A 57671-nucleotide genomic window follows, 5' to 3' on the forward strand; every position below is an offset into this window, starting at 1 on the left:
TTGCGGACCTTCCCGCCCTCCCGGAAGCTGCGGCGCAGATAAGCCGAACGGTAATCGCGTTCCAGGCCGTGCTTGTCAGTGTGGGACTTCCTCACTCTGACTACGTGAACCGCCTTCTCCTGCTGACTCATACCAACAAACTACACCCGTGTGGGGTCAGCACCGGTAACGACACGCCGAATATTCTGTCTACAGTTATTGGCCGAAAATGGACCTTTCGCCAAGAAACTCGCGGGAATCAGAGCGAAAGGTCCACGTAACTTCGGTCTAGCTGCTGTTGGAACGCAGTCTTACCCGGGTGCTGCTTGGGCTGGTGCTGAGGAATACAACGACCCGCTCCCGCAGGCGCTGATTCTGACTTCCATTGTCATTTCCTTCGCGGTGACGTCCTTCCTGCTCGGGCTGATTTACCGCTCCTGGCTGCTGGGCCGGCAGGACGAAATCCAGGACGATGTGGAGGATCCAAGGGTGGCCACGCAGGACAATTTTGACGCCGAAGAAGACTCGGAGATAGCCATGGAAACCGCGGAGTTCGGCGGCGAGGAAAAGCCTGCCGCCCAAACGCCGGGTGACCACAGGACAGACCCGCGCCCCACCGACGGAGGGAGCCGGAAGTGAACGTCACCGCTTTCGCACCCCTCGCCGTCGTCCTGCCCTTCCTGGGAGCCGCAGCGGCCTTCCTGTTGATCCGCCATCCCCGTGCCCAGCACCATGAGCATCTCGGTGCTGGCCTTTACGCTGCTGGTGGAGGTGCTGCTGCTGGCCTCCGTCTGGCAGGGGGGGCGATGGCGGTAACGCTGGGCAGCCGTCAGCCTTTCCGTGCTGATCTACGCGACCGGGCAGGGCGAGGCCGACGGCGACGACGAGGGTCCCGTTTCGGTGTTCCATCCGACGTACCTGATTCTGGTGGCGGGCGTCTCCAATGCCTTCCTGTCCGGGGATCTGTTCAATCTCTACGTGGGGTTTGAGATTCAGCTGACCGCCAGCTATGTACTGATGACCTTCGGGGGTACGGGGGAGCGGATCCGGGCCAACGTGACCTACGTGGTGGTCAGCGTGGTGTCCTCGCTGCTGTTCCTGAGCGCCATCGCGATGATCTACGCCGCCACCGGCACCATCAAGATGGCGGACCTGGCCGTCAAGCTGGCGCACCTGGACCCGGGGACGCAGGCCCTGCTGCACGTCATGCTGCTGGTGGCCTTCGGCATCAAGGCCGCCGTCTTCCCGCTGTCCTTTTGGCTGCCCGACTCGTATCCCACGGCGCCCGCGCCCGTGACGGCGGGTTCGCCGGGCTGCTGACCAAGGTGGGCGTGTATGCCATCATCCGTACCGAGACCCTGCTCTTCCCCGGAGGTGTGCTCGACGGCTGGCTGATGATTGCTGCCCTGCTGACAATGATGATCGGCATCCTGGGCGCGCTGGCGCAGACCGACATCAAAGGCTGCTCTCCTTCACCCTGGTCAGCCATATTGGGTACATGATTTCGGCGTGGCCATCTCTTCCGTCATCGGCCTTGGCGCCGCGGTGTTTTACGTAATCCACCACATCACCGTCCAGACCAGTCTGTTTATGGTCGCCGGGCTGATCGAGCGGCGTGGTGGAAATTCCACTATGGATCGGCTGGGAGGGTTGGCCAGGCTGGCACCGGTGCTTGGTGTCCTGTACCTTATACCCGCCATGAATCTGGCCGGAATCCCGCCGTTCTCCGGGTTCATGGGCAAGCTCGGACTGCTGGAAGCCGGTGTTGCGCTGGGGTCTCCGCTGGCGTAGCTGCTGGTGGCCGGCGGGGTGTTGGCGAGCCTGCTGACGCTGCTGGCCATGGCACGCGTCTGGAACCGCGCATTCTGGCGCACCCCACAGGACGCCCAACTGCCGGATCCCGTGCTGCTGGCCACCAAACCCGACGGGACGACAGCGCTGCGCACCAGCAAGTACGTCAGCAACACCGCGTCGGGGCGGTTCCAGGGCAAAGGCACCGTTCCGCTGATGACGTTGGTGCTCGTGATCGTGACGGTAATTCTGTCCCTGGCGGCCGCGGGCGCCATCTACCGGATGGCAGTGGGGCCGTCCCTGCTGGACCGGGTGCTGGCAGCGGATGTCCTGCTGGCCATCGTGGGGGCGGCGCTGGCCACGGATATGGCGGTGAACCGCCACCTGCACAGTCTGGCGCTGCTGGTGGCACTGAGCCTCATCGGTTTCATCGGCTCGGTGACAGTAGCACGCTTCGTCTTGGACCGGAAAGGTTAGTCATGAACGGACCGGCAGCAGCCGTCGATGACATCATCGACGTCCTGAGCATCATCTTCATTCTGGTGGGCGCGCTGATGTCCTTGGCCGCCACCATCGGGCTATTGCTGTTTCCGGACCTGATGAGCCGGATGCATGCGGCCACCAAGCCCCAGGTGCTCGGTCTGCTCCTGCTGCTGGCGGCAGTGGGGCTGCAGCAACGCGACTGGGCGGTACTGCCGGTGCTGCTGGTGGCCTGGATATTCCAGCTGCTGACCGTGCCCGTCTCGGCGCACATGGTCGGATGCGCCGGCTACCGGACCAAGCACCTGCGCCAGGACATGCTGAGCGTCGACGAACTGGACGACGTGGTGGCAGCGGCCGCAGGCGAGGCGGTCCGTGGGAGGCCGGACCGGACACACACTGACCAGGACACCTACGAAACCGGAAACTGAGGCGCCCGTCCCGGCGGGCTAAACCTCGTTCGGGCTCTTGTTGATCCGGGCGATTGCCTTCTGCGTCCCGCGGCCGGCGATGACCTGGATGATGGCGGCGACGGCGGAGGAGACCAGCGCGAAGGTCAGCGCCGAGCGCAGGCTGTACTCCAGGTTGGTGCCGTCCTTCGGTGGCTTCTTCCCGGTGCTTTTCTGCCACACCAAGTCCACAGTTTTGTTGGCGAGGAACCCCGCACCGATGCTAACTCCGGTGCCCAGCAGTTTCAGCAGGATGTTCATGTGGCCTCCTCGGGGCTTACCGGGTCGGTACCCGGTGGGGATAAAACGTCGCTCGCAACGAAACAGAAAAAATGTGCACATACCGCCCGGCGTCGGAACCGAAGCCCCAGCCGACCGGCTATCCGACAGCCTAGCGCGAACAGCGGCTGTTGCACGAGACCGATGAGATGCCGCGCACGGGCACGGAGTCCGGTGTAGGCTGGAAGTTGCAATTAACACGACAGGGGAGCGCCGGATCCGTCCAACGGAACCGGGCGCTGAGAGTGCGGACAGCCGCAGACCCTCGAACCTGATCCGGCTAGTACCGGCGAAGGGAGTCGAGTTCTCTTCGGCATGCGGTGCCCTGCAAACACCCTGCCGCCCCTCCTGAAAAGGAGGAAACGCAATGAGTAAGACACACGCGGGCGGAAACGGCCCCGAATCCACACCGACATCGCCGGACCCCGGATCGACACAGCCATTGGGCAGCGCCACAGGTGCCCGGACCGCATCAAACTGGCGGGTCGTTGACATCGTCGTCGCCTCGGTCCTGGCCGTCGCCGTCGGCGTCATTTTCTGGCTCTGGTCCGCCGGCTACGCGGGCATTTCCATTATCACTGCGGCCTTTCCGCCGCTGGGCGGGCTCTATGGCGGCGGCTGGCTGATTGCGGGTGTGATCGGCGGGCTGGTGATCCGCAAACCCGGCGCGGCGCTGTACTGCGAAATTATCGCCGCCTTGGTCGAGGCGTTACTTGGCTCACATTTCGGCCTTACCGTGCTGCTGTCGGGCCTGGTGCAGGGTATCGGCGCGGAGCTGGCCTTCGCCGTCTTCCGGTACCGCAAATTCACCCTGCCGATTGCCCTGCTGGCCGGGGCGATGGCCGGTGTGGCCATGGGAATTCTGGATAATCTGGGGTACAACGCGGAATGGGATGTGGCGTGGAAGACCGTTTACCTGGTCTTCGGCGCGGTCTCCGGTGCACTCATCGCCGGGCTGCTCTCCTGGCTTGCGGTCCGCGGACTCGCGAAGACGGGTGCGCTGGCCAATCTGGCGTCCCGGCGGGCCGCGGCGGAGTCTGCGTTCTAGGACATGGCTAGCTACGACAACGGCGGAACCCGGGAGGGCGTTCGGGCCGCCGCGGTTTCCGCGAAAGGTTGGGGCTGGCAGCATTCCGGGCGCGCGGCGCAGGCCGTCCACGATCTGGAACTGGAGATCTCCCCGGGGGAGCGCGTGCTGCTGCTGGGGCCCTCGGGGGCCGGAAAATCCACCCTGCTGCATGCCCTCGCCGGGTTGCTGGGGGCGGATCAGGATGCAGCGGAGTCGGGTCTGCTGACGGTCGACGGCGAAAATCCCACCGCCCGCCGCGGGCGTGCCGGCCTGATGCAGCAGGATCCGGAAGCGCAGGTGGTGCTCTCGCGGATCGGTGACGATGTGGCGTTCGGTGCGGAAAATCTTGCCGTTCCCCGGGACGAGATCTGGCGCCGCGTCGTCGGGGCACTCGATGCCGTCGGACTGGATTTTCCACTGGACCGTGCCACCTCGGCACTCTCCGGCGGGCAGAAACAGCGCCTTGGTCTGGCCGGTATTCTGGCCATGCAGCCGGGTCTACTGCTGCTGGACGAACCCACCGCGAACCTTGATCCCGCCGGGGTGCTTGAGGTCCGCGACGCCGTGCTGCGGATGCTGGACAGGACCGGGGCCACGATGGTGGTGGTCGAGCACAGGGTGGCGGTCTGGGTGGATGCGGTGGACCGGATCGTGGTGCTCGCGCCAGGGGACCGGGGCCACGGCGGCGGAGTGCTGATTGACGGGCCGCCCCGCCAGGTGCTGATGCAGGCCCGGCAAATGCTGACCGGCGCGGGAGTCTGGGTGCCCGGCTATGTGCCCGCCACCCGCCCGCGCACCCGTACCGGGGCCGAACTGCTCCGCGGGCCCGCTGCTGGCGCTGCGGTCCAGACATCCTTCGGGTATGTCAATCCGGCGTCGAGCGGCCCCGGCAGCCTGGCCGGCAGCAGCTCCGGTAGCGGGGATCTACTGCTGCACGCTGGGCAGCTCGCGGTGTCGCGGCAGGCAACGGATAGCCGAAAGCGCGGCCGTGCCGCCCGGCACCCGGCCATAGCGGCGTCGTCGGGCGTCGACCTGACGGTGACCGCAGGTTCGGCGCTGAGCATCACGGGGCCAAACGGTGCCGGGAAGTCGACGCTCGCCCTCACCTTGGGCGGATTGCTGCCGCCGTTGGACGGAGAGCTGCGCGCCGGCAAAGGACTGCGCCGTGGGGCCGGACCGGAACCCCATCGGTGGAGGGGAGGAGAGCTGATCCAGCGCATCGGCACCGTGTTCCAGGAGCCCGAGCATCAGTTCATCACCGGGCGGGTGCTGGACGAGCTGAATTTCGGACCGAAAATCCTGGGCCGGGGGTCCGATCGGGTGGGGGAGCTGCTGGAACGGCTACGGCTGACGCATCTGACCGAGGCCAACCCGTACACGCTCTCCGGCGGTGAGAAACGCAGGCTCTCCGTTGCCACCGTACTGGCCGCAAGCCCATCGCTGCTGGTGCTGGACGAGCCGACGTTCGGCCAGGACGCCAATACCTGGGCCGAACTCGCGAGCCTGCTCACGGAACTGCTCGACGCCGGCACCGCGGTGATCTCGGTGACCCACGATGAGGATTTCACGGAAGTGCTAGGGGGAGCGCGGCTCCGGCTTTCAGCCGACGGCCGGCCCCTTGAAGCTGCGCGGTCCGAAGCTGCGCCGCAAAGAGTTGCGCCGTCTGACGTTGCCCGCAGCGGTGCCGGGGGTGCCCGGTGAGCCTTGATGTGATGGCCGGTCCCCGGTCCACTGCCGTGTTGGCGAAGGCGAACCCTCTCTCTAAACTGGCTGCCGCGCTGGTCCTGACAATCGCCTTACTGCTGAGCGTGGACTGGGCGTCGGCCACCGTGGCGTTGGTCTGCGAACTGGCGGTGCTGCCGCTTGCCGGTCTGAGCGTCCGGACGTTGCTGCTGCGCGGCTGGCCGATTCTGGCCGCGGCGCTGGTGGGCGGCTACGGTTCGGCGCTGCTGGCACCGAAGACCGGGGCGGTGCTGCTGGACTGGGGCCCGTTGCTCTTTACCGAAGGCTCGCTGGAGTCCGGCGTCGCGATTATGCTCCGCGGAATCGCCATTGCGCTGCCGGGACTGATCGTGCTGGCCAGTACCGACCCGACGGATCTGGCGGACGCGCTGGCGCAGAAAATGAAGCTCCCGCACCGTTTTGTACTCGGGGCCCTGGCCGCGATGCGCCTCGTCGGCCTGCTGGTGGAGGAATGGCAGACCCTGGGGATGGCGCGGCGTGCCCGCGGTGTGGGCAGTGGCGGGGGATTTGCCGCGCGGTTCAGGTCGTCCCTCGGACAGGGAATGGCACTGCTGGTCCAGGCTGTCCGGAGGGCCTCCCGACTGGCCGTGACCATGGAAGCCAAGGGCTTCGGCGCGGGACCGCGGAGCTGGGCCAGGGAATCCACGTTCGGACCGATGGACCCGTGGGTCTTCGCCGCCGGACTGCTGATCGCCGCCGCAGTGGTGGGCGCCGCCGTCGTACTGGGGACCTGGAATCCGGTGCTCGGGTAAAACGACCAACCACCTGGAATCCGCGGGTTCCGGAGAGCGCAGGAACCCTATTGCGTTCCCTAGGACCCGCGGGTTCTCCGGTGTTCCCAAGTGGCCTGGGTTTCCCGGGCTGACCTTCGAAGCATGAGTCTTGTGCGCGTAAAGCGTGAGTTCCGTCACGCTTTACGGCGCGAGATGCCCGCGGTGGCCCTGGTGGAGGTTTTTGGAACCGGCTCCGTGACGAAGACGGTCCATAGCTACCCGACCCCAGCATCGCACTTTGTGGTGCGTCCGCGCGTCGCCATCGTCACCATACACAAATTGGCGTTGTGAAAGAGCTGCCGCGTCAAAGCCCCGCTGATTACTTTCCCTGCGGCCCTGCCGCCCTTGTGGCCGGGGAAGGGGGAAGGGGGGCCTGACCTAGCGGGGCCGGCACGCTGCGGTTCGTCGTCATAGCCAACGATGCTCAGATCTTCCGGGACGCGCAGCCGCAGCCGGCCGCAGGCAAGTAGAACGCCCACCGCCACGCGGTCATTGGCGCACACGATCCCGGTGGGCCGATCCGTCCGAGGTGTCCGGCCGTCGTCGTTGGTTAAAAGGTATGGCGGCGGCGAAACCTTTGTTGACTTCCCACCCGGTGGTCACAATATTCGTCGCCGGCAAGTTCGCAGCCGCCATGGCCGTTGGAAACCATCACTACGGCGCCCCGGGGCGACGAGTTCGTCCGTGCGCGTTAGCGGGATCGAAACTGTTGGCCAGAATTGCCGGGACGCCTGCCATAACCGGTGCCGGAAAGTGCTCGCGCAAACTCATGGCGGCGAACATGCCCCTTGGAGGAGCTTGCCGGCGAACGGCCCTCCACCGGGCGACGGCGTTGGGAGTGTAGTTGAGTTCCTTGGCCGCAGCCAGTATGCGTTCCTGCTTATCCTTGGCGATATTGCCGTCTGTGCCGGCCGTTAAGGACTAAACAGATGGCGCTGCGCGACACGCCCGCCACGCGGGCAACATCGAAGGAAGTGGCTTTCCGCGGCACCTCCTGAATCGTGTGAGGCCAGCGTAACTCAACCCATGTGACAGGGGTTGCAGCCTCCTCGACCCGGCGTGCTGGCCTGCATGGTTTACCCGGTTTGGCACCGGACTGCGGCGTGGTGAAGGCGGCGCGACATCCGGGTAGAGGTACGGTTGACGTACGCGGCGGTTCGTTGCGGTGCAAGGCCGATTATCCCCGCAAATATCGCACCACCTGGTTAGGGTGCCGGCATTGACGGCAAGATTGCGTTGCGGGTCGTAGATTTGACACTGTTTATGCACTTCATGATATTAGTAGAGGTATGACTCAGGTAGCTGCGGAATCCGTTGGAGTGTTGGTCCGGGACGCCCGCACCGATAGGGGCTGGACCCAGGGCCGGCTGGCCGCCGAGCTCGGCACGAGCCAAAGCGCGGTCGCCCGGATGGAACAGGGGAAACAAAATCTGAGCCTCAAGATGATCCAGCGGATGGAGTCCATCTTCGGCCGCAGCATCGTCAACGTCGGCGGGAGCGGCAAGCCGCGGATCACCCATCTGCGCGTGGTGGGTGGACATCAACTCTCCGGCAGCGTGGACGTCAACTCCAGTAAGAATGCCGGCGTCGCCCTGCTGTGCGCCAGTCTGCTGAACCGCGGCTCCACGACGCTGCGCCGGCTGGCGCGGATCGAGGAGGTCAACCGGATCGTCGAACTGCTGACCAGCATCGGTGTCGAATGTACGTGGCTGAACGCCAACGATCTACTGGTCCGCCGACCCGCCGTGCTGAACCTGGCCGCCATGGACGTGGAGGCCGCGCGGCGCACCCGCAGTGTCATCATGCTGTTGGGGCCGCTGCTGGATGAAGAGGCCAGTTACCGGCTGCCGTATGCCGGCGGCTGCGATCTGGGAACGCGCACCGTGGGTCCGCATCTGCAGGCGCTGCGTGAATTCGGGCTGTCAGTCAAGGCGCATGCTGGGTTCTACGCCATCCAGGCTCCCGAGGCCGACACCGCGGACCGCTCGTTCGTGCTGACCGAGCGCGGGGACACCGTGACAGAGAATGCCATCATGGCCGCAGCCCACCGTGAAGGCACCACCGTGATCCGCAACGCCAGTCCCAACTATATGGTCCAGGATCTGTGTTTCTACCTGCAGGGACTGGGCGTTCGTGTGGACGGGATCGGCAGCACCACGCTGACCATCCGGGGCAAGGCCAGGATTGACGTCGACCTCGAATATTCACCGTCCGAGGACCCAATCGAGGCGATGAGCCTGATCACGGCCGGCATTGTGACCGGTTCCGAGGTGACGATCCGGCGCGTGCCGATCGAGTTCATGGAAATCGAGCTCAGCGTGCTGGAGCAGATGGGCTTCCGGTACCGCAAGTCCGACGAATACACCGCCCATAACGGCCATACCAGGCTCGTGGACATCACCACTCTGCCGTCCGAGCTGACCGCGGCGGCGGACAAGATCCACGCCATGCCGTTCCCTGGGCTGAACATTGACAATCTTCCGTTCTTCGCCGTGATTGCCTCCTGCGCCCAGGGGTCGACGCTGATCCATGACTGGGTCTACGAGAACAGGGCCATTTACCTGACCGAACTCAACCGGCTCGGCGCCCGGGTTCGGCTGTTGGATCCGCACCGGATCGATGTCACCGGCCCCACTCGCTGGCGCGCAGCGGAAATCGGCTGCCCGCCGGCGCTGCGTCCGGCCGCCTGCATCCTGCTGGCGATGCTGGCGGCGAAGGGCACCTCCGAGCTGCGGAACATCTACGTGATTGAACGGGGCTACGAGGATCTGGCCGAGCGGCTGAACACACTCGGCGCCGAGATCGAGTACTTCCAGGACTGAGCGGCGGTCGCTCGCCTTGGTCGGTTACGCCTGCGTCGCGGCGAGGGCGGTGGCCAGATCCCGGGTGAGGTCCCCGATGTCCTCCAGACCCACCGAGAGCCGGAGAACACCGTCAGTCAGCCCGATCGCGGCCCGGCCTTCCGGTCCCATCGCCCGGTGTGTCGTCGTGGCCGGATGCGTGATCAAGGACTTCGCATCGCCCAGGTTGTTGGAGATGTCGATGATCGTCAGGGCGTTGAGCAGGGCAAACGCGGCGTCCTTCGCCGTCGTGCCGGACGCGGCCCCTACTGCGCGTTCTGCGTCCTTGTCCGCCACTGTGGGTTCCCCGGCCATGCCCGCCACTGCGGGTTCCCCGGGCCTGGCTGTATTAGTCCGGCTCACAGGGGGAGCCTGGCCGGCTGCGGCCAGCTCGAAGGTGAGCACGGTTCCACCGGCCTTCATCTGTGCACGTGCCAGTTCAAACTGCGGGTGCGAGGGCAGCAGTGGATACCTGACCCAGCTCACCGCGGGATGCTGTTCGAGGAACTCGGCGAGCCGCAGGGCATTTGCCGCGGAGTGCGCAACGCGCAGCCCCATGGTCTCGAGCCCCTTCGTCAGCACCCACGCGTTGAACGCCGACAGTGCCGGACCGGTATGGCGCATCAGCTGCTTGACCGGACCGTCAATAAACTCCTTGGTGCCCAAAATGGCACCGCCGAGGACGCGGCCCTGCCCATCGATGTGCTTGGTCCCGGAATACACGATCACATCCGCGCCCAGTTCCCCACACTTTTGCAACAGCGGGGTGGCGAAGACATTGTCCGCCACCACCTTGGCTCCCGCGGCATGGGCCAGTCCGCAGACGGCCCGGATATCGACAATTTCCTGCATCGGGTTCGACGGGGATTCGAAGAATACCGCCGTCGTGGGCACGGATAATGCCTCCCGCCACTGGCCGAGATCCGCGCCGTCAACAAAGACCGTCTCTACGCCCCAGCGCGGCAGGATCTCATTCAGGATCACGAAGCAGGAGCCGAACAGCGAACGGGCCGCGACCACCCGGTCGCCTGCCGCCAAGAGGGCCCCGAGGGCGGTGAAAACTGCGGACATCCCGGAGGCGGTGGCGAAGCAGGCTTCCGTGCCCTCGAGCAGCCGCAACCTTTCCTGGAACGTGGCGACGGACGGATTCCCGTACCGGGAGTAGACGAAACGGTCCACCTCACCGGTGAAGGCCGCCTCCGCCGCCTCCGCCGATTCATAGACATAACCGGAGTTCAGGAACAGCGCCTCCGAGGTCTCCTGGAAGTTGGAGCGGTCCAGGCCACCGCGCACCGCCTGGGTATCCGGCGCCCAGCCCGGAGCATCCTGATTAAAATTGCTCATCTCAGTCCTTTAGCTCGGGGCCTATTTGCAAGGGAGCTGGCGGTTTTTCCAGCCGTTGACGATCCGGTCCCCGTAAGCATCCGGGACGCCCTCGAACCCTTCCAGCACATTCCAACTGGTGAATCCGGCGCCCGACGCGGCCTCCGCGGCGCTGACCGAACGCACGCCGGAACGGCAAAGGAAGACCAGCTCGGTCTGCCCCTCATCGGGGGCTTGGGCGCGCAGTTCGTCGAGGAAATCCGGGTTCAGCACGCCGCCGGCCAGGTTCCACTGGATCAACAGCGGGTCACGTCCGGTCATCGAGGTGTCCGGCACGCCGATGTGGTGCCATTCAGCCTCGGTGCGCACATCCACCAGCACGGCCCCGACCGCGAGCTTGTTCCAAGCCTGTGCCGGGGTGAGGTCGCCCGCGTAGCTCATTTGACGCCGTCGTCCGTTGACCCGGCACCGGGCAGAATGACCGCCTGCGCGGCAACGGTCCGGCCGCCGTCGAACGCCAGCGACGGGCTGCCATAGAGAATATAGCCTTCGGCCAAGGCGGCACTGACGCGCTCGCAGAACGAATGGTCATCCGGACCGGTGAGCAGCCGGTAAGTCAGCGGGGTTTCTTTGGCGGGTGTAGCTGTCAAGGTAGTCTCCTCATTGCAATCGAAGGGTGCAAGCGGAAAGGTGCAGACAGCCCGGGGCCTTGCCGGGAACGTTCACGCTTGCAACCGGTGGCCGTCAAGCCAGGTTTTGCCGAGTAGTCACCTGAGGCACCCCGCCGGAATAGAGGGTTGCCGGCCAGCAAGTCAGGGCTTGGCACTGGCGCTCGTTACTCATCTAGAAAATTAGCACACCGACGGATCAGCCGGTCAACAGGACGCCGACTGTGGCGCCGGATGACGGGGGCTGATGCCGGACTGAGGAGCTACTCCGCGTCGTGGATCAGTTGGTTCAACTCGGCGGTAAGGCCGGCGCGCACGCCGGGGCTGCCGATTTCCCGGCCGTCAATATGATTCACGGGGGCGAGCAGCCGGATACTGGAAATCAGCCAGACGCCGTCCGCGTCGAAGAGATCCCCGGGCTCCACGGGGCCGTAACCCAGCTCCCAGCCGGCGGCCTTGGCGGCCGTAAACAGCGCACCCTGCGAGGTGCCGGGCAAGATTCCGCTGTCCAGCTGGGGGGTGATCAGTCGCTTGACCCGGTCGGGCCCGCCACCTTCGGCATGGGCCAGCAGAACGGACGACGTCGGGCCCTCCAGCACGCGCCCGTCACCGCTGGTGAAAATCACGTCGTCCGCGCCATGCACACGGGCGTAGCGCAGGGCCGCCATATTCACCGCGTAGGACAAGGTCTTGGCACCCAGCAGAAGCCACGGCGCACGCTCGGCGATGGAGCTGTCGTAACCGCGTTCCAGCAACAGCACATCGATTCCGCTTTCGCGTTGCGCCCGACCGGTGGCGGGAGGCTCCGAGGCCTGGACCCAAGCCGTCGGGATCGTGCTCCCCTCCACGCCGCGGGTGACGATGAGCTTGAGCACCATCTCGTCGGGGATGTTTTCCGTGGCGCTCATCCGGCTGTCTTCTCCGGTGCCGCCGGCCCCAACCGCGCCTCCGGCCCGGGCGGAGGCGCGGTTGCGGCGGAATTCGGTGACCGCCGTCGTCATGGCACGCCGCCACGCGTCCTGGGACGGTATCTGCAGATCCATGGCCCGAGCGGAGGAATCCAGCCGGTCCAGATGCGCCTGGGGCTTCCGTGGCGTCCCGCCGACCACCAGCAGGGATTCGAAAACCCCGTCTCCCCGGGTGGCTCCCTGGTCCGTGGCCATCAGTGTGGGCTTGCTGGCGTCGGCAATGCGTCCGTCCGGTGCGGAGGGGTCCAAGAATACCAAAACAGTCATGGTTTCAGCTTAGTGCCGCGGGCAGGCCGCCTTTCGGCCCACCCGGGCTGGGCGCGGCGCGGTGGGCTAGCCGGGAAAGACCGTGCCGAGGGCCGAGAGCACGCCGTACGCCTTCGCCTGGATCTCCAGCCATTCCTCCTGCGGAACGGAGTCCGCGGTGATCGCACCGCCCGCGCCCAAACTGAGCCGACCGCCGCCGTCGTCCGTCGTTTCGATCACGAGCGTGCGGATGGTGACGGACAGATCGGCGGCGCCATCGAGGGAAAAATAGCCGATGGCGCCAGAATAAATTCCGCGAGGGGCTGCTTCCAGCCCGTCCAAAATGGCCATGGTGCTGATTTTTGGCGCGCCGGTCATGGAGCCGGCGGGGAACGCGGCGGCCACGGCCTCGGTGCGGGTGGACCCGGGCCGAAGCTGCGCCTCAATGGTGCTGACCATCTGGTGCACGGTGGCGTAGCTTTCCACAGCGCAGAGACGGGGAACCGAGAGCGAATCCGGCACGGCGAAGTGCGAGAGGTCATTTCGGAGCAGATCCACAATCATGATGTTCTCCGCCCGGTCTTTCGCCGAGTTTGCCAGCTCGGATTTCAGTGCCGCGTCCAGGTCCGGATCCGGATGCCGACGCCGGGTGCCCTTGATCGGCTCCGCCCGCATCGTGCCGCCGGCGGTGATCCGCAGGAACCGCTCAGGCGAGGTACCGGCGACGGCGAGTGCGCCGAAGCGCAGGTAGCTGGCAAAAGGGGCCGGATTCCGTCGGCGCAGCTGCCGATAGGTCCGCCACGGATCGAGGGGGACCGCGGTGGTAGCCGTGAGCGACGTCGTCAGGCAGATCTCGTAGGAATTACCATCCGCAATCTGCGCCTGGGCCCGGGCGATTTTGTCCCGGTAGGCTGACTCAGAATCCCGGATGGTGAACACCGGCGCTTCGGCCCCCGTCGACGGCGGTTCGCTCGTCAACTGGCCGGTCGTCGGCGGCCCAACCTCCGGCGAATCCGTTGGGAGCTCATCGGAGGCGAGCGCTTCGACAGCGGCGCGAGCGGCATTCAGCCAGGCTGCCGCTTCCGAAGCCCCGGCAGCACCATCCGTGCCATGGCCCTGCTGGGAGAGGGCCAATAGGTAGACGCAGCGGCGGGCATGGTCGACGACGACCGCCCGCCCGGCGAAAATCAGTGCGGCATCATCTGGGCGTCCGGCTGTTCCCGGCCCCGCTGCATCCGCTCCTCCCGTTTCCCGTTTGAGTTCATAGCCCAGGTAGCCAAGCCAGCCGAGGGCGAAGCCGCAGTCATAGTCGTCCGGGGTACGGACGGCCTTACGGCCCCAGACGGTGTCCAGCCAGCGGAAAAACGGGTCCTGGACACGGGCCGTCACGGCGCCCGTCCTGACTTTGGTCACGCCGTCGCCGTGCCGGGCAAACTGACCGTAACTGCCGCCGTCGTCCGCCATGATGGAGAACCGGCTCCGGGTGTCAAGGGCCGCCGTGGCCTGTCCGACGGGAGCCGACCGGGAATCGGCGTCCGAGCTGTCCAGCCAGACGGAGTTTTCGGACCTGCCGTACAGCGTCTCGAAAAGCGACTCCTGGTCCGGATAGGCCTCGAGCCGTCGCACCTCCAGCTCCAGCCCGCGGCGCCGGGAGCGTTCTGGTGCCAGCAGCGCCTCCAGCGGCGGCAGGGAAGTCAGCGCCAGCAGCACCTGGGCCGGCACGGAGTCATCCGCACGCCCCTCAACCAGCAAGTCTGCGGTCGCGGCGGCCCCCCCTGCGGCCAGCAGCTCATCCTCCTGGTCGGCCCAGGCATCCCAGAACGGCGCAAATGTGACGCCGTCCCTGGCCAGCGCACGGAACTTCCGCTCGCCCGGCGCCGCCTCTACCCATACGATGGTGTCCAAGTAGGGTGTGGCCGACGAATGCGCCGCCCCAACGCCTTCAACGATCACGATCTCGGCTGGCTCCGTGACGCGTGGTGCGCCGTCGTAGTGGTTTTCCCAGTCCCAGCTGGTCCACTGCGCAGGCAGGCCCTGCCGCAGCGGTGTGAGGACGGTGCTCACATAGCGCTCCACGCCGGCGGCCAGCCCGTTCCAGCCGGGATAAATGTCCTCAAGATGGAAGACCGAGACTCTGCGGTGCTCGCGCAGCAGGGCAGCGAGCTCCAGCGCCAACACGGTTTTCCCCGCTCCGGAGCGGCCGTCAATGCCGATGATCACCGGCGCGGTGCTGCTAGCGCTGAACATCGGCAGCCCCCGCCGAGGCTTGGGCACCGCCGCGAAAGGATGACGCAGGCATTGGCCCGGCCATCGGCGGACGTCCACGGTCTCCGGTGCGGCGGGCAAGGTTCCGGTAGGGCAGCGTCATGAGAACAGTGTAACGAGGGGGCCGTCAGTACCGCCGACGGGGCGGCTGGTATGCGGCGGCGGGGCGCCGACGGCTATCGTCAGAGGACCACGAGCAGGGCGCCGACGGCGATGAAGAGCAGACCGAATATCCTGTTCAGCGTCAGCTGTCCGCGCTCGCTGGCCGTGAGATGTTGAAGTTGCTTGGCTCCCGCGGCGAAGATCAACCACATCACCACGACGTCAATCAACACCACCGTTGCCGTCAGGACCACGTACTGCTGCGCCAATGGCTCCTGCGGGCGGATGAATTGCGGCATGAAGGCGAGGAAGAAGACAATCGCCTTGGGGTTGAGCAGATTGACCCAGAGACCGCGCAGGAACATGGAGCGGCGTGCCTCGCGGACCCTGCCGGTGGAATCTTCCGCGCTGGTGTCGGCCTTCGCCAGCAGCTTGCGGATGCCGAGGTAGACCAGGTAGGCGGCCCCGGCGTACCGGATGATGTGGAAGGCCAGCGGCGAGCTGGAAACCAGAAGGCCGACGCCGGCGGCAACAATGACGATTTGGATGATGAGCGCCAGCTGTTGGCCCAGAATTCCCCAGATCGCGCGCCGGAATCCCGCCGTCAGGGCGTTGCTCATAGTGTTGATGGCTCCCGCCCCGGGGGTGAGGCTGATCATCGCGCCAGCCCCGACCAGGGCCAGCCAGAGGGAAAATTCCATTAGGCAAGCTTAAAGCGTGCGAAACGGCCTGCCGTCACGCCGCGGCTTTCAGACGCGAGCGCAACAACCCTGTCGGGCACAACACTGTCGGGCATAAGCCTGTCGGGCACAAGAATTTGGCCTCTACGGTGCAGCTGACGGGGCTGGCTCAATCCAGTAGCGCCGTTTGCCGTTGCGGCTGTCCTCGTAGACGCCGCCATTGCACTCGATGGTTGCCCGCGAGCCGACGTTTGCCTCGTCGCAGGTCAGTAGAACCCGATTAATGCCCAGGATCCGCGCTATCGGCAGGGCGTCACGGAGTGCCTTCCGGGCGTGCCCTTGCCGCCGCGCACTCGGACGAATGCTGTAGCCGATGTGACCACCCTGCTCGAACAGGTAGTCGGTGAGCTGGTGCCGGACGGCGATCGAGCCAAGGAAGACGTTCCCTTCAACGATCCAGCGGTAGGTGCAGGGGACGAAGCCTTCCTTGCGCTTCGTCTCCGGCAGCGCGTCAGCGATCAGTGCGGCGGTGAAACGTCGAAAGGTTTCCGGATCCCGCAGCTCATCCCGCCGCCAGTCCTCGGCGCCGGCACCATCGAGATGACCGCCGTCGAACTCCGCGGTGCCGGCCAGCCAGGACGCGTGAAAACGGATGTCGGGAACGATGAGAGAGGCCATGATTCGATCTTAGGGGGCCGACGCGGCAAGGCCCCTGCCACCAGGCAGCCCCGTCACCAATGGAACCCGTCACCAATGGAACCCGTCACCAAAGGGTCTCCAGACCGGCGAGATCGGCGAAAACCGGATCGGCGGTGATCAGTGGCATACCCTCGATCATGGCCTGGGCGGCGATGATGCGATCGAAGGGGTCGCGGTGCTGCCAGTCAAGTTGGCCGGCTTCCAGCGCATGCAGTCCTGAGATCGGCAGCTCTTCGGAAGTGAGCTCCAGCAGATGACGGCGGTAGCCCACGAAGAGTGCGTCCAGATCCGGCAGGCGGCCGATGTGGTGCTTGTAGGAAAGTTCGTAGGCGGTGACAGCCGAGGCAACCAGCACATTGTCAATCGATTGGATGACGCGGCGGGCTTTGGCGGACAGCTTGCGCGGCTCAGTCAGTGCCCAGACAACGGTGTGGGTGTCGAGGAGATAAGTGGCTGTTCCCATAACTGCAGTTCCTCCTCCGGCGCGGGCTCGAGAAAGCCTTCGGGAAGCCGGCCCTTGACGAAACCGAGGCGGCGTTGGGTGGGTCGCTCGATTCGGACGAGCCGCGCGACCGGCTTGCCCGCCTTCGCGATGACGACGTCTTCGCCGTTCTCAACCAAATTCAGCAGCTCAGAGAGCCTCGTTTTTGTTTCCTGAACGTTGTACTGACCCATGTTGACCAAGTCTACTTGGTCAACCTCCGCAACATAAGGCTCTGCCCGGTAATGGTATGGATAATCTGGATGTTCGTAGCTCATGAATCGACGCTAGCGCGACGGATGGCAACGGTGGAAGACGGTGACCCGTCAATGTGGGCAACCGGGATCCTGAAAGGCTCTGTGGAGGAGCGCAGGAGAGGACTTCAGGCCCGGGCGATGACCTCCCCGTTTGGGATCAGGAACCAGCCGTCCGTGGCGGCGCCCCAGACGCGCCAGCCGGCGGAGATCCGCTCCAGGCCGGCCCGGTCCGCCAGTCCATAGTTCAGTGCCTGCTTGGCGAAGGCGGAATGAACAATCCGGTCCGCCCAGACTTCGGCGTGCCATTGTCGCTGCTCGTCCGTGGCGTAGAGCCAACTGGCCGACGACGGCGTGATGTCCGTGAAACCGGCGGCCTGCGCCCAGCTGATCAGGCGGCGGCCGGCGTCGGGCTCGGCGCGGTTGTGCCGGGCCAACTCCTGATACAGGGACATCCAGTCGTCCAATTCGGGCAGCTGCGGATACCAGGACATGCCATGGAAGTCGGCATCCCGCACTGCCACGATGCCGCCGGGCTTGGTGACGCGGCGCATTTCCCGTAGAGCCGCAACCGGATCGGTCAGATGCTGCAGCACCTGGTGGGCGTGAACGACGTCGAACTGGCCATCGGTAAAATCGAGGTCATAGATGTTCCCGGTCAGGAAGCTCAAATTGTCCAGATGCTGTTCCGCCGCCAGCGCCTGGGCCTGGGCCACCACCTCCGGCGCTCGGTCCAGGCCGATAACCTCGCCGGGGGCCACCAGGCGGGCGAAGTCCGCGGTGATGGTGCCGGGACCGCTGCCCACGTCGAGCACGGAGAGCCCGTGAGTCAGGTGCGGAACCAGGTACGCGGCGGAGTTTGCGGCGCTCCGGGCCGCATGCGAGCGCAGCACGCTCTCATGGTGGCCGTGGGTGTAGACGTCGTTCTTGCTGGGCCCATGTTCGCTCATATGGGGGACAATACGCGCGGCACGCTGCCTCCGCCAGCGTTGCTCGCGCCTTGATCTCGCGCCTTGATACGGACTACGCAGTGACGGCGGCCGCGTGCCGCCGTCGTCCGTTCGCCTAAAGTGAAACTTGAGTCTACTAGGCTCAACTTGATTTGACATCGATTGAGGCCTGAGTAGGGTTGAGTGCAGAACGCTCAATGGACCGCTGGTTGAGCGGAGTCGGCGGGCCTCGAAGGTTGGGGCCGGCGGCGAACTCCGGCAGCGGAAACTGAAAGGAAACGCCCTTATGTCACGTGCAGTAGGAATTGACCTCGGAACCACGAACTCCGTCGTCTCCGTACTCGAAGGAGGCGAGCCCACCGTCATCGCCAATGCCGAAGGCGGTCGCACCACGCCGTCCGTCGTCGCGTTCTCCAAGACCGGTGAGGTCCTGGTCGGCGAGATCGCCAAGCGCCAGGCCGTCAACAACATCGACCGCACCGTCGCTTCCGTCAAGCGCCACATGGGCACCGACTGGAGCGTCGCGATCGACGACAAGAAGTACACGGCGCAGGAAATCTCCGCGCGCATCCTGATGAAGCTCAAGAACGACGCCGAAAGCTACCTGGGTGAGAAGGTCACCGACGCCGTGGTCACCGTACCGGCGTACTTCAATGACGCCCAGCGCCAGGCCACGAAGGAAGCCGGCGAGATCGCCGGCCTGAACGTGCTGCGCATCGTCAACGAGCCGACCGCGGCGGCCTTGGCCTACGGACTGGATAAGGGCAAGGAAGACGAGCTCATCCTGGTCTTCGACCTCGGCGGCGGAACCTTCGACGTCTCCCTGCTGGAAGTCGGCAAGGACGAGGACAATTTCTCCACGATCCAGGTCCGCTCCACTTCCGGCGACAACCGCCTCGGCGGCGACGACTGGGACCAGCGCGTCGTGGACTACCTGCTCAAGCAGCTCAAGATCAAGGGCATGGATCTGTCCAAGGACAAGATTGCCCTGCAGCGTCTGCGTGAGGCATCCGAGCAGGCCAAGAAGGAGCTCTCCTCCGCGACCAGCACCAACATTTCGCTGCAGTACCTTTCCGTGACCGCCGACGGCCCGGTGCACCTTGACGAGCAGCTGACCCGCGCCAAGTTCCAGGAACTGACCTCGGATCTGCTGGAGCGCACCAAGAAGCCGTTCCACGACGTGATCAAGGAAGCCGGCATCAAGGTCTCCGATATCGACCACATCGTGCTCGTCGGCGGATCCACGCGTATGCCCGCCGTCTACGACCTGGTCAAGGAACTGGCCGGTGGCCAGGAGCCGAACAAGGGCGTCAACCCGGATGAGGTGGTGGCCGTTGGCGCGGCGCTTCAGGCCGGCGTCCTCAAGGGCGAGCGCAAGGACGTGCTGCTCATCGACGTCACCCCGCTTTCACTGGGCATCGAGACCAAGGGCGGCATCATGACGCACCTGATCGAGCGCAACACGGCCATCCCAACCAAGCGTTCGGAGACCTTCACCACCGCCGATGACAACCAGCCCTCCGTGGCCATCCAGGTCTTCCAGGGCGAGCGCGAGTTCACCCGGGACAACAAGCCGCTGGGAACCTTTGAGCTGACCGGCATCGCACCGGCACCGCGCGGGTTACCGCAGGTTGAGGTCACCTTCGATATCGACGCCAACGGCATCGTGCACGTGTCCGCCAAGGACAAGGGCACCGGCAAGGAGCAGTCCATGACGATCACCGGCGGGACCGCGCTGTCCAAGGATGACATCGACCGGATGGTCCGCGAGGCCGAGGAGCACGCCTCCGAGGACAAGGCCCGCCGCGAGCAGGCCGATACCCGCAACAGCGCCGAGCAGCTGCAGTACTCGGTGGCCAAGATCTTGGCCGACAATGACGACAAGCTGCCGGAAGACGTCAAGACGGAGGTTTCGGCAGATGTCGACGCCCTCATGGCCGCGTTGGCCGGGACCGACGACGACGCCGTCAAGAGCACATTTGAGAAGCTGCAGGCTTCCCAGTCCAAGCTCGGCGAGGCCATCTATGCCGCCGCCCAGTCCGAAGCTTCCGCCGCCGATGGTGCGGCGGGTGCCGATGCCGGAGCGGCTGGTGCTGACGGCGCCGGCGCCGATGAAGATATTGTTGACGCCGAAATCATCGACGAAGACGAGAAGAAGTAATCATGGCCAACCACGGTGACGATGCTGATAGCGCAAACGAGCAGTCGCCGGTCGAGCCGGCCGGGACCCCCGAAGAGGGGGCCGCGGCAGACTCCGCTGGCGCGGCGGCCAAGGCTGCCGATGGCGACGCGCTGTCCCAGGCCGAGGACATTCTCAACGGTGTCGAGGTGCCCGCCGAGGAATCGGTCGTTCAGGGCTCTGCAGCCGAGCTGGCCGCGGAGCTGAAGAATGATCTGCTGCGGCTCCAGGCGGAATATGTCAACTACCGCAAGCGCGTGGAGCGCGACCGTGCGGTGGCAGGGGAGATGGCCGTCGTCGGCGTCCTGAACTCGCTGCTGCCGGTGCTGGACGATATCGATGCCGCGCGCCAGCACGGCGATCTGGCGGACGGGCCGTTCGCGTCCATTTCCGTCAAGCTGGAGAACACGTTGAAAACGTATGGTCTGACGCGCATCGATGAAACCGGTGTAGCGTTCGATCCGACCGTGCATGAGGCATTGATCCAGCAGCCGGGCCAGGACGTCGAGATCGATACGGTCAGCCAGGTGCTCCGCGCCGGCTACCGGACCGAAGCCCGCGTCCTGCGCGCAGCCCAGGTTATTGTGGCCGTACCGGCCTGACCCCCCATCGAGTGAGCAGTAGGTGTCCTTTAGAGCCCCTATTCGTGCATCTACTGCTCACTCGATCCACGAATGTTTAGAAAGGAGACGCCTTGGCAAGTCAGGATTGGGTCGACAAGGACTTTTATAAGATCCTGGGCGTTTCCAAAGACGCTTCAGCGGCCGACGTCAAGAAGGCCTACCGCAAACTCGCCCGCAAATACCACCCGGACACCAATCCTGGCGATGCGGCCGCGGAAAAGACCTTCAAGGATATTTCCGAGGCGTACTCGGTGCTTTCCAGCAGCGAGGACCGCGAACAGTATGACGCCATCCGGGCCATGGGCGGCGGTGCCCGGTTCAGCGCCGGCGGCGCGGGAACGGGCGGCCAAGGAGCCGGCTTCGATGACCTCTTCGGCGGCCTCTTCAACGCCCAGCGTGGCGGCGGCGGAGCACGCAGTCGCGGGACGCAGGGCTTCGATGCCTCTGGGCTTCCGCCCGAATTCGCCGATCTCTTCGGCGGCGGTGGCGGTGGGTTCGGCGGGTACCAGCCGCCCCCCACGAAGGGAGCGGATCGGACGGCGTCCACCACGATTTCCTTTGCTGGTTCAATCCGCGGTACCACGATTGGGCTGCGGGAACCGTCCGGCGAGGTCATCGACGTGCGGATCCCGGCCGGCATCAAGGACGGCCAGAAGGTCCGCGTCCGCGGCAAGGGCCAGCAGGGAGCGGCAGGCCCGGGCGATCTGATGGTCACGGTGCAGGTTAAGGCCCATGAATTCTTCATGCGCGACGGCAACAATATCCGCATCCACGTGCCCGTCACCTTCCCGGAGGCAGCGCTCGGCGCCGACATCTCGGTGCCCACGCTGGCCGGCGACCTGGTCAAGCTCCGGGTTCCCGCGGGGACGCCATCCGGGCGCACCCTGCGTGTCAAAGGCAAGGGCGTGACGACGGCGAAAACCTCCGGCGATCTGCTTGTCACCATCGACGTTGCGGTCCCGCGGAAGCTCAGCAAGGAAGCCGAAGAAGCGGTCAAGGCATTCGCGAAAGCGACAGCCGACGGCGATCCGAGGTCTGAACTGGCGGCGAAGGCCCGATTGTAGCGGGACCTGGGAACGGCAGGCGGGAGTGTCGAAGTGAAAGGAGAGGGCATTGGGCATAGATCCAGGCATCCCGATTTTCGTCATCTCGGTGGCGGCGGAGTTGGCGGACATGCACCCCCAGACGCTGCGGCAATATGACCGATTGGGGCTCGTTTCGCCCAGCCGCGCTCCTGGTCGCTCCCGCCGGTATTCCCAGCACGACGTGGACACGCTGCGCGAGGTACAGCGGCTTTCCCAGGCGGGAGTTTCACTCGAAGGCATCAAGCGCATCCTCGAACTGGAGAACCAGGTCGCTGCCCTCCGGTCCCGGGTCGAAGAACTGACCGGAGAGCTGGCCTCCGCCGGCTCCGATGCGCGCCGCAGCCGTGGACGCGACGCGGCCCGGGTATTTGCCGCCGGCTTGGCGGGGGATGTGGTGACGCTGACCCACGGCCAGCGTCCGCGCCCGCGATCCCAGGCCGTCGTCGTCTGGCGTCCACAGCTCTAGCCGGTTGTCTTACTACCGTCACTACCGTCACTACCGTCACGGCCCGGGCTGGTCTTAAGTTTGGGCTAGTCGCTGAACAGCCCGGCCAGATCGGCTGCGGTTAGCGCCCCGCCGGAGAGCGGATCCCCGCTCATAACGTCGGCAAACAGCTGCGACTTCTTGGCCTTGAGCGCCATGACCTTTTCTTCGATCGTGTCCTTGGCGACGAGCCGGTACACCATGACGTTCTTCTCCTGACCGATCCGGTGCGTCCGGTCCACAGCCTGGGCCTCCGACGCGGGGTTCCACCATGGATCCAGGATAAAAACGTAGTCGGCCTCGGTCAGGTTCAGCCCGAACCCGCCGGCCTTCAGGCTGATCAGGAACAGCGGCGCCGTGCCCCGTTTGAAATCGTCGACGACCGCGCCCCGGTTCCGCGTGCTGCCGTCCAGATAACAGAACTTGGTCCCCTGCGTGGTGAGCCGCTGCTTGACCTTGCTGAGGAACCCGGTGAACTGGCTGAAAATCAGTGCCCGGTGCCCCTCTTCCAGCACGTCTTCGAGCTGTTCAAAGAGGACATCGAGTTTGCTGGACCGCACGCCTTCCAGCGCCTCGTCCACCAGCGACGGGTCCAGACTGAGCTGCCGCAGCAGGGTCAGCGACTGGAAAATGGTGAAGCGGTGCTTATTAACGTTTTCCAGCAGACCCAGGATCTTCTGCCGTTCGCGCTGTAGATGGGTCTGGTAGACCTTGTGGTGCCGCGGATTGAGCGTTACCTCGAGCACCTGCTCCTGTTTGGGAGGAAGGTCCTTGATGACCTGTTCTTTGGTGCGCCGCAGCATCAAAGGCCGCACGCGGGTCCGCAGCTTGGCCAGTAGATCAGAGCTCCCGGATTTTTCGATCGGTCTTTGATAAAACTCGGCGAAACGTTTGGGGCTCGGGAACAGGCCCGGCGCCACTATCGAGGTCAGCGTCCAGAGTTCCATCAAATTGTTTTCCAGCGGCGTGCCGGTGATGGCCAGTTTGAAAGGGGCAGCCAGCTTGCGGGCGCACTGATAGGCCTTGGACTGATGGTTTTTCACGAACTGCGCCTCGTCCAGGATCAGCCCCGCCCAGGGATGGGAAGCGTAGGATTCGAAGTCGATCCGGAACAGCGCATAGGAGGTCACGACGATGTCGGCGGCGGCAAAGAAATCTCCGGTGTTGAGCCGGCTCTTGGCGAACGTTTCCCCTATCGCCGAGGTCCTCAGCCCGGGGGCAAAGCGCAAGGCCTCGGCCTGCCAGTTACCCACCACGCTGGTCGGTGCCACGACCAGGAACGGTGCCGAGTCCGGCTTCTCCACTTTGGCTGCACAGATAAGGGCGAGCGTCTGAACGGTTTTCCCCAGTCCCATGTCATCGGCCAGGACACCGCCCAGACCGCTGTTGAAGAGAAAACTGAGCCAGTTGTACCCCTCAAGCTGGTACGGACGCAATATGGCGTTAAGGGCTTCCGGTGCCGGCAGCGGTTCCGTGTCAGCCCCGCGCAGTAGTCCCTCAACAGAGCTGCGCCACGCCGCCGCCTGCTGATCCACGAGCCCCAGCTGCGTTAGCTCGTCCCACAGCCCGGCCTGGAAGCGGCTGATAGTCAGCTCACCGGCGGTGCTGTCCTGCAGGCCGCGGGCCTCATCGATGAGTTCGCGCAGTTTAAGAAGTTCGGGGAGATCCAGCGAAAAATGGGCACCGCTGGGCAGCAGCATCCGCGTATGGCCTGCCGCCAAGGCCGAAAAGACATCGGAGAAGGACACCGGCTCGCCTTCAAGCGTGATCACAATGCCCAGATCGAACCAGTCACGGTCGTTGGTTGCGGTGGTGGAGATACTGACCACGGGCGCCTCCACGGCTTCCCTATAGTCGGCTATTTCCCCGGCCGTCTCGACCTCGACACCGGGCAGGAGCGCCAGCGCCGGCAGCACCTTCTCGGTGAAGGCCAGCGTGTGCAGGCCCTGGAGCGTGACGGCCGCACTCAGCCGGGGTTCGCCCCATAGGCTATTGGCTGATTCGCCCATCGGCGGCACAACCGACCATGGTTCCCCGACCGCTACCAGAATTCGGGCCTCCGCCACCTCATCCCGGGACCCCGAATCCTCCGGGCGCCCCCACAACGGCCGTGCGCTCACGCGGGTCCCTGCCGCGTAGTGCCACTCCCAATGCAGCCGAAGTGAGTGATCCTGCCCAAAGTTGGCCAGCAATGAAAGAGTGGGCGCCGACAACGCCGGCAAATCCACTGAATGGTCGGCGGAGACCACATCCGCTGCGCGCTTGAGCTGCGGATAAAATTGCGTCAGGAACCGTTCCTCATCCTGGGCCGGGATTCGAACCTTGGCTGCACCGGTCACGAAATCCAACAGCTGTTCGGAGGACGGGGATTCCAGCGGGGCGAGAGTGATGATGCCAGGAACTATGGCGTCCGGCGCGTTCTGGACAGAGGTATCGGGCAGGAGCCCGTCGTCGTCGGCATAGAACAGCCCGTGGGCCGGCCTGCCGATGGAACCCACGATGGCCGGAGCGACGGGGCTGCCACCGACGACGACGAGAGCGCCGAGATCGAGGCCGCCGTCCTCAGGACGGCTCAGATTCAGTTGGACGACGGCGGTATGGTCAAGGACGCGGATGGGCTCCATCGAGCCGCGGCTATGAACCAAGTTCAGCCCTATGCCCTTGGCCTCGGACAAGAGTATCCACAGGTTCCTGCCGGCAAAGGTGTTAAGCGACAGCCACGGTGGCACCGCGCCCTGATGGTGGAGCACGGGGGAGTGCGAGCCGAGGAATTCGATCAGCCACTCCAAATGGCTTTCGTTGAACTTGCGACCGAAGTTCAGATAATTCAGAGTGCTCCAGCCGATGCCGGTGCGGAGCCATTTGCCCTTGGCACCCATTGCAACGGGACGGACATTGAGCTGTGGCTTGCTGGGACTCTTGTCCCGGTATCCGCTGATGCCTCGGCGGCCGGCTGGTGAGAACTGTGGGACGGGCTGTTCAATTTCAAACTGCAGGGCGAGCGGTGGCCGGTCATCCTGCGGGGTGATTGCCCTCGTCGGAAGCAGATTCTGCAGCGCCTCCTCCCAGCCGGACGATTCCCCCGTTGCAGTGGTGCCGCTAGGGGGCTCGGTAGCGCGGGCGCCGAGCAGCGCTCCGATGAATGGATCGTCTTCGCCGGCGAAGAGAAGCGCCGCGACGTGCTTGCAGTTCTGCCGGACGGGGCAGCTGCAGATACCCACGGTGCAGGACCATGCCCCATCAACTCCGTGGACGAGTTTGGCTGTGGCGTTATATACGGTGGTTCCGGCTACCTCGCCTCGCAGCAACCCCGTGCCTGGTTCGAATTCGATCCCGGCAACGCGGTCTGACCTGAAATAATCAAATCCGGCGGCGACGGATTGTTCATTGATTCCGGCGGCCCGGGTAACCAGTTCCGAAGAGCCGGCGGGGGGAAACGTCACTGAATAGACTTCCTGCAGGTTATTTAGGGGATCTGAAGACCAGACCTCTACTGTTCAATCTTAGGCGGCGGCAGGACCCGCATCGCAGCCGCCGCCTGCGTTGTTCGGCCGCTGAGCCGGACAAACTGGGCCCGACCGCGTGGAGTTGACTTGGATTGAGAGGACGTCATGGATTTTCAACGCATTATCGAAGCCGCCGGACAGTATCTGGACGCTGCCGGAGTGGCCGTCATGATCGTTGGGGCATTGGTATCTTTTCCGTTGGCCCTGCGCGGCTACCGGCCAAAGCGGGTGGCAGGGGCCGGCAAGCTATCCCTGTACACGGCGTACCGTCAACTCCTCGGGAGGTCCATTCTGCTGGGTCTTGAGCTGCTGGTGGCCGCAGACATTATCCGGACCGTCGCGGTGACCCCGACGTTTACCAGCGTGGGGGTGCTGGCCGTCATCGTGATTATTCGTACGTTCCTCAGTTTTTCCCTGGAGTTGGAAATTACCGGACGGTGGCCGTGGCAGAAGCAGCCCGACCCAGCGGTAGCCGTGTAAAGCGGCAAGGGCCCCTCACACACGAAGTCATACAGCATTCGAAAGTCCCATGAGAAAATTCCATTAACCTACCAGATTGACGGAACAGATTTGACGGCTCAGGTCGGGCTATACAAGTTTGTCGGTCCCGCGCCTGAGGTGTGTTCCGGCGGTGGGACCCGGGATTAGGGCGACGAGAATCGGCCGGGTACGACTTGGCGGAAGTATTTCTTTCTCTTGGCGGTGGTTCTCGTTCCCGGCCGGCCGGCTCCCGTTCGTGTGGTGCCGGGTAGGGCGGGTGCGGTGGATTGGTAGGTGTGTCCGGTGGGGGTGGTGATTTGGACGGTATGGCGGGGTCCGGGTCGTGGGATGGAGGACCAGCCGGGCGCTTCCTTGGCGAGGTTGCAGCGTTCGCATGTTCCCTCCCCGTTGATTTCGCTGGTGGCGCCTTTGCGGTTGTGTGGCATGATGTGGTCCGCGTGCCGGATCGGCGCGTCGCAGTAGGGGGTGCGGCAGGTCTGGTCCCTGGTCCGGATGAGGCGTTGCAGTCCCGGCGGGAAGAACCTGGACCTCGCGTCCATGCCGACGAGCTGCCCGGTCCCCGGGGCGGTGAACAGTCTGCGCAGCGACACCCGGATCCCCGGCTCATCCGGCATCGCCGCGTCCGGCATCGCCGCGTCCGGCATCTCCCCGCCCGGCATCTCCCCGCCGGGCATCTCCCCGCCGGGCATCTCCCCGTCCGGCATCTCCCCGCCGGAGCTGCCGGCGGATCCACCGGGTTTGGTGGGTCCGGTGGCGGGTCTGTTGGTGGGTCTGTTGGTGTGGGGGCGGCGGGTGAGGTTCCGGGCCCATTGCGCGGGGACGATGCCGTAGCCGGGGAGGTAGGCTGGTTCGCTGTCGCCCTGGAAGAGGGTCCGGTCTGTCATGACGAGTTGGATCTCAACGCCGGTGATCCCGCCGGGGGTACCGGTGACGCGGTGGACGAGGGTGTCGGCCATGATCTGCCCGCGTCCGCGTCCGTCTCCGGACGCGCGCAGGGAATCCGCTTCCCTCGCCAGTGCCGCGTACACGGCCACGCCCTGAGCGACGGGGAGCAGCCCGGTCAGGTACGTCATGGTGTCCGGTGCGGGCCGGCAGCTGACGTGCCGGTCGTTTTCGGCCTTCGCGTTCCGCGCGGTGACGGACTGCGGGTCAAGGGCGTACGCGACCCGTTTGGCCTCGTTGACGAGCTTGTTGTTCCCCATCCCCGCCAGCGCCCCGGTGTCGGCGGCGAGCCCGGCATCAACGGTGCGCCGGTCATCGGCGCTCAGGCACGCGGTCTCCCGGGCCAGCAGTACCGCCCGCCACTCATTGAGCAGCCCGCTGCTCAGGGCCGTGAGGGTGTGCGGCATCTCGGTCACGAGGATCCGGGCCAGGCCCAGCAGCCGGTTTCCCTGCTGCGGGGATTCCCGCCGCGCCAACGCGATCTGCCCCCCGATGCCCTTGCCCAGCTCCGCGGCCGGGATACCCGCCCCGGCCTGCGCGCGGCGCTGGGACGCGTCGAACGCGGCAGCGGTACGGGCCTGCCCCGCGCAGGCAGCGGATTTGAGGTCCTCCATCACCCGCAGCAACCCAATCCGCTCCCCGTCATCCCCGTCCTCGGGATCCATCCCCGCCAAAACAGTGATCCACCCCGCAATCATCCCAACCCGACCAGCAACAACAGGACCAGCAGCAACAGGACCGGTGGCCGGACCGGCGGCAGTTCGGGCGCCCGAGTGGGCAGCACCGAGGGTCGAAGCCGGGGGTGTGCCGGCCGCGTTGTGTGCGGACCCTGCGGAACCGGAACTCGATGTATCGAACATGTATACTATAATACGCGCTGACGGAAGAGAATAATAGTACTTATTTTGAGTTGGGGATAACCTCTTGAGCGGGGCTAACTTATTTCCCTGTTGCCGGTTTCCCGGTTTCCCGGCGCGCCGCCCCGGGGTCCACGGGGCGCCTGTCGACCACCCGAACGCAACGGGGGCCCTGGTCGAACACAGGCACACGCCGGCGGCGTAACGGACGCTGGCACTGACCGACCCGGCCATTTCGTGGCACAGCTCCCGATATGGAAGACTACTAGCTAAGGAAGGTTGTCCGAGCGGCCGATGGAGCTGGTCTTGAAAACCAGTGTGCGGTAACCCCGTACCGCGAGTTCGAATCTCGCACCTTCCGCAAAGTGCAGCGTACGCATGGATCACAGGCCGGTTGGCACAATCCTAGGATTAAGCCGGTCGGCCTGTTTCTTGATGCCATCCGAAAACGGACCGAGGGCTGGTGTCAGGGCAAGGGCCAAGTCGGTACCTTGCCCACCGCCAAGCCGATGCCTTGCCCACCGTCAAGCCGATGCCAGGCCGGCCACAGGCCCATGCCCCGGCTCAGGAGGCCAAAATGTCCGCCGCGATCAGATCCGCATCCTGGAGGGTGCGGTAACCGCTGCGGTATTTTCCCCGGGATTCCGCTGCGATGGCGGTGCCCCACTGCACGGAGGACAGCTGGAGGCCCAGCACGTACAGTCCTTCGGTGCGGCCTCCGCTGGCCCCGATCGGCCGATACGGTGGAGCCGTCACCTCCAAACCGCTGGTAACCACGGGTTCGCCGTCGGCCGCAATCATGATCCGCGGACGCACCAGACCGTCGGCCAGCAGGCCCTCCAGCAGGGGGGAACGGTTCATGAGCACGAGGTTCGCAGGCGCCAGGGCCTCGACCAGAGACCGCGCCCGCAGCGGTTCAGCCTTGACCCAGGGCGAGATGGCCGTGAACGTTCCATCCTCAGGATCGACGCCAAACACCGGGTCGGGGCCGACAAAGCGGACGACGCCGGCACGCGCCAGCGCGGCCAGCTGCTCCATGCGCAGGGCCGGCGGCCCGCTGGCAAGGCCTTCCACGAAGGCCTCGAACCAGCCGCGTAGGCCGCCCAGCCAGGACTCGCCGGTGATGCCGCCGTCGGCGACCAGGGCTTTAATCACCGCCCGTCCCGCATTCAATACGCCGATGGCCATCTTGACCGGATCCGTCTCGCCGGCGGCGGAACCGCGCGCGTCAGCTTGCAGATAGGTCTCCATGGCGTCGTCGAACTCGGCGTGCGAGGCGAAGGAGCGCCCGGCGAAGGGACGCGCCAGGCCCGGCAGATCCAGCCGAAACGCGGCCGGCACGGACCGGGCCACCAGTGCGTCGACATCGCCCTCCCAACCGCTGCCCGCCGCCGTCGAATGGGAGAGCAATGTGTCCAGCTCAGCCAGGAAACCGGATCGGAGGGCAGCCCCGTCGTCGCTGCGCGCCAGCGTGCAGTAGTAGGCCCACAGCGCGTCGCGGTGCAGCAGCGGCCACAGGTCCTGGTCGAATCCGGGCTGGATACCGGCGGCGGTCAGTGCGGAAACGGCCTCTTCTGTGAAAAAGCGCAGGCCGACGCCCTGCGGGTAGTAGGTGGTCAGCGCGGCCTTGGCACGGTAGGGCGCGCCGCGGCGGGACGCGGCCAGGATCAGCGGTTCCCGGCCGGACGGAAGGTAATTCAGGGCTTCACCGGGCTGCTCCCCGATGGCTTCAAAGCGGCCTCCCCTACCCTGCGTCAGCTGACCGACGACGTCGAAGAAATTCAGTCCCATGCCGCGGACCAGCACCGGTTCGCCGCCCGGCACTTCATCCCAGTCCACGTCGTTGGGAACGGCTGGGGGCCAATAGCGCAGTCCAAGCTTCCGGGCACTGGCCGCCAACTGCTGTTGATGCGGGTTCAGCCGCGCGGGCAGATGCCCCAATGCCAGAACCACGTGGTCGGCCGCGAGGGCGCCTCCATCGGCGAGTTCGACGACGAACTGTCCGGCCGCCGTCTGTTCCGGGGCACCGGGGAGCGCCCCGGCGGAGACGACCGGGCGAACAGCGGCGCGGACGCGTGTGGCACTGGTGGCGTGGACCCGGATGGTGGTGCCCGACGGGGCGTGCTCCAGCAGCGCGGCGAAGGTACGGCGCAGATACCGTCCGTAGAGGGCACGGCTGGGGAAGCCGTCGGCTTCGAGCGCGGCCAGTTCCGCTGTTTCGGCGGCAGTCAGGTCAGAGTCCGGGAGGCTCCGCTGCTGGCGGCGCCAGTCGTCAAAGCTGCCTCCGGTCAGCGGCACGGCACTCATTGCCTGATCCGGGATCAGGGTGGGAAAAAACGACGGCGTATTCATCAGGTACAGCGGCGACTGGTCCGTCCGCCAGACATGTCCGGGTCCCGCCGGATAGGGATCGATCAGGTCGATGTCCAGGCCGGGTTGCCCTCCGGGACTTAGGGCGCAGCGGGCGAGCAGACGCTCCAGCACTGACGTTCCACGCGGACCCGCTCCCACAATCACCACCCGGAGCCTGCTCGCATCAACCATGATTCGAGCTTAACCGACGCTCGCCGCGGCGCAGGACGCAGTCCGCCGGGTCCATAATGGGTGCCACCCTACGAAGCGCACCGCGGTCCCTCAGAATCCGGCCCGCCTGGTCCATGTGCCGGATGCTCCCGGTGGACGTTTTGCTTTGCAGCCGCTCTTTTCGGTAACCTAGGTAGGCTGGCTCCGGGCTTCTACCGGGGTCAGCGCTGGAGACGTGCCAGAGCGGCCGAATGGGCTTCACTGCTAATGAAGTGTGGGGCACAACTCCACCGGGGGTTCAAATCCCCCCGTCTCCGCCAAGTCAGTTACAGCAGGCCCCCGGCAGGCGAAAGCCCGCCGGGGGTTCTGCTGTCTTGGGCTGGTTCTCGCGCTGTGGCATCCATAAGTGCGTCCGATAGGCTCGGGACCGGCATAGTGGTGCTCTGCAGGCCCAAGTTGGCTTTGTGAATCAACGATGACGTGTATCGCGGTCCCTGGTGCCGACTGCGGACCAGCCTCGGCGCACCGGCGCGCTGGAGGTCCGGCCTTTGTCCCGTGAGCGGTAAACGATGTACGGGCGGAACAGGTAGTGCAGCGGGGCCGTGAAGGCATGCACGAGGCGGGTGAACGGCCAGATCGTGAAAAGGAGCATCCCCACCAGCGTATGCAGATGGAAGGAGAACGGAGCGCTGGCCATGGCCGTGACATCCGGCTGGAAAACGAAAAGGGACCGGAACCAGGGCGCGACGGTCTCGCGATAATTATGCCCCTCTCCGCCCAGAAACACGCTGGCCAGTGTGGTCCATAGCCCGAAGATAATGGCCGCGGTGAGGACTATATACATGCTCTTGTCGTTCTTTGTTGTGGCCATAAATACCGGCCCGGTCGTTCGACGGCGGTAGATGAGCAGGAGGATGCCGCCCAGCGTGCCGACACCGGCGATCCCGCCCACCACGAGGGCATTGAAATGGTAGAACTCCTGGCTCATCCCTACAGCCCGCGTCCACGACAGCGGGATGACCAGCCCAAAGAAATGACCGGCGATGACGGCGAGCAGGCCGAAATGGAAGACGGGCGAGCCAATGCGCAGCAGCCTTGATTCGTACAGCTGGGAGGACCGAGTGGTCCAGCCGAACTGGTCGTACCTGTACCGCCAGATCAAGCCGCCAACCAGCACGACCATCATGACGTAGGGCAGCACGCCCCAGAGCAGGATGTCCATGTCAGGTCCCTTTCAGCGGGAGCAGCCGCGGATCGTAGGGCTCCAGGCCAACCGATTCGGTGGGTGGGCCGTAGCCGGCCATCTTCATGACGGCCTGTTGATCGGCGGGGGATTTTCCGGGCAGGGTGTCACAGATGGCCTGCAGGATCCGGGTATGGGGCAGCTTGTCATCGAGCAGACCGAGCCGGAGCATTTCCAGGCTGGGCCGGTACTGGATCAGCAGGTCCCGGCCGGCGTCCACATCCACGCGGGCGGCGAACTCCAGCACCATCGGGAGGTAGTCCGGCAGTTCGCCGTGGGTGTCCACCAGGAAGTCGCTGCGCCGGTAGACCTGTTTGAAGGCGCCCAAGACCTCGCCCCGCCGGCGCGTGTCACCGTCGGTCCAGTAGGACAGGTGCAGGGCGTGGCGCTTGCCGAGGTCGAATTCCTTAACATAGCGGGTCTGGACATCCATCGGCGTACCGGAGCTCAGGTGCGCCAGAACCGGCTCGAAGTCCTCGCCTACGCCCGGATGCCGCTTGAGCACGGACCGGATCAGCGGCAGCCGTTCCAGCACCTCTTGGTCCGGGTAGGAAAGACACCAGGATGCCGCCAGATAAACCGCCCTGTCCCGGTCTGTCCTCCCACCCGCTGTTGCCGGCTTGCTGCCCGCCTTGTTACTGGACGAACTGTTACGGGCCGGCTTGTCGTGCTTCCTCATGGTTCCTCCCGGGCCAGTGCATCGGGGTCATTGTCCGCGGGGTTTCCCGACGCCCCGGAAGCCGAGGCGCTGGGTCCGCCGGCGTAGGGGCCGGGACCGGCACGGCCCCCGCTGTGGGCGGGGGAATCCGCGCTCATCTGCGGCTCGTCCCGCTTGTCCGGGAAGAGCCCGCGGGGCGTCCCGTTGCCGTCCCAATTGAGCAGGTTGACCCTGCCCCGCAGGGACTCTTCGCCGGAGACGGAATCGGAGGTCTGCCGGTCGCGCAGCGCATGGAACGTTTCCACGGCCACCGGCGTGGGTTTGCCGCTGGCCTCGCCGAACGGCGTATCCTGCATGCCCGGACCGCCGTCGAAGTCCAGGGAACAGCCCAATTCCTCCAGATCATGGGCCTGTTCCACGTGGGCCTTGGGGATGACATAGCGTTCCTCGTATTTGGCGATGGCCATGAGACGGTACATTTCATACATTTCCTGGCCTTCCATGCCCACCGCGGATGGGATGGAATCATCCGGATCATTGCCCAGGCTGATACCCCGCATATAGGAGCGCATGGCAGCGAGCTTTTTCAGGACGTCGGTGACCCTGTCCGCATCGCCGGCGGTGAACAGCTCCGCCAGGTACTCGACCGGAATCCGCAGGGCATCGATGGCGCCAAAAAGGTTTCCATGGTCCTCGGCGTCGTGGCCCTGTTCCTTGAGCAGGTCCACCACAGGGGACAGCGGCGGGACGTACCAAACCATCGGCATCGTCCGGTATTCGGGGTGCAAGGGCAGCGCCACCTTGTAGACCTTGGTTAGCGCATAAACCGGCGAGCGCTGCGCCGCGTCGATCCAGTCCTCCTGGATGCCCTGCGCCCGCGCCTCAGCCATCACCGCCGGGTCGTGCGGATCAAGCAGCACGTCCATCTGCGCGTCGTACAGTTCCTGCGGATCGGTCACTGACGCAGCCGCGGTGACCTTGTCGGCGTCGTACAGGAAGAGCCCAAGGTAACGCAGCCGACCGACGCAGGTTTCAGAACAAACGGTCGGCAGTCCAACCTCGATCCGGGGATAGCAGAAGGTGCATTTTTCGGCCTTGCCGGTCTTGTGGTTGAAATACATTTTCTTGTACGGGCACCCCGTGACGCATTGGCGCCAGCCGCGGCACTTGTCCTGGTCCACCAGGACGATGCCGTCTTCCACCCGCTTGTAGATGGCGCCGGAGGGGCAGGACGCCATGCAGGAGGGATTCAGGCAGTGCTCACAGATCCGCGGCAGGTAGAACATGAAGGTCTTTTCGAATTCAAGTTGGATCTTGGCTTCGGATTCACGGCGGACCTTTTCGACGATCGGATCCAGGTGCCCCATTTCGGGGGCGCCGCCCAGGTCATCGTCCCAGTTGGCGGACCAGCTGATTTTCGTATCCTTGCCGGTGATCAGTGACTTTGGCCGGGCCACCGGAAAATCGTCGCCCAAGGGCGCATCGATCAGGGTCTTGTAGTCGTAGGTCCAGGGTTCGTAGTAATCCTTGAGCTCGGGCTGGACCGGGCTGGCGAAGAGTCCGAGCATCTTCTTGACCCGTCCGCCGGCCTTGAGGACCAGTTTCCCGCGCTTGTTCAGCGACCAGCCGCCCTGCCATTTTTCCTGATCCTCATACCGGCGCGGATACCCCTGCCCGGGCCGCGTTTCCACATTGTTGAACCAGACATATTCGGTGCCGGCCCGGTTGGTCCAGGCCTGTTTGCAGGTGACCGAACAGGTGTGGCAGCCGATGCATTTATCCAGGTTCATGACCATGCCCATTTGAGCCATTACACGCATCAGTACTGCACCTCCTGGCAACGCCGGCGGATGGTGGAAACGTTGTCGCGCTGGTTTCCGGTGGGGCCAAGGTAGTTGAACGCGTAGGTCAGCTGGGCGTAGCCGCCGATCAGGTGCGAAGGCTTGATCAACAGCCGGGTCAGCGAGTTGTGGATGCCGCCGCGCCGCCCGGTCGCCTCAGACTTGGGCACATCGATGGTGCGCTCCTGGGCGTGGTAGACGTAGACCACGCCCTCCGGCATGCGGTGGCTGACCACGGCCCGCGCCACGTAGACACCGTTGATGTTAACGCATTCGACCCAGTCGTTGTCCTTGGCCTCGATGGAAGCCGCATCCGCCGGGCTCATCCAGACGGTGGGTCCGCCGCGGGAGAGTGAGAGCATCAGCAGGTTGTCCTGGTATTCGGAGTGGATGGACCACTTCGAGTGCGGGGTCAGGTAGCGCACCACCACCTCCTTCGTCCCGTTCGGCCCCAGCTTCGGTTCGCCGAAGAGCCGTTGCATGTCCAGCGGCGGCCGGTAGATGGGCAGCGCCTCCCCGACATCGCGGATCCAGTCGTGGTCGAGGAAGAAATGCATCCTCCCGGTGAGGGTGTGCCAGGGCTTGAGCCGCTCCACATTGATGGTGAAGGGGGAATAGCGCCGGCCGCCGGACTCCGATCCGGACCATTCCGGGGAGGTGATCACCGGCACGGGGCCCGCCTGGGTCTGGGCGAAGGTGATGAATTTCTCCTCGGATCCCTCCGCCAGATCGGCCAGCTTGCGGCCGGTGCGGATTTCCAGGTCCTTGAAGCCCTGCACCGCGAGGGAACCGTTGGTGGTCCCGGAGAACGCGAGGATGGCTTCGGCCATCTTCGCGTCCGTGTCTATCGCCGGACGTCCGTTGGCCGCGCCGCCGAGCATCACGCCGTTGGCGTGGCTGAGCCGGTCCAGGGCGCCCGCAAGCTTGTAATTGACGTTCTTGACGGTGAAGCCCAGCTTGTCGGCCAGCGGGCCGACGGCGGCAAGCTTGTCGGCGATGGCCGTATAGTCCCGCTCGACGACGGAAAAGACGGGCATGTTCTGTCCCGGAACCGCCGGGACGCCGGGCTCCCGCCAGTCCCGGACGACCCCGCCGGGCTGGGCGATCTGGCCCGGAGTGTCGTGCTGGAGGGGCACGCTGACCAGATCGCGCCGGGTGCCCAAGTGGGTCTTGGCCTGCCGGGAAAATTCTTCCGCCAGCAGGTGGAAGGTCTCGAAGTCCGTCTTGGTTTCCCACGGCGGATCGATCGCGGGAGTGAAGGCGTGCACAAACGGGTGCATATCGGTGGATGAGAGGTCGTGCTTCTCATACCAGGTGGCCGCGGGGAAGACGATATCGGAGAGCAGCGTGGTGGAGGTCATCCGGAAATCGGCGGATACCAGCAGGTCGAGCTTGCCCTCCGGCGCCTGCTCATGCCATTTCACGTCCCGCGGCTTGAGCCCTTCGGCATGGTCTTCGCCCATCACATTGTTGTGGGTTCCGAGCAGGTTACGGAGGAAGTACTCATTGCCCTTGGCCGAGGATCCGAACAGATTCGATCGCCACAGCACCAGGGTCCGCGGCCAGTTTTCCGGCGCGTCCACGTCCTCGATGGCGGCGGTCAGCGTCCGGTCCTTGAGCGCATCCGCGATATACGACGGCGTATCCTTCGCGGTGCCGGCCGCGACGGCGGCTTCCGCTTCGTCCGCGATGTCCAGCGGGTTCCTGCTGAACTGCGGGTAAAACGGCATCCACCCGAGCCTTGCGGACTGGGCGATGGTGTCCGCTGTGTGCATGCCGTCCAGGCTCCCCGACGAAAGCGGGGATTTCAGCGCGTCCGCCGAATAGCCGTCCTGGCGCCATTGATCCGTGTGCATGTACCAGTAGCCGGTGCCGATCATGGTCCGCGGCGGCCGGGCCCAGTCCAGGGCATTGGCTATTGAAACCCAGCCGGTCGCCGGACGGGTCTTTTCCTGCCCCACATAGTGCGCCCAGCCGCCTCCGTTGCGGCCCATACAGCCGGTGAGCATGACCAGCGCCAGCACCGCCCGGTAGGTGGCATCGCCGTGGAACCATTGACAGATCCCGGCGCCCATGATGATCATCGAGCGGCCCTTTGACTGCTCGGCGTTGCGGGCGAATTCCCGCGCCACGCGGATGCAGGCCTGCGCCGGGACGCTGGTGATTTCCTCCTGCCAGGCCGGGGTGTACGGGGTGCTTGAGTCGTCGTAGTCGGCGGCCCAGTCGCCGGGCAGCCCCGGCCGGCCGACGCCGTACTGGGCCAGCATGAGATCGAACACCGTGGTGACGAGGTGCCCGTCCACTCGTATGACCGGCACGCCGCGGCGCAGCACACTGCCGGCCCCGGCCGGGTCTTCGAAACAGGGCAGCAGGATTTCGGCGCTCTCGCCGGAGACTTCCAGCAGTGACAGCGCCGGATCGACGCCCGCCAAGTCCAGGTTCCATTTGCCCTTGCCGGACTCGTTGTAGCGGAACCCCATCGATCCGTTGGGCACCACAGAGCGCCGGGTCAGCTTGTCAAAGAGCACTGTGCGGAAGGCCGGATCCTCCGCGCCGGCCTCCGCCGGGAGGTCAGCGGCAGTGAGGAACTTCGTCGGAACCAGCCCGCCGTCGTCGTGCTCCTCAATCCGCACCAGGAACGGCAGGTCCGTGTACTTCCTCACGTACTCGGAGAAGTACGGAACATCGCGGTCGACGAAGAATTCCTTGAGTATGACGTGGCCCATCGCCATGGCCAGGGCTGCGTCGGTTCCGGCCTGCGCGGGCAGCCACTCGTCCGCGAACTTGGTATTGTCCGCATAGTCGGGGCTGACGGAGACCACCTTGGTCCCGCGGTAGCGCACCTCCGTCATCCAGTGCGCGTCCGGTGTACGGGTCACCGGGACGTTGGAACCCCACATCATCAGGTAGGTGGAGTCCCACCAGTCACCGGATTCCGGGACATCGGTCTGGTCACCGAACACCTGCGGACTGGCCACGGGAAGATCCGCGTACCAGTCGTAGAAGGAGGTCATCACCCCGCCGATCAGCTGAATGAACCGGTTGCCGACGGCGTGCGAGACCATGGACATCGCCGGAATCGGGGAAAAACCCGAGCAACGGTCCGGCCCGTACGTCTTGATCGTGTGGATGTGCGCGGCGGCCGCCATTTCGATGGCCTCCTGCCAGGAGAGCCGCACCAGCCCACCCTTACCGCGCGCCTGCTGGTAGCGCCGCCGTCGTACCGGGTCGGTGACCACGTCCGCCCAGGCCAGCACCGGATCCTTCAGCCTGCCCTTGGCCTCGCGGTACATTTCCACCAGCACGCCGCGGGCATACGGGAACCGGACCCGGGTGGGCGAATACGTGTACCAGGAGAACGCCGCCCCGCGCGGACAGCCCCGTGGCTCGTACTCGGGAGAGTCCGCCCCGACGGACGGATAATCCGTCTGCTGCGACTCCCAGGTGATGATTCCGTCCTTGACGTAGACCTTCCAGGAGCAGGACCCGGTGCAGTTCACCCCGTGGGTGGACCGGACCACCTTATCGTGGCTCCACCTGTCCCGGTAGAAGACATCGCCTTTCCTGCCGCCTTCACGGAAGACGGCCCGTCCATCATCGGTCTGGTCCCATTTCGTGAAGAACCGACCTAGTTTCAGCATTGCATCCGACGCCGGTCCATCGAATCCCGGCACAAACGGTCCGTCAGCCATGGTCACACCCTAGGGTCTGTCGTCCTGCCGCGCTAGACCACTACGGCATACCGGCGCAGTAAAGGCAAATACATCCGGTGCCCGGATATATCCTCCTACTGGTCCGGGGGCAGCGGGGTCAGCGCGGCCACGGCCGGCCCTCCAGTGCTTCAATTTCCCGGTTGAACCGGGTCAGCAGCTCCGTCAGGCGGCCCATGTCCTCGACACTCCAGCCGCCCACCACGCGCTTGACGCCATCGGCATTAAGTTCGCGGTCCCGCGCCAGCTTTTCCAGCCCGGCCGGCGTCGGTCTGAATCTGCGGGCCATTCCGCCGTCAGGATCCGACGTCCGTTCCACCAACCCGTGCCGCTGCAGCGACGCGATTTGCCGGTTGATGGTGGAAACGTCCAGGGCAAAGGCCCCCGCCAGTTCCTTGAGGGTCATCGGGTCGCTGATCTCCAAACGTCCCAGCAGCACATACGCGGACCGCTCCAATGTCTGGTCACCGCTTTGCACGTGCAGATAGTGCCGGGACAGCAGTGTCAGCTCCCGCTCCATTATCTCGAACATTTCCCTCTTCGCGCGCATTCGTCCCCTCCGGTCCGCATCCGCAGATTCCACGAAAGTTGTAGTGCGCCCGAATCTGCCGGTCGGTCCTCAGTCTAGGGCGCGGTTCCCCCGCCGGGCGCGCACCATCAGCAGATTCTGAAGAATGCCCTGGAATGGCCTGGCGGCCGCTCCGCGCACCGTATCCCACATGACTATGTATTATGCATATTAAATGTATACTACACATTGAACAATTTTGAACTGCAATTCTTGAGGACCCCCATGACCCAGCTGGCAACAGCCCTCTCCCCGGTCTCGGCAACAAAGCCGCGCAACGCCGGGGTCATCATTTCCGCTTTGTGTTTCTGCGGCATCGTCGTCGCCCTGATGCAGACCCTCATCGTGCCGCTGATCCCACAGCTGCCCACACTGTTGAACACCTCGGCTTCGAACGCCTCCTGGGCCATCACCGCAACACTGCTCGCAGGCGCGGTAGTCACCCCGGTCAGTGGCCGGCTGGGCGATATGCTCGGCAAACGGCGGATGCTGCTCATCAGCATGCTGTCGCTGATCATCGGCTCGCTTATCTGTGCGCTCTCGGCATCCTTCCCGCTGGTCCTGACCGGCCGGGTCCTGCAGGGTGCCGCAATGGGTGCCATTCCGCTGGGGATCAGCATTCTGCGCGATGAACTCCCGCCCGAGCGGGTGGGATCGGCCATGGCCATTGTCAGCGCAACCCTCGGTGTCGGCGGGGCGATCGGTCTACCATTGGCCGCCGTGATTGCCCAGGGCGGCAGCTGGCAGCTCCTCTTCTGGATATCCGCGGCCCTGGGCCTGCTCAGCGCCCTTGCCGTCATCGCCGTCGTTCCCGAATCTCCCGTCCACACCAAGGCACGCTTCGATTTCATTGGCGCGCTCGGCCTGAGCCTGGGTCTGGTTGCCCTGTTGCTCGCCGTCAGCAAGGGCAATGACTGGGGCTGGGAATCGGCAACAACCCTTGGCATGTTCGCCGCCGCCGCCGTCATCCTGGTGGCATGGGGTTTCATCGAATTGCGGACCGAGGCTCCGCTGGTGGATCTGCGGGTCTCCGCCCGCCGGCAGGTGCTCTTCACCAATCTGGCCTCGGTCATGGTCGGGTTCGCCATGTACGGAATGTCCCTTACTTTGCCGCAGCTGCTGATGTCTCCGAAAGCCACCGGCTACGGCTTGGGTCTGGACATGGTTCATGCCGGGCTGACGCTGGCGCCGGGCGGAATCATCATGATGCTGCTCTCCCCCGTTTCGGCACGCATTTCGGCCCGCCGCGGCCCGCGTATCACGCTGATGATCGGCGCGTTCGTCATCGCTGCCGGGTACTGTTTTGCGCTGCTGCTCAGTGGCGGAGTCTGGCAGATCATGGTGGCCGCAATGATCATCAGTGCGGGCATCGGTCTGGCCTATGCCTCGATGCCGGCCCTGATCATGGGGGCCGTGCCGGTCGGCGAAACAGCGTCCGCGAACGGGCTGAATACCCTGATGCGCTCGGTCGGCACGTCGACGTCGGCCGCTGTGATGAGCGTGGTGCTCGCCAGTATGACGGTGTCGCAGGGCAGCGCTTCACTCCCCTCCCACGCTGCATTTCAGCTGACGTTTGTGATTGGCATTGCCGCCGCCGTTCTGGCTGTTGTGCTGACTGCATTCATCCCCCGGCACACACGGTTCATTCCCCGGCACACATACTAGTGGGCATTTGCGTTAGTTCGTCGGGGGTTTGGATCCAGGCGGGTGGGTCGGTGGGGTGCCTTCGTCCGCAGCTGGTGCCGTCGCGATGACCGGGGTGCCGCAGCGGGGGCCCGGTCCGAAACCGGTGCCGTCGCGGGCGGACGGCCCGGGATCTGGCAGTGGCGATCTGGCAGTGGCGATCCGGTAGTGGCGCTTCCCTTTTGGAGGGTGTTACCGCCCTGGACCGGATACTTGCAAGGCGCCCCCTGCCGGGAGAACTGAAATCCTGTCCTGTCCGCAGGGAGCAGATGGAAATTTCCTTGCTGCTGCTGCCGTCCGCCAGCCACATCGGACGGGTGCAGCGGGTGCTGGACTTCGCCGACGGACTCTCCGGGTCGCCCGGCGAATCGCCCAGCCGCGCTCACCTGCACATGCTCGGGTTGCCCGCACCGGAACCCCAGCACGAGGTCCGCCACGATCAGGACCGCGCTGGTTACCTGGACTTCTACCGGAAGGTATTGCCAGGTATTTGAGTAACCGACAATTCGGGGGTGCGGCTGAACCGGGCATCTGCCCCATCCCGGCAGGGAACCGCCGGAGCAGGCGCCGGCTACCTCCGCACGGGCAGAGTCGTCGGTCTGAAGGCCGGCCGCGTCGCTTCGAACGTGGTGATGTCCCCGTGATGTCCGCTTCGTGGCGCAGCGTCAGCCCGATATCATCCAGGCCCTCCAGCAACCGCCAGCAAACACGACGAGGGACCGCAGCATAACCCCCGACGAACCAACGAAAATACCCACTTGGAATGGCGTGATCCCTGCGGAGGCAGCGAATAGCTGCTGCCTTTAGCCTGCCTGCGCCAGCACCAGCGGTAACACCGCGCCGGCACCGGCCTGGCGCAGTGCCCGGCCCGCCACGGTGAGCGTCCAGCGGCTGTCCACCAGGTCATCGATGAGCAGGACAGGCTGACCGGCAAATGGTTCCAGCGCCTGTGCAAGCTCCGCGCCCACGCCGAACTGGTCCCAGACACCGGCCAAACGGTAGGCACTGTTTCCGCCGCGTTGTCCGGTGGGGCCGCCGTGCAGCAAACTCAACTCCCCCAGCAGCGGAAGATGCCCCACAGAGGAAATCCCCTCCGCCAGGGACCGCACGATGCGTGGCTTCGTGCGGGACGGAACCGCGACTATTGCCGCCGGCCTGCCCTCACCGCTCCAGCCGGACTGGCCCCAGTCCCGGAGGACCCCGACGCAGGCCTGCAGCAGGGCCGGATCGACGTCCGCATCCTCGGCCCCCGCGGCAAAGAGCGTGCGCAGCGCCCCGCCCCAGCCCAGGTCCGTCAGCCGCGAGAGGGCCCGCCCGGTTCCGTTCAACTCCTCCGGCTTGAGTTTCCCCTTGACCGGGACGCCGAGTCGGTCCATTCCGCTGGGCCACTGCAAGCGTGGCTCGACTATCACGCCGGCACGGCGGAGGGTCTCGCCCGCTTTTGACACCGCAGAGCTGTCCACCGCGTCCGAAAACCACCGGTCCGTGCAGTTGTCGCAGCGCCCGCACGGCGCAGCGGTGTCATCATCGAGCGCAGCGGCGAGGTACTCCATCCGGCAACCGGCAGTCTGCTCGTAAACGACCATCGAATCCTGCTCGTTCACGCGCGCAGCGGCAATCCGCCGGTAACGCTCCCCGTCGTATACCCAGGCCTGCCCCGTGGACCGCCAGCCGCCTGCCGCGCGCTCCACGGCGCCGTCGACGGCCAGCACCTTCAGCAGCAGCTCCAGGGGAGTCCGGCGCAGATCCACCCGGGCTTCCAAGGCCACCGTGGAGACGGGCCGACCGGCCTCCGCGAGCGCTTCGAGCACCGCGGCAGCCTTCTGCTCCGAGGGCATCGATGCCGTCGCAAAGTACTGCCAGATGTCCTTGTCCTCCGTGCCCGGAAGCAAGAGGACATCCGCGTTGGCGGACCCGCGCCCGGCGCGCCCGACCTGCTGGTAGTAGGCCACGGGCGAGGAAGGAGCACCCAAATGGAGCACGAAACCCAGATCCGGCTTGTCGAAGCCCATCCCCAGCGCGCTGGTCGCCACCAGGGCCTTCACACGGTTTTCCTTGAGCTTTTGTTCGGCCGATTCACGGTCCATCGGATCCGTCCGCCCGGTGTAGGGCAGAACCGCATGCCCCGCCTCCGCAAGCATCCTGGCGGTATCCTCGGCGGCGGAGACGGTGAGGGTATAGATGATGCCGCTGCCCGGCAGTTCGTCCAGATGTGTGAGCAGCCAGCCGAGCCGGTCGCGGGAATCAGGCAACCGGAGAACCCCCAGCCGCAGCGATTCGCGGGCCAGTCCGCCGCGGATGGTGAAGACGTCCGTTCCCAGCTGTTCCTCGATATCCGCGACGACGCGCGAGTTGGCTGTCGCTGTGGTGGCGAGTACGGGCACATCTTCCGGCAGCCGGGCGATCAGGTCCGCGATCCGCCGGTAATCGGGCCGGAAATCATGCCCCCAGTCGGAAATGCAGTGCGCCTCATCAATCACCAGCAGACCGGTCCGGCGGACCAGCTCCGGCAGTTGGTTCTCGCGGAACGAAGGGTTTGTAAGCCGCTCCGGCGACACCAGCAGCACATCCACCTCGTCCGCCGCAAGCGCTTCGCGCACCAGATCCCACTCGGTCGTGTTGGCAGAGTTAATGGCCATGGCGCGAACCCCGGCCCGCTCGGCAGCCGCCACCTGGTCCCGCATCAGCGCCAGCAGAGGAGACACGATGAGCGTCGGACCGGCGCCGCGGGCCCGCAGCAGCAACGACGCGACGAAGTAGACTGCCGACTTTCCCCAGCCGGTGCGCTGGACCACCAATGCCCGCCGGCCAGCGTCGACCAGCGCCTCAATGGCTTCAAACTGCCCGTCGTGGAATTGGGCGCCCGGGGAACCAACAAGTTTGCAGAGGACGGCCAGGGCCTGTTCGCGGGTGGACCGGCCGGAATCGTGTGTCTGGGGTCGAAGGCTTTGCTGCATCATCCCCTCAGTATTCCAGCCTGCCCTGACACGATGCCCTTGCCTGCCGGACGGTGTGGATAAGTCTGCTCAGCGCTCCACCCCGGCAAGCGCTCCGCACTTTGCAGGTCCGCTCGCGTTACGCTAGGCACGTGACTAGCGTAGAAAACACCCGAATCGACCTTTCCAGCTCCTTCAAGGCCTACGACGTGCGCGGGATTGTCGGCGAAACAATCACGGCGGATATCGTCGAGGCGGTCGGCGCCGCCTTCGTGGATGTTCTGGAACTCGGCGGGCAGACGGTGCTGGTGGGCGGCGATATGCGCCCCTCCTCCCCCGAGTTCTGCGCCGCGTTCGCCCGGGGCGCTACAACCCGCGGCGCCGACGTGAAGCTGCTGAACCTGATCTCCACGGATGAGCTGTACTTCGCCTGCGGTTCGCTCCAGGCCGCCGGTGCAATGTTCACGGCCAGCCACAATCCCGCTGAATACAACGGAATCAAAATGGCCAAAGCGGGCGCCATCCCGGTTTCCTCCGAGACCGGGCTGGTGGAGATCCAGCATCTGAGTGAAAAATATCTTGCCGAGGGCATCCCTGGCGCCGGTTCCACCGGCAGCATCAGCGAGCAGGATGTTCTCCGGGAATACGCGGAGTATCTGCGGAGCCTCGTTGATTTGAGCGGATCCCGGCCGCTGAAGATCGTCGTCGACGCCGGTAACGGAATGGCCGGCATGACCACCCCAGCCGTGCTCGGTAGCCAGTTGCTCCCCGCGCTGCCGTTTGAAATCGTCCCGCTGTACTTCGAGCTGGACGGGTCCTTCCCCAATCACCCGGCCAACCCGCTCGAGCCGGCCAACCTGCGCGACCTGCAGGCCGCCGTCGTCGCCCACGGCGCGAACATTGGTCTGGCGTTCGACGGCGACGCCGACCGCTGCTTTGTGATCGACGAAAAGGGCACCCCCGTTTCGCCGTCCGCCGTGACTGCACTGGTGGCCCGCCGCGAGATCGCCCGCGCCAAGGCCGGGTCCGCCACCCGCGCTCCCGAACTGACACCGGTCATCATTCACAACCTGATCACCTCCCGCGCCGTTCCGGAACTCGTCACGGCCGACGGTGGCCGTCCGGTCCGCACCAGGGTGGGGCACTCCTTCATCAAGGCCGTCATGGCGCAGGAAGCCGCGGTTTTTGGCGGCGAGCACTCCGCGCACTATTACTTCCGCGACTTCTTTAACGCCGACACCGGCATGCTGGCCGCCATGCACGTGCTGGCCGCCCTCGGCGAGCAGGACGGTCCGCTCTCCGAGCTCGGTCGCGAATATGAACCTTACGTCTCCTCCGGGGAAATCAACTCCAGGCTGGCCGACGTTCCCGCCGCGGTGGCCCGCGTCCGCGCCGCCTATGAGCGCGACGGCGTGACACTGGACGAGCTGGACGGGCTGACCTTCACGGCGGACAACGGAGAGTGGTGGTTTAATCTGCGGGCCTCCAACACCGAACCGTACCTGCGGCTCAATGCCGAGGCCATCGATGCTGCGACCATGATCTCCACGCGCGACGACGTTCTGGCCTTGGTGCGCCAGTAATGACCGCGGAAGACACTGACGGCGTACAGGGCGCCACCCTTATAGCGGGGCTCGACCAAGCGCTGCCCGACCAAACTGCACCCGACCAAACGCCGCACGACGACGCCGATAGGGGCGACCTGAACAAACTGCTGGGGACCGCTCTCGGCATCGCCCAAGAGCAGCTTGAGGCACACGGCGCGTTCCTGCCGGTTGCGCTGGCCGTGGGCGACGACGGCGGGATCCGTATGCTGACCGTCTCCCCTGCCGGCGCGGAGAGCGGGCCGCACGCCGACGGTCCGGAATCCGCCAGTCCCGAAGCCGACAGTCCCGAAGCCGCCAGTCCCGAAGCCGACGGCGGGTTGGACGCCGACGCGATGATCGCGGACCTGTATGAGGTGCTGCGCCAGCAGAAGGACGTGCACCGGGCCGCCGCCATGGTCTGTGATATCCATCTGCCGGACGAGGGTACCGATGCAATCCATGTGGTGACCGAGCACCGCAGCGGCGTCTGCGTTGCCGCGGTGCAGGCCTACACGCGGACACCCGGATGGAACTTCAGCGAGCCGGTCTGGGAAGCGGAAGAGCCACAAATCTGGATCTAGCACTTCTCCCCTTTAATCGACGACTTTAATCGACGACGCAGTCGGCGCCCATGTTGTTCAAAAACATGGGCGCCGACTGCATCATCCATAACAAGGTCATTATCAGCCACGGGGTCCGGGGCCGGGACAGGCCCCGTCAACCGGCGGGGTCAGGCGGTAGCGAGCCAGAGATCGGGGCCGAAGACCTCGTAGTGGATGCGCTCGGCGGGGATGCCCGTGGCCAGTGCCTGCGAGCGGATGCTCTTCATGAACGGCAATGGTCCGCACAGGTAAACGGAGGCATCCTGCGGAATATCCAGTCCCTCCAGGGTCATGAACCCCTTGTTGTATCCTTCCTCCGGACGCTCAAGCCAGAGCTGTAGCTCCGCCGAGTCCAGCTTCTCCACATCCGCGCTCATCTGCTTCTGCAGTGCCCAGTTCTCCAGCCCCTGGTCCGCGTGCAGCACCAGCACATCGCGGTCGGAGCCGCTGTCCACCAGCGAACGCAGAATTGACGCCGTGGGCGTGCAGCCGATTCCGGCCGAAGCCAGCACCAGCGGGTGGTCGCCGTCGCCGAGGGTGACGTCGCCGTAGGGGTTGGAAAGCTCCAGCACGTCCCCGACCTTGACGGTGTTGTGCAGCACCGGCGACACTTCACCGTCCACGTCGATCTTGGTGGTGAAAACGCGCCGCGCCGCGTGCGTATCGGAGTGCAGGGAGTACTGCCGGACCTGGTGGATACCGTCGGGCATGGGCACCTTGATGGTGATGAACTGGCCCGGCCGGGAGGGGCTGACGGGTGTATCGTCGGCCGGCTCGAAGGTGAACGTCATGGAGCCGATGCCGGCGACCTCCTTGCTGACCAGAACCCACGGGCAAAAGGGCTTGTCATTGGCGGCCTGAGCGTACAGCCCTTTTTCGATCTTGATCAGCGCGTGCGCCATCAGCCAGTAGACCTCGCTCCAGGCACCGGCGATCTCGTCGGTGATCACGTCGGACAGCTCCTCAGCGATGGCTTCAAAGAGGTACTTGTAAACGATCGGGTACTGCTCCTCCACGATGCCCAACGAAGCGTGCTTGTGGGCAATGCGGGAGAGCACGGCCTCCGGGACGGAATCCGGATGGGCCACCAGGTGCGAGGCGAAAGCGACGATGCTGCCCGCGAGCGCCTGCTGCTGTATGCCGCTGGCCTGGTTGGAGCGGCTGAACAGACCGTCGAGGAGTTCCGGGTGGGCCGCGAACATTCTGGCGTAGAAATTCGGAGTGATCCTGGGCAGACGTTCCGCTACCAGCGGCATGGTGGCTTCTACGATGGGACGGGCCTGATCCGAAAGCATTGGTTTCTCCTTGGTACTGGTGATTACCGACAAGACCAAACTAGCATTTGAAATGCTACATTTCGGACGTTTTCTACGATTCGTAGAAAAAAGTTTTGCCGATCGCAGAGATACCCCGGAATTGAGGGTCAGGAACGGAACACTGTGTCCAAGGCCACAAAGACGCGGCCGCTTTGGCGGTTCTCCGCGAGGGACGCGATGACGACGTCGTCGAGCTCGGCATAGAAGGCCTCCCGGGCGCGCGCAAGGGCACCGCGGAGTCCGCAGCCGTCGCTCAGTGGACAGTCCCCGCTCGCGGTGTGGCAATCAGCCACGTCGGGCCGGACATCCAGCCTCCGCAGCAGCCAGCCCACGGTCGCGCTCCGGCCGCGGCTGCTGATGACGGCGCCCCCACCTCGTCCACGGGTGACGTCCACCAGACCCAGTTCGCGAAGCCGGATCACCGCCTTGCTGACGTGGTTGTAGGGGATGCCGACACTGTCGGCAATCTGCTGTGAGGTCAGCAGGGCACTTCCCTTCACGGCGCTACCCTGCGGGGAGGTGACCTGCGGGGAGGCGTACTCAGGGGCCGCCAACAGCATGACGACGCGCAGGCACAAATCCGAAAAAGCGTTTATTCGCACCCATCAACAGTATCCGGAACAGAAAAACCGACCCGCCGAATCCAATCGGCGGGTCGGTTTCACCACGGGAATGTCAGCCCAGTCTGGACTTCAGGCCTTCCAGCTCCGCAGCCAACTCGTCCGGGAGGGAATCGCCGAACCGGCTGTACCACTGCTGGATGCTCTCGGCCTCGGTGGCCCACTCCGCCGGGTCTACCCGGACGGCCGCGGCCACATCTTCGGCACTCAGATCCAGACCGCTCACATCCAGGGAACCAGGGGCGGGGACATAGCCGATGGGGGTTTCCACCGCTTCGGCCGTCCCTTCGAGGCGTTCGATGGCCCATTTCAGCACTCGGGCATTGTCCCCGAAGCCTGGCCATGCGAAGGAACCGTCTGCCTTCCGCCGGAACCAGTTGACCAGGAAAATCTGCGGCAGCTTGTCCTGATTTCCCGTCTTGCTCAGTTCCAGCCAGTGCTTGAGGTAGTCGCCGGCGTCGTAGCCAATGAACGGCAGCATGGCCATCGGATCCCGCCGCACCACGCCCACCTGGCCGGCGGCGGCCGCCGTCGTTTCCGAGGACAACGTAGAACCCATAAAAATGCCATTAGTCCAGTCGCGGGCCTGCGTGACGAGCGGAATGGTGGTCTTGCGCCGGCCGCCGAACAGAATTGCGGAGATCGGCACCCCGTTGGGCTCATCGTATTCCGGTGCCAGCATGTCGACCTGATGGATCGGCGTACAGAAACGCGAGTTCGGATGCGCGGCGGTAGTGCCGGAATCCGGAGTCCAGGAATCCCCGCGCCAGTCGGTCAGGTGCGCCGGAGTCTCCTCGGTCATGCCCTCCCACCAGACGCCGCCGTCGTCCGTGAGTGCAACGTTCGTGAAGATGGAATTGCCCTTGGCAATGGCCCGCATCGCATTGGGGTTGGTGCTCCAACCCGTGCCCGGTGCGACGCCGAAGAGTCCATCCTCGGGATTAACCGCGCGCAACTGGCCGGCCTTACCGAAGCGCAGCCAGGTGATGTCATCCCCCAGCGTCTCCACCTTCCAGCCCTTGATGGTGGGATCCAGCAGCGCCAGGTTCGTCTTGCCGCATGCGGATGGGAAAGCCGCTGTGATGTAGTAGGTCTTTTGCTCCGGGGAAGTCAGCTTAAGGATCAGCATGTGCTCGGCCAGCCAACCTTCGTCGCGGGCCATCACGGAGGCGATCCGCAGGGCATAGCACTTTTTACCCAGCAGGGCATTTCCGCCGTAACCGGAGCCATAAGACCAGATGGCGCGCTCTTCCGGGAAGTGCACAATCCACTTCTCCTCATTGCATGGCCAGGCGACATCCGGCTGGCCATCGAGCAGTGGTGCTCCCACGGTGTGCAGCGCCGGTACGAAGAAAGCATCCAGTTCCTCCAGTTTACGGAGCACGGGAGTTCCGATGCGCGCCATGATCCGCATCGAGGCCACTACATAGGCGCTGTCCGTAATCTCCACGCCGAACTTGGGGTCATCGGCTTCCAAGTGCCCCATTACGAACGGAATGACGTACATCGTCCGCCCGTGCATCGAGCCGGCGAAGAGGCCGCGCAGCTTCTCCTTCATCTGCTCCGGTTCCATCCAATTGTTGGTGAAACCGGCGTCGTGCTCGTTTTTGGAACAAATGTAGGTCTGTTCTTCAACCCGGGCCACGTCTTTGGGGTCGGAGAAGCCGGCAAACGAATTCGGGAACTTCTCCGGATTCAGCCGGACAAGGGTGCCCGCCTCGACCATTTCATCCGTGAGGCGTACGTATTCGCCCGCCGAGCCGTCTACCCAATGGATTTTATCCGGCTGGGTGAGCGCGGCAACCTCTGCCACCCAATCAAGCAGGCGCTGATTCGTAGTCGGAGCCTGATCGACAGACTGCTGCAGTGGCGTAACGCTCATGACTTTTCCCTTCATCGGGGTCGGCGGTGTGTGATAAATGCTAGGGGCTCGACCACGGCTATTCCCGGGACCGGAGGTAGGATCTCCTTTCCCCGACGTGAGAAAATATCCCTACATTCCGGGGATTTCTCCTCGGAACGGACATTATTTGTGTGAGACGAATCACGTAGACCGGTCTAGTAAGAGGAAACACGACGTCGCCGGTTTGTGACTGGGCCGTGTTCACGCTAAAGTTGCATACGGCTTGAGGGCCGGTTTGAAGAATGCGTGCGTAGCTCAACGGATAGAGCATCTGACTACGGATCAGAAGGTTGGGGGTTCGAATCCCTTCGCGCGCACCAAAAAAAGAGCCCCTGACCCGCGGAAACGCTGGTCAGGGGCTCTTTTTAACGGGCCTAAAAGCTGCCAACGTCCACCGCAGCCGTCAGACCGCGACAACCTCGGCAATTCGGTTCCGGATCCCGTCAAAGTGACGGTTCAGCAGTTCCGAGGACAGCGTCTTGTCCTTCAGCGCCACGGCATTGTAAATACTCCGGTGCACGGCAGCTATGGCGGTGAGATCGCCCGTCTCAGCGCCGATTTCAACATGGATCTTCCGGTATACCTTCCAGAAAACGTCCATCAGGCTGGTGAGCAGGTCATTGGCCAGCGGCTCAAAAAGCAGCGAGTGGAATTGCGCATCGGCTTCGGTGAAGCTCTCCCCCCGCGCCGCGAGCTGCTCCATCCGTGCTACGGCTGCTTCGATGCGGGCAAGCTGCTCCGCGGTCATCACGTCAATGGAGCTTCCGATCAGCCCGGATTCCAGGGCCTGGCGGACATCCACAAGCTGCAGTGCCTCGAGTCCCTCGTGCCGCAACGAGAGCCGGCCACGGAAAGTCAGACCGTCGGCCAGCGCCTCGAAGTTGCTGGGCGCGACAAACATGCCAAAGCCATGGCGGATTTCCAGCACGCCCAGGGCCTGCAGCACCTTCAGTGACTCTCGCAGCGTATTGCGGCCTACGCCCAGCGCCAAGGAGAGTTCACTTTCGGTCGGCAGCGGATCGCCGGCCTCCAGCTCCCGGTCCAAAATAAGCTCCATTATGTCCGCCTGCAGGGCGCGCAAGCGTGTCTGCGCGCTGAATCGTGCCTGCGGTACGACTGCCGATGTCGCCAATCTGACTCCTTAGGAAATGGTGCGAACATAGATGACCGCCGCTGGCGCCACGAATCAAGTGATCTGCAACATATGATATCGGATGTCCGATGTCGGGATGAAACGAGCCCGCAGGGACCAGCCCGAAGAGCAGGGACAATGCGGTGCCCGGGCACCTGGGCACGCACCGTAATAAACTTGTGACCTGCCATCCGCTTGACCTGAGGCTGTGACCTCTCTTACAGTTTTACTATAAGCATCGGACGTCCTACGTCCGATATCTAACTTTCGAAACGGTGAGCCCATATGAGTAGCACTTTTGAGAAACTGCCTTTGGTAAAGGATGCGTCGCGTCGCAACTTCCTAAAGCTGGCAGGCGTCCTCGGCACCGCAACAGCGTTCGCCGGCACGCTGGCCGCGTGTGGCAGCTCGTCGACAACGACGACGTCCGCGGCCGCCAATACCGCGGCGGTTAACAAGGACCTGACGATCGAGGCCGGCATCTCGTACTCACTGTCCACCGGATTCGACCCAATGTCCTCCTCGGGAGCGACTCCGCTGGCTGCAAACCTGCACATCTTCGAGGGCCTCGTTGAGCTCCACCCCGCCACCCGGGAACCGTATAACGCACTGGCCGCCGCAGACCCGAAGAAGATTGACGACACCACCTACCAGGTGACGCTGCGCGATGGCGCGCTGTTCCATGACGGCACGCCCGTCACCACCGAAGACGTTGTGTACTCCTTCACCCGGGTCCTGGATCCGGCCAGCAAGGCCCTCTTCGCGCAGTTCATTCCCTTCATCCAGTCCGTCACAGCAGTCGACGCCAAGACCGTTGAGTTCAAGCTGTCCAGTCCGTTCGCCGGCTTTGGCCCGCGCATCTCCGTGGTGAAGGTGGTCCCGAAGGCACTCGCTTCCGCCGACCAGAAGGCCTTCGACGCCAAGCCCATCGGCACCGGCCCCTACAAGTTCGTCTCCGCCGCCAAGGACGACAAGATCGTCTTTGAGCGCAATGACGCCTACAACGGTCCGAAGCCGGCGCTGGCCAAGGGCATGACCTGGTTCCTGCTCTCCGACGCATCCGCCCGTGTGACCGCCGTCCAGTCCGGCCGGGTGCAGGCCATCGAAGACGTCCCGTACCTGGACGTCGACGGCCTGAAGTCCAAGGTCCAGGTCGAGTCCGTGCAGTCCTTCGGGCTGCTGTTCCTGATGTTCAACTGCTCCAAGGCTCCGTACAACAAGAAGGAAGTCCGCCAGGCGCTGCATTACGCGTTGGACAAGGACGCCATCATCAAGACGGCGCTGCTGGGGAACGCAACGGCGGCCACATCCTACTTCCAGCCCACGCACCCCGATTACCAGAAGGCCGCCACGGTCTACGGCTTCGATGCGGACAAGGCAAAGAAGATGCTCTCCGATGCCGGGGTCAGCAATCTGTCCCTGACGCTCACCACCACGGACACCGCCTGGGTCAAGGACGTCAGCCCGCTGATCAAGAAGAACTGGGATGCCATCGGCGTCAGCACAACCCTGGAAGCGCTGGCCTCCTCGGCCGTCTATGCACCCGACAAGGTTGGCGGTCTGAAGTACGACGTCGTCGCCGCCCCCGGCGACCCGTCCGTCTTCGGCAACGACGCGGATATCCTGCTGAGCTGGTTCTACCGGGGCGATGTCTGGGCCAAGAACCGCTTCGGCTGGGCCGACCAGCCGGCATACGCCACGGTTCAGACCAAGATGAACCAGGCCACGCAGGCCACCGGGGACGCCGCCAAGAAGCTGTACAAGGAAATCATTGACATCGTTGCCGACGAAGCCCCGCTCTACCCGATCTTCCACCGCAAGCTCCCCACCGCCTGGGACAGCAAGAAGCTCTCGGGCTTCGCGCCGCTCCCGACCACGGGCCTGAGCTTTATCGGCGTCGGCAGGACGGCTTAGCTTCCACCCGCAGAGCACAGACCAGAGGGGCTGTGGCCCCCGGGCTATGGCCCCTCTGGTCTCAGAACGTCTCAATCCACGACGCAGCACCCACTGCGGATAAACCAATAAAAACCGGAGAAACAAATTGGTAATGTTATTGCGACTGCTGGGACGCCGGCTCGCAGCACTTCCGCTGATGATCCTGGGTGTCACCCTGCTGGTCTTCGTGGTGCTGCAGTTTGCCCCAGGCGACCGCGCCGTGGCAGCCCTCGGCGAAGGTGCAACTCCTGAAGCCCTGCAGCAGTACCGGGTGGAAAACGGCCTCAACGATCCGATGTTCCTGCAGTACTTCAGGTATCTGGGAAATCTGATTACCGGAGACTTCGGCAAGACCCTGCCTCCGCAGAAAAACATCACGGACGTCATCACCCAGGCCTTCCCGCTCACGCTCCAGCTGACCTTCCTCGGCGTGCTCATTGCGATCGTGCTGGCGCTGGCCTTTGGCGTACTGGCCGCGCTCTACCGTGATACCTGGGTGGACCAGCTCATCCGCGTATTCTCCATCGCCGCCATCGCCACCCCCTCGTTCTGGCTCGGCATCCTGCTGATCCAGTGGTTCGCCCTCGGCACCAACTCGATCTTCCCCTCCGGCGGCCTGGCCGACCCAACCGAAGGTTTCAGCGGCTGGATCCGCTCCATGGCGCTCCCCGCCCTCGCCCTTGGCGTCCCCGTGTCGGCATCACTGATCCGCGTGGTCCGCACCTCGATGGTGGAAGAGCTGGACCGTGACTACGTCCGGACCGCCATCGGAAACGGCGTCCCGTACCGCGAAGTCGTCTCCAAGAATGTCCTCCGCAACGCGCTCGTCACCCCGGTAACCGTGCTGGGTCTGCGCGTCGGGTACCTGCTAGGCGGCGCCGTCGTTATTGAAATGATCTTCTCCCTGCCCGGCATGGGCCAGCAGATCCTTAACGGCATCACCAACAAGGACACCAATCTGGTACAGGGCGTCGTGCTCGTCATTTCGGTGACCTTCGTGCTGGTGAACATTCTTGTCGACCTGCTCTACCTGCTCATCAACCCCCGAATCAGGACGGTCTAAGCCATGCGCAGCAAACTTGCCGAACGGTTGAGCGCTCCCGGGCTGCGGTTCAAGGCCCTGGCCCTCTCCTCCAAAATTGCCCTGCTCTTCCTGATCTTCATCATCCTGATGGCCATTTTTGCCCCGGTCATTGCGCCGCAGGATCCCCTCGCCACCGGCATTCCGGCCCAAGCGCCCAGCGCGGACAACTGGTTCGGCACCGACAGGCTGGGCCGCGACGTCTTCTCGCGCCTGCTCTACGGCGCCCAGTCCTCGCTGGAGATCGGCCTCGGCTCGGTGATCCTGGCCATCATCCTGGGCGCCACGCTGGGCTCTCTGGCGGCCACGACGTCCAAGGCCATCAGCGAACTCATCATGCGCATCATGGACGTGCTGATGGCTTTCCCCGGCATCGCGCTGGCCGCCGTCCTGCTGGCTTCCTTTGGTAATTCGGTTCCGGTCATCATTGTGGCCATTGCGATAATTTATACGCCGCAGATTGCCCGCGTGGTCCGCGCCAATGTCCTGGCGCAGTACGGCGAGGACTATGTCCGGGCCGAGCGCGTCATCGGGGCCGGGCGGACCTATATTCTGCTCAAGCACATCGTGCGCAACACGGCGGCCCCGGTTCTGGTGTTCGCCACGGTCATGGTGGCCGACGCGATCATCCTCGAGGCCTCGCTGTCCTTCATCGGCGCCGGGATCCAGGACCCCGCGCCGTCTTGGGGCAATGTGATCTCCTATGGCCGCAATCTGGTCCTCTCCGGCGGCTGGTGGGCCACCACCTTTGCCGGTTTGACCATCCTGCTGACCGTGCTGGCGCTGAACGTGCTGGCCGAGGGTCTGACCGATGCAATGGTTAATCCAAGGCTGCGCAAGGCGCCGAAGGTGAACGACGACGACGGCTCGGCCGCCGCCGTTGCGCGCAAGGGTCTGGATACCGAGGTCGCCACCTCACCCGCCCAGCCGTCCGTCGTCGAAGGTCATGAACTGGACCGGTTTGAGCTGCGCGGGCCCGGTGCGGAAATCGTCACCGATTCCGAGCTGGCGGACGTGCTCAGCAACCCGGAGGTGGCGAAGGCCGATCCCTTTGCCCTGCTCGATCACGAGCTCACACTGTTGCGCGGCATCGAAGAGCAGCGCACGGACCGTCTCCCCCAGGTCGGTCACACCACACGCACTGTGCTCGAGGTCAAGAACCTGTCCATCCGCTTCCCGGCGCGATTCGGCGAAACAGCGATCGTAGACAATGTCAGCTTCACTGTCCGCGAAGGCGAAACGATGGGCCTCGTCGGAGAATCCGGCTGCGGTAAATCCATCACCTCACTGGCAGTCATGGGCCTGTTGCCCAAGACGGCCAGGATCACCGGATCGATCACGTTCGATGGCAAAGAGCTGCTGGATTCAGCTGCGGGGAAGAGCGATGCGAAAGCCTACGAAGGACTCCGCGGCGAGCAGATCGCAATGGTCTACCAGGACGCGCTGAGCTCCCTGAACCCTTCCATGCTGATCAAGGATCAGATGAGCCAGCTGACCAAGCGGAACGGCCGCAAGACTCCCAGGGAACTGCTGGAGCTGGTCAAGCTGGATCCGGAACGCACGCTCAAGAGCTACCCGCACGAGCTCTCCGGCGGCCAGCGCCAGCGCGTGCTCATTGCCATGGCGCTCTCGCGCTCACCGCGCATTGTGGTCGCGGATGAACCGACGACGGCGCTGGACGTCACCGTGCAGAAGCAGGTGGTGGATCTGCTCAACGAGCTGCGTGAACAGCTCGGCTTCGCGATGGTCTTCGTCAGCCACGACCTGGCCCTGGTGGCGTCGCTGGCACACCGGGTCGCCGTGATGTACGCCGGTCAGGTGGTTGAGTCCGCGCAGGCGTCCGAGCTGCTGCAGAATCCGATGCATGAGTACACCCGCGGTCTGTTGGGTGCGGTGCTCTCAATCGAGGCCGATGCGGTGCGTCTGCACCAGATCCCGGGCACCGTGCCGTCCCCGCGCGATTTCTCCACCGGGGACCGCTTTGCCGGCCGGTCGCTGCGCCCGGATGCCGATCCTGCCCAGCAGCTGGCCTTCGTGAAGGTGGAGACCAACGGCGTTGATTCAGACCATTTTTGGGCCAGCCACCGGAAAGAAGACGCACCGGCGCTAGCCGGGGCGAGGACCGCCAGGAAGGGCGCAAAATGAGCACGGTATCGATGAGCAGCAAGACCGCGCAGGACACCGCACCGGTCATTGAGCTGAAGGACCTGCATGTTCACCACCGGACCCGTTCGGGCGGACTGTTCAAGCCCAACTACGTCAAGGCCGTCAACGGTGTGAACTTCACCGTCAGCCGTGGCGAAACCGTGGGCATCGTGGGTGAGTCGGGTTGTGGAAAGTCCACGCTGGCAAGCGTCCTCGTCGGCCTGCAGACCCCCACCTCCGGCGAAGTTTTGTTCCACGGCCTGCCGGCCATCAAACGCAACGCGCGGATGCGTAAGGAATTCGGCCGGGCGGTCTCGGTGGTTTTCCAGGATCCGTCGACGGCGTTGAATCCGCGGATGACCATCCAGGACATCCTGACCGATCCGCTGGTGATCCACGGGATCGGCAACGCCGCATCCCGAGCCGCGAAGGTCCGGGAACTGCTGGCCCTGGTGGGTCTGCCGCAGTCGGCGGCGGAGGTCACGCCTTCCCAGGTTTCCGGCGGCCAGCGCCAGCGTGTGGCCATCGCCCGCGCCCTGGCCTTGGGACCGGACCTGATCGTGGCGGATGAGCCGACGTCGGCCCTGGATGTTTCGGTCCGGGCTCAGGTACTGAACCTGCTGTCCGATCTGAAGAAGGAACTGAATCTGGGCATGGTGTTCATCAGCCACGACATCCAGACCGTGCGCTACGTTTCCGACCGGATCTGCGTTATGTACTTCGGCCAGATCGTTGAAGAAGGCCCCGCAGGACAGGTCTTCGGGAACCCCCGCGACGACTACACGAAGAAGCTGCTCGGCGCAGCGCCATCGCTGCTGCACATCTAGCCTTGCCCCACCGTTTTTCATCTATTGACATCAACTAATTTGGAGAATATTGTGACCCCCGTCGCTACCCGTTTTCAGGGCGTCATCCCGCCCGTCGTCACCCCGCGCACCCTTGAGGGCGCGATCGACGTTCCCTCGCTGGAGAACGTCGTCAAGCACCTGCTCGACGGCGGTGTGGATGGACTGTTCGTGCTCGGCTCCTCCGGCGAAGTCAGCCATATGACCAACAGCGAGCGCGATACCGTGCTAACGACCATTGCCGGCGTCAATGCCGGCCAGGTCCCGCTGGTGGTCGGCGCCTGTGAGCAGACCACGAACCGCGTGATTGAGGAGGCCAAGCGGGTCGTCGCGCTCGGCGCCGATGCGCTCGTGATCACCTCGCAGTACTACGCGGTCAGCAACGCGCAGGAAAACGCCACGCACTTCCGCAGCATCCACGCCGCCGTTGACACCCCAATTTTCGCGTATGACGTTCCAGTGCGCACACACTTCAAGCTGCCCACCGATCTGCTGGTCCAGCTGGGCGCCGAGGGTGTCATTGCCGGCGTCAAGGACTCCTCCGGCGACGATGTCTCCTTCCGTCAGCTGCTGCTGGCCGCCAAGGACATCCCCAACTTCGACATCTTCACCGGTCATGAGGTCGTCGTCGACGGCGCCCTGCTGGGTGGGGCACAGGGCGTCGTCCCGGGCCTGGGAAACGTGGATCCCCGTGGATACAAGAACCTGTACGAGGCCGCCGTCGCCGGCGACTGGACCAAGGCCGCCGCCGAGCAGAACCGTCTGGCCGATGTTTTCGAAATTGTCTACACGCCCAGGCCCGGACGGCTGTCCGGGAACGCCGCCGGCCTGGGTGCTTTCAAGACGGCACTGGTGCTGATGGGTGTCATTAAAACCAATGTCATGAGTGCGCCGATGCTGGCGCTGGATGACGCTGAGACCGCTGCGGTCAAGGTTATTCTGGAGCGCACCGGTCTGATCTGATCTGATCTTGTCCGATCTGATGTGATCTTGTCGGCGCCGAAGGCGGCTTTCAGACAGCTTCCTCCGCACGGCCCACGGCTCCTTGTTTTTTGAGAAGGTTTTTCATGCGGTACGCAATTGGTGTGGATTTGGGTGGGACGAAGACGGCTGCCGGAGTTGTTGATG

Annotated in this window: 50 protein-coding genes, 3 tRNA genes, 1 pseudogene and 2 riboswitches (1 of these 56 running past the window's edge); of the genes and pseudogenes, 28 read left to right on the top strand and 26 right to left on the bottom strand. The window is 64.7% G+C overall.

Features of this window, described 5'->3' with window-relative positions; all coding sequences use genetic code 11:
* Window positions 1–198 precede the first annotated feature (198 nt).
* The 6 genes from QMG52_RS01230 (at window position 199) to mnhG (ending at window position 2681) form a co-directional block, all read left to right on the top strand.
* Window positions 199–618 (top strand): sodium:proton antiporter, encoded by a 420-nt coding sequence (locus QMG52_RS01230; protein WP_283558628.1) that lies wholly within the window; start codon window positions 199–201, stop codon window positions 616–618.
* Window positions 619–819: 201 nt separating this feature from the next.
* Window positions 820–1299, top strand: coding sequence for a proton-conducting transporter transmembrane domain-containing protein (locus tag QMG52_RS22065; RefSeq protein ID WP_502920423.1), 480 nt, complete (start codon window positions 820–822; stop codon window positions 1297–1299).
* Window positions 1300–1310: 11 nt separating this feature from the next.
* Complete coding sequence (locus tag QMG52_RS22070) at window positions 1311–1481, top strand: proton-conducting transporter transmembrane domain-containing protein (RefSeq protein ID WP_502920424.1); 171 nt, start codon at window positions 1311–1313, stop codon at window positions 1479–1481.
* 7 nt (window positions 1482–1488) lie between these two features.
* Entirely contained in the window at window positions 1489–1770 is a 282-nt protein-coding gene (locus tag QMG52_RS22075) for a proton-conducting transporter transmembrane domain-containing protein (protein ID WP_502920425.1), read from the top strand.
* A gap of 216 nt (window positions 1771–1986) precedes the next feature.
* Complete coding sequence (locus QMG52_RS01240; protein ID WP_283558850.1) at window positions 1987–2247, top strand: monovalent cation/H+ antiporter complex subunit F; 261 nt, start codon at window positions 1987–1989, stop codon at window positions 2245–2247.
* Window positions 2248–2249: 2 nt separating this feature from the next.
* Entirely contained in the window at window positions 2250–2681 is a 432-nt protein-coding gene (mnhG, locus tag QMG52_RS01245; protein WP_283558629.1) for a monovalent cation/H(+) antiporter subunit G, read from the top strand.
* Window positions 2682–2699: 18 nt separating this feature from the next.
* On the opposite strand, the gene QMG52_RS01250 is transcribed toward mnhG, so the two are convergent.
* The gene (locus QMG52_RS01250; protein ID WP_283558630.1) at window positions 2700–2960 is read right to left on the bottom strand and encodes a DUF4235 domain-containing protein; all 261 of its coding nucleotides are present in this window, start codon (window positions 2958–2960) and stop codon (window positions 2700–2702) included.
* A 212-nt stretch (window positions 2961–3172) separates the two neighbouring features.
* A riboswitch (TPP riboswitch) is annotated at window positions 3173–3293 on the top strand.
* A 52-nt stretch (window positions 3294–3345) separates the two neighbouring features.
* On the opposite strand from QMG52_RS01250, the gene QMG52_RS01255 reads away from it, so the two are divergent.
* Genes QMG52_RS01255 through QMG52_RS01265 form a run of 3 tightly spaced genes read left to right on the top strand, consistent with a single transcriptional unit; the run spans window position 3346 to window position 6542 of the window.
* Window positions 3346–4026: an ECF transporter S component gene (locus tag QMG52_RS01255; RefSeq protein ID WP_283558631.1), complete on the top strand. Its 681-nt coding sequence runs from the start codon at window positions 3346–3348 to the stop codon at window positions 4024–4026.
* Between the two features lie 3 nt (window positions 4027–4029).
* Window positions 4030–5748: an ABC transporter ATP-binding protein gene (locus tag QMG52_RS01260; protein WP_283558632.1), complete on the top strand. Its 1719-nt coding sequence runs from the start codon at window positions 4030–4032 to the stop codon at window positions 5746–5748.
* A gap of 11 nt (window positions 5749–5759) precedes the next feature.
* Complete coding sequence (locus tag QMG52_RS01265) at window positions 5760–6542, top strand: energy-coupling factor transporter transmembrane component T family protein (protein WP_283558851.1); 783 nt, start codon at window positions 5760–5762, stop codon at window positions 6540–6542.
* Between the two features lie 236 nt (window positions 6543–6778).
* Here the strand turns inward: QMG52_RS01265 and QMG52_RS01270 are convergent, their stop codons facing one another.
* Complete coding sequence (locus QMG52_RS01270; RefSeq protein ID WP_349361637.1) at window positions 6779–7066, bottom strand: substrate-binding domain-containing protein; 288 nt, start codon at window positions 7064–7066, stop codon at window positions 6779–6781.
* A gap of 786 nt (window positions 7067–7852) precedes the next feature.
* On the opposite strand from QMG52_RS01270, the gene QMG52_RS01275 reads away from it, so the two are divergent.
* On the top strand, window positions 7853–9385 hold the full coding sequence (locus QMG52_RS01275; protein WP_283558634.1) for a UDP-N-acetylglucosamine 1-carboxyvinyltransferase: 1533 nt from the start codon (window positions 7853–7855) through the stop codon (window positions 9383–9385).
* 24 nt (window positions 9386–9409) lie between these two features.
* On the opposite strand, the gene QMG52_RS01280 is transcribed toward QMG52_RS01275, so the two are convergent.
* The 10 genes from QMG52_RS01280 to QMG52_RS01325 all read right to left on the bottom strand — a co-directional run bounded on the left by QMG52_RS01280 (window position 9410) and on the right by QMG52_RS01325 (window position 18039).
* Window positions 9410–10747, bottom strand: coding sequence for an O-succinylhomoserine sulfhydrylase (locus QMG52_RS01280; protein WP_283558635.1), 1338 nt, complete (start codon window positions 10745–10747; stop codon window positions 9410–9412).
* A gap of 21 nt (window positions 10748–10768) precedes the next feature.
* On the bottom strand, window positions 10769–11167 hold the full coding sequence (locus QMG52_RS01285; protein ID WP_283558636.1) for a rhodanese-like domain-containing protein: 399 nt from the start codon (window positions 11165–11167) through the stop codon (window positions 10769–10771).
* Entirely contained in the window at window positions 11164–11376 is a 213-nt protein-coding gene (locus QMG52_RS01290; RefSeq protein WP_283558637.1) for a DUF1737 domain-containing protein, read from the bottom strand. The genes QMG52_RS01285 and QMG52_RS01290 overlap by 4 nt, the downstream gene beginning before the upstream one ends.
* A gap of 69 nt (window positions 11377–11445) precedes the next feature.
* Window positions 11446–11566, bottom strand: a riboswitch (SAM riboswitch).
* 91 nt (window positions 11567–11657) lie between these two features.
* The gene (locus QMG52_RS01295; protein ID WP_283558638.1) at window positions 11658–12629 is read right to left on the bottom strand and encodes an aminodeoxychorismate lyase; all 972 of its coding nucleotides are present in this window, start codon (window positions 12627–12629) and stop codon (window positions 11658–11660) included.
* Window positions 12630–12695: 66 nt separating this feature from the next.
* Complete coding sequence (locus QMG52_RS01300; RefSeq protein WP_283558639.1) at window positions 12696–14855, bottom strand: chorismate-binding protein; 2160 nt, start codon at window positions 14853–14855, stop codon at window positions 12696–12698.
* Window positions 14856–15055: 200 nt separating this feature from the next.
* The gene (locus QMG52_RS01305) at window positions 15056–15676 is read right to left on the bottom strand and encodes a LysE family transporter (protein WP_283558640.1); all 621 of its coding nucleotides are present in this window, start codon (window positions 15674–15676) and stop codon (window positions 15056–15058) included.
* 123 nt (window positions 15677–15799) lie between these two features.
* Window positions 15800–16333 (bottom strand): GNAT family N-acetyltransferase, encoded by a 534-nt coding sequence (locus tag QMG52_RS01310; protein WP_283558641.1) that lies wholly within the window; start codon window positions 16331–16333, stop codon window positions 15800–15802.
* 85 nt (window positions 16334–16418) lie between these two features.
* Entirely contained in the window at window positions 16419–16817 is a 399-nt protein-coding gene (locus tag QMG52_RS01315; protein WP_283558642.1) for a type II toxin-antitoxin system VapC family toxin, read from the bottom strand.
* Window positions 16766–17113 (bottom strand): type II toxin-antitoxin system Phd/YefM family antitoxin, encoded by a 348-nt coding sequence (locus QMG52_RS01320; RefSeq protein ID WP_283558643.1) that lies wholly within the window; start codon window positions 17111–17113, stop codon window positions 16766–16768. Before QMG52_RS01320 ends, QMG52_RS01315 begins: the two co-directional genes overlap by 52 nt.
* A 104-nt stretch (window positions 17114–17217) precedes the next feature.
* Complete coding sequence (locus QMG52_RS01325) at window positions 17218–18039, bottom strand: methyltransferase domain-containing protein (RefSeq protein WP_283558644.1); 822 nt, start codon at window positions 18037–18039, stop codon at window positions 17218–17220.
* A gap of 286 nt (window positions 18040–18325) precedes the next feature.
* Between QMG52_RS01325 and dnaK the strand changes: the two genes are divergently transcribed.
* From dnaK to QMG52_RS01345, 4 genes are all read left to right on the top strand, one after another.
* A complete protein-coding gene (gene dnaK, locus QMG52_RS01330) occupies window positions 18326–20200 on the top strand; it encodes a molecular chaperone DnaK (protein ID WP_283558645.1) in 1875 nt (624 codons plus the stop codon).
* 2 nt (window positions 20201–20202) lie between these two features.
* Complete coding sequence (locus tag QMG52_RS01335) at window positions 20203–20820, top strand: nucleotide exchange factor GrpE (RefSeq protein WP_283558646.1); 618 nt, start codon at window positions 20203–20205, stop codon at window positions 20818–20820.
* A gap of 92 nt (window positions 20821–20912) precedes the next feature.
* The gene (locus QMG52_RS01340) at window positions 20913–21905 is read left to right on the top strand and encodes a DnaJ C-terminal domain-containing protein (RefSeq protein ID WP_283558647.1); all 993 of its coding nucleotides are present in this window, start codon (window positions 20913–20915) and stop codon (window positions 21903–21905) included.
* Window positions 21906–21954: 49 nt separating this feature from the next.
* The gene (locus QMG52_RS01345) at window positions 21955–22392 is read left to right on the top strand and encodes a heat shock protein transcriptional repressor HspR (RefSeq protein WP_283558648.1); all 438 of its coding nucleotides are present in this window, start codon (window positions 21955–21957) and stop codon (window positions 22390–22392) included.
* Window positions 22393–22457: 65 nt separating this feature from the next.
* Here the strand turns inward: QMG52_RS01345 and QMG52_RS01350 are convergent, their stop codons facing one another.
* On the bottom strand, window positions 22458–25853 hold the full coding sequence (locus QMG52_RS01350) for a DEAD/DEAH box helicase (RefSeq protein WP_283558649.1): 3396 nt from the start codon (window positions 25851–25853) through the stop codon (window positions 22458–22460).
* 168 nt (window positions 25854–26021) lie between these two features.
* On the opposite strand from QMG52_RS01350, the gene QMG52_RS01355 reads away from it, so the two are divergent.
* Window positions 26022–26396 (top strand): DUF1622 domain-containing protein, encoded by a 375-nt coding sequence (locus QMG52_RS01355; protein ID WP_283558650.1) that lies wholly within the window; start codon window positions 26022–26024, stop codon window positions 26394–26396.
* Window positions 26397–26560: 164 nt separating this feature from the next.
* On the opposite strand, the gene QMG52_RS01360 is transcribed toward QMG52_RS01355, so the two are convergent.
* A complete protein-coding gene (locus QMG52_RS01360) occupies window positions 26561–28024 on the bottom strand; it encodes an HNH endonuclease (protein ID WP_283558852.1) in 1464 nt (487 codons plus the stop codon).
* A gap of 465 nt (window positions 28025–28489) precedes the next feature.
* On the opposite strand from QMG52_RS01360, the gene QMG52_RS01365 reads away from it, so the two are divergent.
* Window positions 28490–28577, top strand: a tRNA-Ser gene (locus QMG52_RS01365).
* A gap of 203 nt (window positions 28578–28780) precedes the next feature.
* On the opposite strand, the gene QMG52_RS01370 is transcribed toward QMG52_RS01365, so the two are convergent.
* Window positions 28781–30760: an FAD/NAD(P)-binding protein gene (locus tag QMG52_RS01370; protein ID WP_283558651.1), complete on the bottom strand. Its 1980-nt coding sequence runs from the start codon at window positions 30758–30760 to the stop codon at window positions 28781–28783.
* 208 nt (window positions 30761–30968) lie between these two features.
* Here QMG52_RS01370 and QMG52_RS01375 point away from each other — a divergent pair.
* Window positions 30969–31059 (top strand) — tRNA-Ser (locus QMG52_RS01375).
* 149 nt (window positions 31060–31208) lie between these two features.
* On the opposite strand, the gene narI is transcribed toward QMG52_RS01375, so the two are convergent.
* The 5 genes from narI to QMG52_RS01400 all read right to left on the bottom strand — a co-directional run bounded on the left by narI (window position 31209) and on the right by QMG52_RS01400 (window position 38723).
* Window positions 31209–31961, bottom strand: a complete 753-nt coding sequence (gene narI, locus QMG52_RS01380) for a respiratory nitrate reductase subunit gamma (RefSeq protein ID WP_283558652.1) — start codon at window positions 31959–31961, stop codon at window positions 31209–31211.
* Between the two features lies 1 nt (window position 31962).
* Complete coding sequence (gene narJ / locus QMG52_RS01385) at window positions 31963–32661, bottom strand: nitrate reductase molybdenum cofactor assembly chaperone (RefSeq protein ID WP_283558653.1); 699 nt, start codon at window positions 32659–32661, stop codon at window positions 31963–31965.
* Window positions 32658–34460 carry a nitrate reductase subunit beta gene (gene narH, locus QMG52_RS01390; RefSeq protein ID WP_283558654.1) on the bottom strand — a complete coding sequence of 601 codons (1803 nt, stop codon included), beginning with the start codon at window positions 34458–34460 and terminating at the stop codon, window positions 32658–32660. Before narH ends, narJ begins: the two co-directional genes overlap by 4 nt.
* Window positions 34460–38173 (bottom strand): nitrate reductase subunit alpha, encoded by a 3714-nt coding sequence (locus tag QMG52_RS01395; protein WP_283558655.1) that lies wholly within the window; start codon window positions 38171–38173, stop codon window positions 34460–34462. Before QMG52_RS01395 ends, narH begins: the two co-directional genes overlap by 1 nt.
* Before the next feature lie 118 nt (window positions 38174–38291).
* A complete protein-coding gene (locus QMG52_RS01400; protein WP_283558656.1) occupies window positions 38292–38723 on the bottom strand; it encodes a MarR family winged helix-turn-helix transcriptional regulator in 432 nt (143 codons plus the stop codon).
* A gap of 261 nt (window positions 38724–38984) precedes the next feature.
* Here QMG52_RS01400 and QMG52_RS01405 point away from each other — a divergent pair, with 261 nt between their 5' ends.
* Together QMG52_RS01405 and QMG52_RS01410 are read left to right on the top strand one after the other, a co-directional pair.
* A complete protein-coding gene (locus tag QMG52_RS01405) occupies window positions 38985–40424 on the top strand; it encodes an MFS transporter (protein WP_283558657.1) in 1440 nt (479 codons plus the stop codon).
* A 287-nt stretch (window positions 40425–40711) separates the two neighbouring features.
* A complete protein-coding gene (locus QMG52_RS01410; RefSeq protein WP_283558658.1) occupies window positions 40712–40936 on the top strand; it encodes a hypothetical protein in 225 nt (74 codons plus the stop codon).
* 77 nt (window positions 40937–41013) lie between these two features.
* On the opposite strand, the pseudogene QMG52_RS01415 reads toward QMG52_RS01410, so the two are convergent.
* Window positions 41014–41144: pseudogene (locus tag QMG52_RS01415) on the bottom strand (3-isopropylmalate dehydratase small subunit); the annotation flags it as partial.
* A gap of 101 nt (window positions 41145–41245) precedes the next feature.
* The gene (locus tag QMG52_RS01420) at window positions 41246–43399 is read right to left on the bottom strand and encodes a RecQ family ATP-dependent DNA helicase (RefSeq protein ID WP_502920430.1); all 2154 of its coding nucleotides are present in this window, start codon (window positions 43397–43399) and stop codon (window positions 41246–41248) included.
* A gap of 131 nt (window positions 43400–43530) precedes the next feature.
* Between QMG52_RS01420 and QMG52_RS01425 the strand changes: the two genes are divergently transcribed.
* Together QMG52_RS01425 and QMG52_RS01430 are read left to right on the top strand one after the other, a co-directional pair.
* Window positions 43531–44961: a phosphomannomutase/phosphoglucomutase gene (locus QMG52_RS01425; protein ID WP_283558660.1), complete on the top strand. Its 1431-nt coding sequence runs from the start codon at window positions 43531–43533 to the stop codon at window positions 44959–44961.
* The gene (locus QMG52_RS01430) at window positions 44961–45545 is read left to right on the top strand and encodes a hypothetical protein (protein WP_283558661.1); all 585 of its coding nucleotides are present in this window, start codon (window positions 44961–44963) and stop codon (window positions 45543–45545) included. The genes QMG52_RS01425 and QMG52_RS01430 overlap by 1 nt, the downstream gene beginning before the upstream one ends.
* 149 nt (window positions 45546–45694) lie before the next feature.
* On the opposite strand, the gene QMG52_RS01435 is transcribed toward QMG52_RS01430, so the two are convergent.
* The 3 genes from QMG52_RS01435 to QMG52_RS01445 all read right to left on the bottom strand — a co-directional run bounded on the left by QMG52_RS01435 (window position 45695) and on the right by QMG52_RS01445 (window position 49384).
* A complete protein-coding gene (locus tag QMG52_RS01435; protein ID WP_283558662.1) occupies window positions 45695–46861 on the bottom strand; it encodes a globin domain-containing protein in 1167 nt (388 codons plus the stop codon).
* 128 nt (window positions 46862–46989) lie between these two features.
* Window positions 46990–47484: an RrF2 family transcriptional regulator gene (locus QMG52_RS01440; protein WP_283558663.1), complete on the bottom strand. Its 495-nt coding sequence runs from the start codon at window positions 47482–47484 to the stop codon at window positions 46990–46992.
* A 73-nt stretch (window positions 47485–47557) separates the two neighbouring features.
* Window positions 47558–49384, bottom strand: a complete 1827-nt coding sequence (locus tag QMG52_RS01445) for a phosphoenolpyruvate carboxykinase (GTP) (RefSeq protein WP_283558664.1) — start codon at window positions 49382–49384, stop codon at window positions 47558–47560.
* A gap of 265 nt (window positions 49385–49649) precedes the next feature.
* Between QMG52_RS01445 and QMG52_RS01450 the strand changes: the two genes are divergently transcribed.
* Window positions 49650–49725: transfer RNA gene (locus tag QMG52_RS01450), tRNA-Arg, on the top strand.
* An 83-nt stretch (window positions 49726–49808) separates the two neighbouring features.
* Here the strand turns inward: QMG52_RS01450 and QMG52_RS01455 are convergent.
* Window positions 49809–50537 (bottom strand): FadR/GntR family transcriptional regulator, encoded by a 729-nt coding sequence (locus QMG52_RS01455; RefSeq protein ID WP_283558665.1) that lies wholly within the window; start codon window positions 50535–50537, stop codon window positions 49809–49811.
* A 285-nt stretch (window positions 50538–50822) separates the two neighbouring features.
* On the opposite strand from QMG52_RS01455, the gene QMG52_RS01460 reads away from it, so the two are divergent.
* From QMG52_RS01460 to QMG52_RS01485, 6 genes are all read left to right on the top strand, one after another.
* Window positions 50823–52451 carry an ABC transporter substrate-binding protein gene (locus QMG52_RS01460; protein ID WP_283558666.1) on the top strand — a complete coding sequence of 543 codons (1629 nt, stop codon included), beginning with the start codon at window positions 50823–50825 and terminating at the stop codon, window positions 52449–52451.
* Between the two features lie 127 nt (window positions 52452–52578).
* Complete coding sequence (locus QMG52_RS01465; protein ID WP_283558667.1) at window positions 52579–53535, top strand: ABC transporter permease subunit; 957 nt, start codon at window positions 52579–52581, stop codon at window positions 53533–53535.
* A gap of 3 nt (window positions 53536–53538) precedes the next feature.
* Window positions 53539–55698 carry a dipeptide/oligopeptide/nickel ABC transporter permease/ATP-binding protein gene (locus QMG52_RS01470; RefSeq protein WP_283558668.1) on the top strand — a complete coding sequence of 720 codons (2160 nt, stop codon included), beginning with the start codon at window positions 53539–53541 and terminating at the stop codon, window positions 55696–55698.
* 11 nt (window positions 55699–55709) lie between these two features.
* On the top strand, window positions 55710–56525 hold the full coding sequence (locus QMG52_RS01475) for an ABC transporter ATP-binding protein (RefSeq protein ID WP_283558853.1): 816 nt from the start codon (window positions 55710–55712) through the stop codon (window positions 56523–56525).
* Window positions 56526–56576: 51 nt separating this feature from the next.
* Window positions 56577–57506, top strand: a complete 930-nt coding sequence (locus QMG52_RS01480; protein WP_283558669.1) for a dihydrodipicolinate synthase family protein — start codon at window positions 56577–56579, stop codon at window positions 57504–57506.
* 104 nt (window positions 57507–57610) lie between these two features.
* Window positions 57611–57671: the beginning of an ROK family protein gene (locus QMG52_RS01485; RefSeq protein ID WP_283558670.1), read on the top strand. The gene runs 878 nt beyond the window's last position; only the first 61 of its 939 coding nucleotides appear in the window; the start codon lies at window positions 57611–57613; its stop codon lies beyond the right edge, outside the window.

Origin of the sequence: Paenarthrobacter sp. PH39-S1 (assembly GCF_030063245.1) — a bacterium.
Taxonomy (GTDB): domain Bacteria; phylum Actinomycetota; class Actinomycetes; order Actinomycetales; family Micrococcaceae; genus Arthrobacter_M.

Coding starts and splice junctions, on each gene's coding strand:
- QMG52_RS01320 (WP_283558643.1), bottom strand. CDS start 17,113: ATGAGCTACGAACATCCAGATTATCCATACCATTACCGGGCAGAGCCT.
- QMG52_RS01400 (WP_283558656.1), bottom strand. CDS start 38,723: ATGTTCGAGATAATGGAGCGGGAGCTGACACTGCTGTCCCGGCACTAT.
- QMG52_RS01460 (WP_283558666.1), top strand. CDS start 50,823: ATGAGTAGCACTTTTGAGAAACTGCCTTTGGTAAAGGATGCGTCGCGT.
- QMG52_RS01310 (WP_283558641.1), bottom strand. CDS start 16,333: ATGGCCTCTCTCATCGTTCCCGACATCCGTTTTCACGCGTCCTGGCTG.
- narH (WP_283558654.1), bottom strand. CDS start 34,460: ATGCGTGTAATGGCTCAAATGGGCATGGTCATGAACCTGGATAAATGC.
- QMG52_RS01395 (WP_283558655.1), bottom strand. CDS start 38,173: ATGGCTGACGGACCGTTTGTGCCGGGATTCGATGGACCGGCGTCGGAT.
- QMG52_RS01275 (WP_283558634.1), top strand. CDS start 7,853: ATGACTCAGGTAGCTGCGGAATCCGTTGGAGTGTTGGTCCGGGACGCC.
- QMG52_RS01280 (WP_283558635.1), bottom strand. CDS start 10,747: ATGAGCAATTTTAATCAGGATGCTCCGGGCTGGGCGCCGGATACCCAG.
- QMG52_RS01265 (WP_283558851.1), top strand. CDS start 5,760: ATGGCCGGTCCCCGGTCCACTGCCGTGTTGGCGAAGGCGAACCCTCTC.
- QMG52_RS01445 (WP_283558664.1), bottom strand. CDS start 49,384: ATGAGCGTTACGCCACTGCAGCAGTCTGTCGATCAGGCTCCGACTACG.
- QMG52_RS01255 (WP_283558631.1), top strand. CDS start 3,346: ATGAGTAAGACACACGCGGGCGGAAACGGCCCCGAATCCACACCGACA.
- QMG52_RS01315 (WP_283558642.1), bottom strand. CDS start 16,817: ATGGGAACAGCCACTTATCTCCTCGACACCCACACCGTTGTCTGGGCA.
- QMG52_RS01430 (WP_283558661.1), top strand. CDS start 44,961: ATGACCGCGGAAGACACTGACGGCGTACAGGGCGCCACCCTTATAGCG.
- QMG52_RS01250 (WP_283558630.1), bottom strand. CDS start 2,960: ATGAACATCCTGCTGAAACTGCTGGGCACCGGAGTTAGCATCGGTGCG.
- mnhG (WP_283558629.1), top strand. CDS start 2,250: ATGAACGGACCGGCAGCAGCCGTCGATGACATCATCGACGTCCTGAGC.
- QMG52_RS01295 (WP_283558638.1), bottom strand. CDS start 12,629: ATGACTGTTTTGGTATTCTTGGACCCCTCCGCACCGGACGGACGCATT.
- QMG52_RS01435 (WP_283558662.1), bottom strand. CDS start 46,861: ATGCTTTCGGATCAGGCCCGTCCCATCGTAGAAGCCACCATGCCGCTG.
- QMG52_RS01420 (WP_502920430.1), bottom strand. CDS start 43,399: ATGCAGCAAAGCCTTCGACCCCAGACACACGATTCCGGCCGGTCCACC.
- QMG52_RS01300 (WP_283558639.1), bottom strand. CDS start 14,855: ATGTTCAGCGCTAGCAGCACCGCGCCGGTGATCATCGGCATTGACGGC.
- QMG52_RS01410 (WP_283558658.1), top strand. CDS start 40,712: ATGGAAATTTCCTTGCTGCTGCTGCCGTCCGCCAGCCACATCGGACGG.
- QMG52_RS01475 (WP_283558853.1), top strand. CDS start 55,710: ATGAGCAGCAAGACCGCGCAGGACACCGCACCGGTCATTGAGCTGAAG.
- QMG52_RS01285 (WP_283558636.1), bottom strand. CDS start 11,167: ATGAGCTACGCGGGCGACCTCACCCCGGCACAGGCTTGGAACAAGCTC.
- QMG52_RS01405 (WP_283558657.1), top strand. CDS start 38,985: ATGACCCAGCTGGCAACAGCCCTCTCCCCGGTCTCGGCAACAAAGCCG.
- QMG52_RS01240 (WP_283558850.1), top strand. CDS start 1,987: ATGACGTTGGTGCTCGTGATCGTGACGGTAATTCTGTCCCTGGCGGCC.
- QMG52_RS01355 (WP_283558650.1), top strand. CDS start 26,022: ATGGATTTTCAACGCATTATCGAAGCCGCCGGACAGTATCTGGACGCT.
- dnaK (WP_283558645.1), top strand. CDS start 18,326: ATGTCACGTGCAGTAGGAATTGACCTCGGAACCACGAACTCCGTCGTC.
- QMG52_RS01360 (WP_283558852.1), bottom strand. CDS start 28,024: ATGGATCCCGAGGACGGGGATGACGGGGAGCGGATTGGGTTGCTGCGG.
- QMG52_RS01470 (WP_283558668.1), top strand. CDS start 53,539: ATGCGCAGCAAACTTGCCGAACGGTTGAGCGCTCCCGGGCTGCGGTTC.
- QMG52_RS01260 (WP_283558632.1), top strand. CDS start 4,030: ATGGCTAGCTACGACAACGGCGGAACCCGGGAGGGCGTTCGGGCCGCC.
- QMG52_RS01305 (WP_283558640.1), bottom strand. CDS start 15,676: ATGGAATTTTCCCTCTGGCTGGCCCTGGTCGGGGCTGGCGCGATGATC.
- QMG52_RS01325 (WP_283558644.1), bottom strand. CDS start 18,039: ATGAGCGAACATGGGCCCAGCAAGAACGACGTCTACACCCACGGCCAC.
- QMG52_RS01335 (WP_283558646.1), top strand. CDS start 20,203: ATGGCCAACCACGGTGACGATGCTGATAGCGCAAACGAGCAGTCGCCG.
- narI (WP_283558652.1), bottom strand. CDS start 31,961: ATGGACATCCTGCTCTGGGGCGTGCTGCCCTACGTCATGATGGTCGTG.
- narJ (WP_283558653.1), bottom strand. CDS start 32,661: ATGAGGAAGCACGACAAGCCGGCCCGTAACAGTTCGTCCAGTAACAAG.
- QMG52_RS01370 (WP_283558651.1), bottom strand. CDS start 30,760: ATGGTTGATGCGAGCAGGCTCCGGGTGGTGATTGTGGGAGCGGGTCCG.